Source organism: Flavobacterium sp. 40-81 (genome assembly GCF_001898245.1).
GTDB lineage: Bacteria > Bacteroidota > Bacteroidia > Flavobacteriales > Flavobacteriaceae > Flavobacterium > Flavobacterium inviolabile.
Window position 1 is genome coordinate 57,672 of sequence record NZ_MKTM01000023.1, and the last position, 45,251, is coordinate 102,922.

Below are 45,251 nucleotides of genomic sequence, written 5' to 3' on the forward strand. Positions count from 1 at the left end.
ATATTGGTAAAAATGTGCCGCCGCTTTATGTTTTCTCAAGAGCCTATGAACAGCATCTGGTCACCAAGGACGAACTGATTTCTGCGATGCTGAGACCCAACAGGATTCAATGGCTGTCGGCAGATAAAAAAAATAACAGAGATGCAGATGATGTGTTGAAAGACTTTCCGTTTGTGAAACCTTTTTTTGAAACAATAAGAGAATACCTGCTTGATATTGAATTAAAAAGGAAGAGTTCAGCAACTCCGGTAACGATTTTTGCACAAAACCTTAAAAAGATCTATGGAATTAATCGCTTTAAAGAACTATTGACCGGACTTGGTAAAGCGAGTTTATATAAAGGATATATCTATTCATGGTCGGGTTCCGAAATGAATAAACAGCAATTATTCACCAGTTTGCTAAAGAAATGTTTTCCGTTGCCGGCAGATAATCAGGACGCTTTTAATGAAGCGATCAGAGATAGTGGTATTTCGGAAAACAGATTAATAGAAGCAGCAGTGTATGCACCGCAATGGCAGCAATTTATAAGTAATTATCTGGGATGGAACGGACTTGATGAAGCAATATGGTGGATGCATGCCCACACCAAAACAGCAGCTTATCAGCAAAGCAATGCTGAAGATGAAAGTGAGATTGCCAAATATTCAACATTGGATGTAGATGACTTTAAAGATGGAGCTGTCGATAAAGAATGGTTTGACAGCGCTTATAAAAAACTGGGTAAAAAACGTTGGGAACTCGTTTATAATGCCGCCAGGTATATCAGTGAAGGAAACGGGCACCGTAGGGCAAGATTGTATGCCGATACCATCTTGGGCGACCTTAAAATTCGCGAAGTTACCGCCAAAGTGAAAGATAAAAGAGATCAGGATTATTTAAGAGTATATGGATTGGTGCCGCTGAGTAAAACAAATTCTGAAAAAGACGTATTAGGACGTTACCTGTATTTGCAACAGTTTAAAAAAGAAAGCAGGGATTTCGGTGCTCAGCGACAGGCAAGTGAAGCACTTGCGATACGGGTGGCGATGGAGAATCTCGCCAGAAATGCCGGATATCCGGATCCGATTCGTTTAACCTGGGCTATGGAAACCAAACAGGTGCTGGAAATCCTTTCTGATGCTACCGAGATTAAAATCGATGATATTGTCCTGAACCTTGTTGTGGATAGCGACGGTAAAGCAGATGTTCAGGTATTTAAAGAAGGAAAAATGCTGAAATCGGTTCCTGCCAAATACAAAAAAGAGAAATCGGTTCTGACGCTTAATGAACATAAAAAAGTTTTAAGGGAACAATTCAGCCGTTCGAGAAAAGGATTGGAAGAAGCAATGATCAGGGGTGATGAATTCCATTTTGAAGAAATGGAAGTATTGATACAGCATCCTGTCATAGCCGGACATCTTGAAAAACTCGTTTTTGTGCTGGAAAGAGGAAGTGCTGTTCATATCGGATTCTATCACAAAGGGAATCTGGTTGATTTTGCAGGAGAATTGTGCCCGATACAAAAAGAAGAAACAATACGCATTGCCCATTGCTACGACTTGCATGCTTCCGGAACATGGAGGGAATTTCAGCATTATTGTTTTGAAAAAGAATTGGTGCAGCCGTTCAAACAGATTTTCAGGGAACTCTATGTGCCAACGGCAGATGAGCTGGCGGTAGGTGGTGTTTCAGGAAGATATGAAGGCCATCAGGTGCAGCCTAAAAAAACAGTAGCACTTCTGAAATCCAGAGGCTGGAAGGTGGATTATGAAACGGGATTGCAGAAACTTTACAGAAAAGAAGGTTATACAGTAAAACTGTATGCCATGGCAGATTGGTTTACCCCAAGTGATGTTGAAAGCCCGACATTGGAAACTGTCGAATTTCATGATCTGAAAACCTATAAAAACATTCCTTTTTCAGAAATCGATCCCCGAATTTTTTCGGAAGTGATGAGGGATATTGATTTGGTGGTCAGCGTTGCCCATGTGGGAGGTGTTGATCCGGAAAGTAGCCATTCTACTATTGAAATGAGAGCGGTTATCCTGGAAGAATCCATACGATTGTTTAAACTGGGGAATGTTGAGGTTAAAGGAAGTCATGTAATGATAAACGGAACATACGGAACATACAGCCTGCATTTGGGAAGTGCCGTTGTGCATCAACTGCCGGGAAGATACCTGTCTATATTGCCGGTACATTCGCAGCATAGAGGAAGATTGTTTCTGCCGTTCCTGGATGAAGACCCGAAAACTTCCGAAATTATAGCAAAAGTATTGCTGCTGTCGAGAGATAAAGAAATACAGGATCCGACAGTTTTATCGCAGATAGAAATGTATAGTAATTGATAGTTTAAGGCCTGATACCACATATCAGGCTTTTTTTTTGAAAAAAAAGTTTTACTGCGCAATACCATTGCGTTGATGGGTTGCAATTTTGCCCTGTTAAAACAAAAGAATATGGAAAAAATAACAGGAACCGATTTAATTTCGGTAGGATATAAACAAAATGCCGTTTTAGGAATAGCCTTAAAAATAGCCGCTGCCAATTCGGAAAGCATTGGAAAAGAAGCGCTGTTAATGCATCTGCAAAAGGTAAATGAAAACCCGGAAAATTATCTGGATGACCCGATTCTGGAAGATCTTGCAACGAAGATCATTGAAGAAGCAAATACGCCAAAAGAGGAAATTATACCGCTAAATGAAGTGGCAAAAGAATATAACATTTTTGGCGAACAGCATATAGAAGAAGGAGCCCGGAAGCAAATGCATATCGCCATGAAACTGCCGGTTACGGTTGCCGGAGCTTTAATGCCGGATGCTCATCAGGGGTACGGATTACCTATTGGCGGTGTTCTGGCTACAAAAAATGCTATTATTCCGTATGGTGTGGGTGTCGATATCGGTTGCCGTATGGCGCTGTCTGTTTATGATATCCCGGAAAGCCATTTCTATGAAAATGAGGCAAAATACAAAAGAGAGCTGATTGCCCATACAAAGTTTGGTGCCGGTCACGGTTACCATGGCCGGTATAAATCCAGTCATGATGTTTTGGATAGAAAAGAATTCAGCCTGACGCCTTTTATTAAAAACTTGCAGGATAAAGCCTGGTCCCAATTGGGAACTTCCGGAGGAGGTAACCACTTCGTGGAATTCGGGATCATTGAATTTGCGGAAAAAGACGAAATCCTGAATATTGAAAAAGGAAATTATGTGGCCTTATTAACGCATTCCGGTTCAAGAGGAATGGGAGCGACAATTGCGGGACATTACACCCGGCTGGCAAAGCAAATCTGTAAATTGCCGCAGGAAGCGTCCAATTTAGCCTATCTGGATATGAACTCACAGGAAGGACAGGAATACTGGCTGGCGATGAATCTGGCTGGTGATTATGCTTCGGCCTGCCATCAAGTCATTCATGATAAAATGCAAAAAGCGGTAGGAGCAACGGTATTGGCTAAGGTGGAAAACCATCATAATTTTGCCTGGAAAGAAATCTGGAACAATGAAGAAGTGATTGTACATCGAAAAGGAGCCACGCCGGCAGCAAAAGGAGTGATGGGAATCATTCCCGGATCGATGACGGCACCGGGATTTCTGGTGAGAGGAAAAGGAGAGGCCAGTGCCATCAACTCTGCCTCACATGGAGCCGGGCGTCAAATGAGCCGGACACAGGCCGTGAAAAATATCACTAAAGCCGATATGAGTGCCGTTCTGAAAGAACACGGTGTTACCCTGGTGGGAGCCGGAAGAGACGAAGCGCCAATGGCATATAAAGATATCACAGTGGTCATGGAAGCACAAAAAGAGCTGATTGATGTTGTGGCTAAATTTACACCCAAACTGGTGCGAATGGCGGATGACGGTAGTCATGAAGATTAAAAAAAAGAGACCTGCCGGAATTATTTCAAGCAGGTCTTTTTTTGTGATAATGCTTTTAGTGTAGCGGCAAAACAGTTATATTTGTAGCTATTCAAATTATAAAAATGGAACTTAAATTAAACAGACCTATTTGTTTTTTTGACCTTGAAACGACTGGAATTGATGTGGCAAAAGACCGGATAGTAGAAATCTCGATATTCAAAGTATATCCTAACGGGAATAAAGAAGGGAAAACATGGCTGGTTAATCCGGGCATGCCAATTCCGCCGCAATCAACAGCAATACATGGTATTTCTGATGAGAAAGTTGCCAATGAACCCACGTTTAAACAGCTTTCGGCGCAAATATATAACATGATTAAAGACTCCGACCTGGCCGGTTTTAATTCGGATCGTTTCGATATTCCGCTTTTGGCAGAAGAATTATTGCGCGCCGAGGTGGATTTTGATATGAAAAACCGCGTATCGGTAGATGTGCAGACAATTTTCCATAAAATGGAAGAACGTACGCTAAGTGCTGCCTATAAATTTTACTGTGGCGGAAGTCTTGAAAATGCCCATAGTGCAGAAGCCGATACCCTGGCAACCTATGAAATCTTAAAAGCACAATTGGAGCGCTATCCGGAACTGGAAAACGATATCAAAACACTGTCTGAATTTACAACGCGAAAAAAATCGGTTGACTTTGCCGGATTTATAGCGTTGAATCCGGAAGGACAGGAAATCTTTACGTTCGGAAAACACAAAGGAGCTTTGGTAGAAGACGTGCTGGAAAAAGAACCGGGCTATTTTGGCTGGATCCAGAATGCAGAATTCCCGTTGTACACCAAAAAAGTGCTGACAGGAATAAAACTGCGAAAACTAAACAATAAATTAAGTTAAATAAAACCGGCTTAGCGTTATGAAAATCATCTGTATCGGAAGAAATTACACCGAACATATAGCGGAATTACAAAACGAACGTCCAACGGAACCGGTTATTTTCTTAAAACCGGATACGGCAATTTTGTTGAAGCAGGCACCTTTTTTTATCCCGGAATTTAGCGATGATGTACACCATGAAGTAGAAATTGTCGTAAAAATCAGTAAGGTGGGAAAATATATTGATGCCAAATTTGCGCACAAATATTATAATGAAATCGGACTGGGAATTGATTTTACCGCAAGAGATCTGCAGGCAAAACTGAAAGAAAAAGGATTGCCATGGGAAAAAGCCAAAGCTTTTGACGGTTCGGCGGTTGTCGGAGATTTTTTGCCAAAAAGTGAATTTAATTCACTGGAAAATATTACATTTGAATTAACCAGTAACGGCCAGACAGTACAAAAAGGAAATACCAGTCACATGTTGTGGAAAATTGACGAACTCATTGCTTATGCGTCGCAATATTTTACACTGAAAACAGGTGACCTGCTTTTTACAGGAACACCTGCGGGAGTTGCAAAAGTAAAAGCAGCTGATGTACTGGAAGGCTTTATAGAAGGAAAACAAATGTTTAGAATACAAGTAAAATAATGGCAATACATTATAACTTATCTAAAGTTTACGAAATTTCAGACAATGATGCCGAGTTTGCTCAGCAAATCATTCACCTGTTCGTAGAAGAAATCCCAAACGAGGTAAAACTGATCAAAGAAGGTATAGAGGACAAGGACTTTGTGAAAACATACAGTGCTGCTCATAAAATAAAACCTACTTTGGATTTGATGGGAATGGATCTGGCTTATGACGAAAACCTTCAGATTATGGAGTGGACAAAATCACAAGGCAAAAAGAAAGAAATAAAAGAAGTATTCAAAAGCCTTAAAGAGCATGTTGATAATACTTTAAAAGAAATTAGAAAAGATTATAACTTATAGGCAGTAGCCCGGTACAAAAGGCAGGAATTTCGATATGAAATTTTTGCCTTTTTACATTTACAGATACAAAATGAAAGCCAGTATTGTTACCATAGGAGACGAGATCCTGATCGGACAGGTTGTCGATACCAATTCGTCCTTTATTGCAAAAGCATTAGAGAAAATAGGCGTTAAAGTACATGAAATGCAGTCGGTTTCCGATGACAGGCAGCATATACTGCAAACCCTTTCCCAGTTGGAAAAAAACGTGGATATCGTAATCATCACCGGAGGATTAGGGCCAACAAAAGACGATATTACTAAAAAAACGCTTTGTGAATATTTTGGCGATGAACTGGTAGTAGACCAGAATGTGCTCGCACATGTAGTGGATATCATCGAAAGAGCGTTTAACAGGCCGGCTTCACAGATCAATAAAGATCAGGCATTGGTGCTGTCTAAAAGCACCGTGCTTTTCAATAAAGTAGGAACAGCTCCCGGTACGTGGATGGAACGCAATGAAACCGTTTTTATTTCCCTTCCCGGAGTGCCTTATGAGATGAAATACCTGATGGAAAACGAAGTGATTCCGAGGTTGATAACGCGTTTTAAAAGGCCGTATATCGTTCATAAAACCATATTGACCTATGGTGTGGGCGAAAGCCTTCTGGCGGAACGGATCGAGCATTGGGAAGACAATCTGCCGGAATTTATTAAACTGGCATACCTGCCCAGCCCGGGACGTGTACGTCTTCGCCTGTCGGCTTCCGGTTTGGATGAATTTTTACTGCACCGGGAAATCAAGAGCCAGATTGAAAAACTGGAACTGATCATAAAAAATGACATTGTCGGTTATGACGATGAGGAAACACTGGAAGTTGTTTTAGGAAAACTGCTGACAGAACGAAACCTGACCATTGGCACGGCAGAAAGCTGTACCGGAGGAAGCGTTGCCGCAACCTTAACATCGGTTGCCGGTTCCTCGGCCTATTTTAAAGGCGGTATCGTGAGTTATGCAACAGAAGCAAAAATAAACCTGCTGGGAATACCTTCGGAGGTTATCGAAAAGCATTCCGTGGTTAGTGAGGCAGTCGCGTTGGAAATGGCAGCCAGAGCTCAGAAAATTCTGAATGTGGATTATGCTATTGCAACAACCGGAAATGCCGGTCCGGCTAAGGGAGAATCGGATGCCAGTGTGGGCACGGTTTTTATTGGAATAGCGACTCCTGAAGGTGTTTATGCTGAAGAATTTAACTTTGGGCAACCGCGGGAAAAGGTTGTAGACAGGGCGGTGAATAAAGCTTTAGAAAAAATTTATAAAGAAATTTTAAAAAACTAATCAAAATAGTTTGTGTAATAGGTTTCTTTTTTGTTACTTTGCACCCTGATTTTGAATAACGAATATAAAGATAAGTATAATGTCAAGAGTTTGTGAACTTACAGGTAAAAGAGCGATGGTAGGAAACAATGTTTCTCACGCTATGAATAAAACCAAAAGAAAATTTAGCGTTAACTTAGTTAAGAAACGTTTCTACATTCCTGAAGAAGACAGATGGGTTACTTTACGAGTGTCTACTGCTGCTTTAAAAACAATTAATAAAAATGGTATCGCTGCGGTTTTGAAAGAAGCTAAAGCTAACGGATTTGTAAAATAATCCCACCTAATAATATACATCAAGATGGCAAAGAAAGGTAATAGAATTCAAGTAATTTTAGAATGTACTGAACACAAAGCTTCTGGGGTTCCTGGAACTTCAAGATACATTAGTACTAAAAACAAAAAAAATACTCCAGACAGATTAGAGATTAAAAAGTTCAATCCAATTTTGAAGAGAGTAACTGTTCATAAAGAAATTAAATAATAGTAAGTCATGGCAAAGAAAACCGTAGCAACTTTACAAACAGCTTCAAAAAGATTAACTAAGGCTATCAAAATGGTAAAATCACCTAAAACTGGTGCTTACACTTTTGTTGAGTCAGTAATGTCTCCTGAGGATGTGGATAATTTCTTAAAAAAGAAATAATTCCGATATACAATTTATAGAAAAGCTACTTTCATATGGAAGTAGCTTTTTTATGTTTATATTTGTCGTAAGAATTGTATGAGAAGCGATAATTGCTAAAACGCAAGGCTGCTTTCCGAACACCTAATTTAATTGCATTAGTTAAATGAATTTTTTTAAAAAAATATTTTCATCAGAAAAAAAAGAGACCTTAGATAAAGGGCTTGAAAAAACAAAAACATCTTTCTTTTCCAAGCTTACCAAAGCGGTAGCAGGAAAATCGAAAGTAGATGATGAGGTTTTGGATAATCTGGAAGAGATTCTGGTTTCTTCGGATGTCGGGGTAAATACGACCCTGAAAATTATAGAAAGAATTGAAGAACGTGTTTCCCGCGATAAGTATTTAGGAACAGATGAATTAAACGGAATTCTTAGAGAAGAAATTGCCGGTTTGTTATCGGAAACGAATTCGGGAGAAGCCAGTGAATTTGAAATACCGGCAAACAAGAAACCTTATGTGATCATGGTGGTGGGTGTGAACGGTGTTGGAAAAACAACAACTATCGGGAAACTGGCCTACCAGTTTAAAAAAGCCGGACACAAGGTGGTTTTAGGTGCTGCCGATACCTTCCGTGCAGCAGCAATTGACCAGTTACAGGTTTGGGCAGACAGAGTGGGGGTGCCCATCGTAAGACAGCAAATGGGAAGTGATCCGGCATCGGTAGCTTTCGATACGCTGCAATCGGCAGTTTCACAAAATGCCGATGTGGTTATTATTGATACGGCTGGTCGTTTGCACAATAAAGTAGGATTAATGAACGAGCTGACCAAAGTGAAACGCGTTATGCAAAAAGTGCTGGACGATGCTCCTCATGATGTTTTACTGGTTTTAGACGGTTCTACCGGACAAAATGCTTTCGAGCAGGCAAAACAGTTCACGGCAGCTACTGAGGTTTCCTGCCTGGCCGTTACCAAACTGGACGGAACGGCAAAAGGAGGAGTGGTTATCGGTATCTCCGATCAGTTCCAGATTCCTGTAAAATATATTGGTGTTGGTGAAGGAATTGAAGATTTACAGGTGTTTAATAAATTTGAATTTGTAGACTCATTTTTCAAATAAGAACCAATGAAAAAAGCTCTTGATTTCATTAAGGCAGTAACACCGCTGAAAATGTTTATTACCGGCTGTGTTTTAGGTCTGGCAGCAACGTTTATAGAAAAACCGTTGCCGGGTATATTCTTAGGACTACGATTATTAAGTTTTATATTATGTATCGGAGCCATTATAAAATATTTCAATAAAAAATAAAAGCGTTATTCATATAACGCTTTTATTTTTTGCCATAATACCTCGTCAAAATCCGATAAGGCCATATTGCTGCCATCGGCGGCATCGCCCATCCGGATAACAACCATCTTCCGGGAAGGGATGATGTATATCTTCTGATCGTTTTTACCCAGTGCCATTACCATATCTGCCGGTGCGGAAGGAATGATACTTCCGGGCAGCTGCAGCTGGCTTTGCGGTAAATGATAGCTTGATTTTCCATTCAGCCACCACAAATAACCATAAGCCAGATTGATGTTTTGAGAGGTATTGGTTGCCTCGTTAAAATAAGTTTCGTTTAAAATCGGATCCGTATTCCACCTGCCTTTATTCAGCATCAGTAAACCAAAGCGTGCCATGCTTCGGGTAGTGCTCCAGTAAACGCTCAGTCCGTCGCTGGTGTTGATCCACATTCCGTTCATCCCGATTTTATCCCGGAGCCTGGTATTGAAATAACTGCTGAAAGAAGTATGGGAAGCGGCAGCCACCACATCCTGCAATTTTACATATACATTGTCATAAGCCCATCGCGTTCCGGCATCGGCAGTATAGGTTAAACAATCGGGAGTAACACAATCGCCATTGGCAGCATCGTCCAGTCCGGATGTCATGGTAAGCAGATGCCTGTTGGTAATTAAATTCTCTTTAACCAATGGGGCGCTGGTCCACCCGGTATTCAGATAATCGGATACTTTATTGTTGATGTTCAGCAAACCTTCCTGTTGTGCAATTCCGGTCATTGTTGCCGTAAGGGTTTTGCCGGCACTTGCCCAATACCAGTTTGCCGTAGCGGTATGACCGTTGAAATACTGTTCCATCACGATTCGTCCGTTTACAAGTATAATAAACGACTTGCTGTGCTTTTGATTTAAATAATCCAAAAGCGGCTGTACGGCGTTATTGTTCCAGCCCAGCTCTGCCAGGCTCCTGGTTTCCCAAACGGTGCTTCCGGAGGTTACAGGCGGGAAATACATGCTTTCGCCCGGAGTAACCGGAACAACAGGTGTAGTATCGGAAACGGCTTCATTATCAGCACTGCAGCTCATCAAGCTGATTGCCGTAAAAACAGTAAGGAAAATTCTTTTCATCGGGTGAGGGTTTGTTGTAGGACTCCAAAAATATTAAATAGTTTAATCAGAACTGTTTTTTCCATCTAAATTTAGTTTTTGCCATATTAAAAGGTAAATTTGTAAAAATGTTTATGCCATGAAAAAAATAATTTCGTCATTGCTGATTTGTTTGGTTTTTACAGCTTGTAACCAAAAAATTGAAGATACAGATATCGCCAAAATTAACGGCTATTGGGAAATCGAGAAAGCGGTCATGCCGGACGGAAGCAGTAAAGAATATTCAATTAATCCTACTATTGATTATTTTGAGATAAAGAACAACAAGGGATTTCGTAAAAAAGTGATGCCGCAGCTTGACGGGACTTACCTGGTGAGTGAACTGGACGAAAAAGTAGCTATTGTAAAAGAAGATAAGCATGTATATTTAAAGTATACTACGTCTTATGCGAAATGGAAGGAAGAGCTGGTAAAAATATCCGATGAGGAACTGGTTCTTAAGAATGAGCATGATATGGAATACCATTACAAAAAAGCGACTTCATTTTCAATTAAATAAGCATGGCGAAACGATTTAATGAAGAATCTCCGATAGGGGATGTTTTAAAGCAGTTCATTCAGGATAACCGCTTGCAGTCCGGGATGGATAAGATTGATGTAAGGGATGCCTGGAAAAACCTGATGGGTAACGGTGTAAACAACTATACTACAGAAATAGCTTTAAAAGGAACAACCTTGTATGTTGCCCTTTCTTCGGCAGTGCTTAGGGAAGAGCTGAGCTACGGAAAAGAAAAGATTATCGCAATGATCAACGAGGAATTGCGGAAAGACCTGGTCAAAGACTTGGTATTACGATAAAAAAAGCAGGATATTACTCCTGCTTTTTTGTTTTGATTTCTAAAAGGCCATTGCGGCTTTTTTAGTCTTTTTGTAAACACTGGTACCGCCTTTCCAGGTTTCCAGTACCGGAATGTTACGCAGCTTTTTATAAGCGATATTCAACAGTAACGGATCTTCTTCGAGGATCACAAAATCGGCGAAATAACCTTCCTGTAATGACCCCACCCATTTATCGGCATGACATTGCCAGGCGGCATCATAAGTAACGGCTAATAACGCCTCTTCAACGGTTAAGCGCTCTTTCGGATTTAACACATTATCCGGATAGGAAGCCGGTGAACCTTCCATGATACGGGTAATGGACTGTTCCATTAAACGCAGCGGTCCAAGCGGACTAACACTGTGGTCTGTATGCAGTGTTATTCTTAAACCGGCATTCAGGGCAGATTTACACAAATCCAGTTTTTCGGCTTTATCTTCAAAAATGGCTTCAAGGAAAGCATAACCCCAATAGCCGACATGCCCGATCAGGAAGCTGGGAACTATCCCCAAATCTTTCATGTCTTTGATCTGGTCGTCCGTAAGGATAGAGCAGTGCTCAATACGGTGCATGCGGTCGGTAATGACTTTCTTTTTATCGGAAGCATCCTTAAAGGCATCGCGGTAAACCTCAATCGCATAAGCAACAGCAACGTCACCGTTAGCATGGATCATTAACGGCCACTCTTTTTCGGAAACAACCCTTTTAACCAGCGTTCTGTAATCGTCCGGTAACTCCTTCGGATGCGGGTCCGATTCCGGGAAATTGAAAGCACCGTAGTTATTATCCGGATTACAGCAATATTTTTCAGACTGATAGCCGGTTAATCCCTGATTGGAACCATCGGAAATAATCTTGATACTGCCGTAATAAACATCTTCATAGTTTTGAACCGGGACATAAGTCGCAAGACTGTCAATTTCTTTCGAAGTGATCGTCTGGGCAGCACCGATCCGTACTTTTCGCTGATGGAAAGTCAGGTATGTTTCCAGTATTGTTTTCTGCAAAGCATTCATACCGGCATCATACATAAATGTAATACCTCTTGAAACAGCTGTTTCGAACTGCTCGTTCAGGTTACGGAAGATCGATAAGGCGGCTTCGGCTATCTGAAAGGACGGTATGCTCTTTAAAGCCGGTGCGATACCCACCTCTTCCTGAAGCTGCCCGTTTGTTTTGGCTTTATAATCTTCAAAAGTAGGATAAACAGGCTTTAAGGCTGCTTCATTTTTTTCATATACAATCTTTAACGCTTTGGTGTTCACATAAGCCGTATGCATCGAAGCACTGGTCATGAATAACGGATAATCGCGTACAATGGTGTCCAGATAATCACAGTCGAAAGTAATCAGCTGGTTCAGTCCGCCGGGAACATCACTTTTCTGAAAAGGCATTAATGCCGGGTCCACACCGCATCCTAAAATCCAGCTGCCTATGGAAAGCTTGGTCTGATGCTTTTTGATGTACGCTTTTATTTGCTTGCTCAGCCAGGTTTTGTCGTAAACCTTTCTCAGGTCCTGACCTTTATAAGGACCCAGATCCAGCCAGCTTCCGGTTAGGGCAGAAGGAACTATATGTACATGGGGTTCGATCAGGCCCGGTAATAAAGTCTGCTGTTTTTTTAATTTTTTAGTTTTATGAGTGATTCCGTTGGAGTTCATCGTGTCTGTTACCGATTGTAAAGTGCCCACAGCAACCACTTTTCCGTCATGAATCCCGATAGCTTCTACGGTATCCATCTTTCCGTTGATCAATGGTCTGATCGTACCGCCGTGAATTACTAATGATTCCGATTCAGGGGCAATAGCCAGATCCCGGTTTTCGGAAAGTTTGGCAATTTGTGACGGGCTGAATAAATCCTGCTCTAAAGTTTTAAGAATAGGGCTGTTGCAGGAACAATGGGTGCAACCATGATGAATGCTTTCATGCTGACTCATAACTATTTGGTTTTGTTAATATTACTTTGAATAGACCAGGCAAAATCAAGTTGTACCTGATTTTTGAATAACTTCATGTCTTTCATGTCGATATACTGATCGGTTGCATAACCTACACCAATCTGGGTAGCCAAAGCATGACAGGTCATACAGTTGGTCTGAACACCATACTGATAGGTTTTGTTATAATTGTTCGGAATATTAAACGTACCTGGTCCGAAAGAGCCTTCAAGATAAGGGTTGAAAGAGATCATCGGTTTTGCGCCTTTGTCCGTTCCTCCGGTTATCGGCTGGTTAGGCCATACCATCGTGTAAGAAGTGGAAACGGCATAATTGGCAGCTGCACCTTTGATTTGTTTTGGACGTAATTTGGCAAGGAAAGTAGAACTTGGAGCAAATGGTGTTTCCGGATTGTAACTCCAGAAATACGTCTGCCAGGTCCAGTTGCTGATCTCTTTGGTGCCCACGTGCATGGCCATTAACAATACGTAATCACCGGCTTTAAACTGATCTTCTTTTTTATTCTGATGTTCATTAAGATATGCCGCTGTTTTCTGGTCGATTTTCATATAAAGGAAATCGCTCAGGTTACAGCTTGCTGCCTTAATTTGCGCAGGAGTAGGATTGGCAGTGGTTACCGGTGTTATGTTGGTATTGGACTGTTTGTTGTTGATGTCGGCATACACAAAAGTCTGCCAGTCATTATAACCGTAAACTTTTGCCGGATTGGGAGTTCCGGGCCATACAGGAACTTTAATAAAGCCGTTATTGTCCGGTTTTCCTGCATAGTATGTTGGCTTGGTGGTAATGGCAGCTGCCGGGAAATCCGGTATTTTTCCAATACCGTCTTTCACTTGGTATTGGTTCAATACGGATTGATTGAAAATTAAATTTTCGGTAGCAAAACAAGCTGCTGCAGGATTGTAGGCAACCGTTTCAAAAACTTTAAATTTGGTACTGTCAATTACCGCCTTTTTATTGGCAAATAACATTCCGTGTACAAACTGTTTCGGAACATTTAATGGTGTTCGCTGTTTTTTGATCTGATCACATCCGCCTTGTTTGTTACCATCTGCAGCCATTTTAGCCAGTTCTTTAACACCCATCCAGGTTTCAAAAACCATCAGGCTGTCGCCGTTATAAACCTGATTGGATTTTTGGGTAATTCCTGCCCAAAGTCCCCAGGCATGTCGGGCAATACTGGCGGTATCGGCTTTGTTAAGCCAGCCGTAAATTGCGGTTGAATCTTCCGGGAAATTAAAACCGGGAATGTTTAAATTACTTGGAAATTCCTGAGGTTTAATACCGGGAACTATAGCAGCCAGTTTGGCATTTGCTTCCTCTGCTTTTTCTTTTTTACAGGAAACCAGCGATGTGATTCCTAGAGCAGTCAAGGCTATTCCGATAGCCATTGCCTTGGTTTTGTGTAGTGTTTTCATAATTGTTTTTGTTAGTTTGGGTAATGTTTCGTTTCAAAAAGCACTTATACCTGTATGCAGATGCTAAGGTTTTAGGTAAAAGTAGCGCCTTGAAAAAACGTATTATAGCGTATAACTACCCGTTTTTAACAGTTATATTGTATAATTAATAAAAAACAACAAGAAAGTGACCCGTGTTATTAATAGCGATGGTGCTGTGGGAAAGTAAAAGGAATAAAAAAAGGCTGTTCGATGAACAGCCTTTTAAATATAAGGTATCTTGTATTAGAATTGCTCTCTTCCTGCAAAATGGAAAGCACCTTCAATAGCAGCATTTTCATCACTGTCAGATCCGTGAACAGCATTTTCTCCAATAGAAGTAGCATATTTTTTACGGATAGTTCCTTCAGCAGCTTCAGCTGGGTTTGTAGCACCAATTAAAGTTCTGAAAGCCTCAACAGCGTTATCTTTTTCTAAGATAGCAGCAACGATTGGTCCTCTTGACATGAACTCCACTAATTCTCCGTAGAAAGGTCTTTCACTGTGAACAGCGTAAAATTTCTGAGCGTCAGCTACAGTTAATTGCGTTAATTTCATAGATACGATTCTGAAACCAGCTTCAGTAATCATGTTAATAATTCCTCCGATGTGTCCTTTTTCAACAGCATCAGGCTTAATCATAGTGAATGTTCTATTCGTTGCCATTTTGATTTGTTTAAATTTTTTGCAAAAGTAGTATTTTTAAAATAAATAAAACCGATTTCGTATTGCTGAAATTGTTATTTCGTTCAGAAAAGTTATAAAAATAGCAACAGCCTTATAAAACTAAAACGGAAAATTCCTGTTCCAGCGGTTTTAATTGTTTTAGTAAAGTATCGTTTAAGGTCGGGCCAAATTCCAGATAAAACTCCGAAAAGTTAGCAAAACGCTCCTGTAAACTCTGGTTGGGAAACAATTCGTTCTGTAAATCGGTGATGCGGCGCAGCTTTTCTTCATGCTGGCGTTTTTCGGCTTTTAACAAGCGTTTTTCCAGGTTTTCCAATCCTTTTACCTGCTTTGTTTCCTGTGCTTTTACAGCACCGTAAAAGGAAGTATCTGTTCTGTTTGCCATGTCCATCAGGTTTTTAAACTGTTGCGACAGGTGATTTTTCTGTTCGGTAAAATCAATTGTAAATTCCGAAAATGCTTTGGTTTTAGCGGTAACCAATTCACCTTGTCTGGTGAATAAATCAGACCAGCTCAATTGTAAATTGTCGGCTTTCTGAGCTTGTTTTACCGTTGCGATCAAAGCGGAATTCCGTAATAACAAGATCGGAAAAGTAACATTGGACGCTTCAAAAAGGGATTTCAGCTCAAACCAGTATGCCAGTTCACCGCCTCCGCCAATATAGCAAAGGTTGGGTAAAATAACCTCCTGATACAACGGTCGCATGATAACATTGGGACTGAATTTTTCGGGATGACTTTCCAGCTCGGTTAGCAGCTCGCTTTCCGTAAAAGTGCGGGAAGTGGTGTTCACGATATATTTCCCGTTTTCAAAAACAATACGTTCCCTTAAATTGTCCTCTATATAGAATAAGTTGATTTCGCGCGGATTTACCTGAACCATATAGGATTTGAGTAACCCGGCAGTTTCGGTTACTTTCCCGAAAGCATATTGTTCCAGTAATTCCTTTTTGAGATACGGGACAAACAGTTTTTTTAAGGATGCGTTATCGGAATCAACAATCACCAATCCCTGTTCCCGGAACAATTCGTTGGCTAAAAAACGCGTGGCATCTGCCAGGTTATCCTGTTTCAGATAAGCGTTTTTAAATAGTTGGCGTAAATATTCTGCATGATCCCCGATACCCAGTTCTTTCGAAAAAACATCGAAAACATTTTCCAGTCCTTCCGTCGAAAGACGGCCTACAGGACCGTGGCTTTCTTTATTCCATTTGATCTTTTTGTTTTTGAAATTGAAATAATTGATCTCTTCAAAATCATGATCTTCGGTAGCCATCCAATATACCGGTACAAAATTATAATCGGGATAGGCTGCTTTTAATTCTTTGGCTAAATTGATGGTCGAAACAATCTTATAAAGAAAATACAGCGGACCGGTAAATAAATTTAACTGATGTCCTGTTGTTATGGTAAAAGTATTGGCTTCTTTTAAAAGAGCAATATGCTGCCGGGTTGTTTCCGAAGTATTCACGGAACGATATTGTTCTTCAAGAACGGCCGCTAAAGTATTTCTGTGGGCCGGATTGAAATTATTTCCTTTTTCTTCGAGCTGTAATTTGAAATTTTCCAGAGAAGGAAAACGATGGTATAAGGACTGTGTTTCTGTTTTTTTATCTAAATAATCAACAATTAACTTTGAAAAATAATTGGATTCTTGATAGCTGATACAGTCAGTAGGCATAATAAATATGGTTATGTATATATGTGTTTTACAAAAAATAAAGGTAAATATTATGCCTCTTTAAAATCCCAAGTTATTGTTAATTTTTTTGAAGGAGCATCAGGGTATCAAAAGAACAGGATCTTCTTTTGCTAATAAATTCCGGTTATTTCCGGGTTACTTTTTTTCATTTTCCAGAACCACTTTGGCAATATTCCGGGTAATCTCCGTTGGAGAATGGCAGTCGCAATTGCTAAACCCTATCACATAAATATCCTCACCCGGGACATAAACGCCCATGCTTTTAAAACCGAAAAGACTTCCGCCATGTTCTCTTGTAGGCGTTCCGTCGATGTCTTTAAGGTGCCATCCGTATCCATAAGAGAAGGTTTCACCATTGTTTAACGGGTATTTCTGAAAAGCTTTTTTGGTCTCCGTCGAATTCAGTAAAACATTTTGGTTTAACGCATTTTGCCATTTCAGCATATCATCAACAGTAGACATTAATGCGCCTGATGCAAACGGAATGCTAAAGCTGATTACGGTTCTGTTCACATATCCGTGTTCTTTTTTATGGTATCCGTATGCCCTTTTAGGGATGATCTGACGATCGGTTGCATAATACGTATGCGTCATTCCGATTTTGTCAAAAATATTCTTTTTGAGGAAATTTTCATAGGTTTCCCCGGAAGCCTGCTCAATGATATAACCTAACAGGACATAGCCGGAATTGTTGTACTCAAACTTTTCACCCGGTGCAAAATCAACAGCTTCGTTTTTAAAAAAATCGACCACCATTTCCGGTTTCATCTCTTTTTGCGCAATTGATGAAAGGGATTTCATTTTAGTGAATTCCTTAATACCCGAAGTATGCGTGAGCAAGTGATGAATCGTTATTTTATCTCCCGATGGATAGTCTTTGCTATATTTTGAAACAGCATCGTTAACATTCAGTTTTCCCTGTTCTTCCAGCATCAAAATGGCTACAGCTGTAAATTGTTTGGTCATCGAACCTATCTGGAAAACATTTTCCGGTGTCATGTTCACATCCAGTTCAAGATTGGCTTTTCCAAAGGCTTTACGGTATAAACTTTTGCCTTTCTGGGTAACCACAAATACACCTCCCGGACCATTTTGATCGTTAAATTCAGTACGGATAAGGCTGTCTATTTTGGTTTCGAGTTTTTTGGACAGACCCGGTTTTTTCTGAGAAAAGGCGAATTGAAAAGAGAGTAGTATCGCTAAAAATAAAGGAGCTGTAATTTGTTTCACGGGTACAGTATTGGGTTGCTGTTCTAAGGTACTAAAATAACTGTTTTAGGATTACATTTTTCTTTTTGACTACAAAAAAGACCGGATTTTTTCCGGATTATACGAATGGTATATCGGACGATGATGCTCCGGACAACATGAAATTTTCCGGCAGTATAAGCGATAATTTTTGTAATTAAGCTAAAATTGTGGTAATTATTTAATATTGCAACTATTTTTAAATCAGGTGTTTGTATTTTTGTTTTAGTGATTTTTTTAAAAAGATTAGGAAATGTCAAAAACATTTTACAAAATTTGCACAGTGAAATATTAATAACCTTTAAAAAACGAAGAAAAATGTTTGTAATCAAATCATTATCTATCAGTCAGGCATCAAAGCAAAATGATGTGGCTGTTCTTCGTGGCTCACAATCGTAGAAATTTTCTTTCCAGGATATGTAAAGCCCGAAGACAATTAGTTTCGGGCTTTTTTGTATACTTTTTATACTTCAAAGCTTCCGGTTTTTGAACCTTATTTATCCGTTTGGATAATAGTCCGCAAAATCATTTTTGCCATTCCCGATGAATGGCAGTATCGGATGATTTCGCACCAAAAAAATCAAAGTTTATAAAAATGGGAAATAAATTATCCGGGAAAGACCTTATAAAATTGGGTTTTCCTAAAAACAATAGTATCAATATAGCCTTAGGGCAAATCAACAGATATCGGAAAAGAGAAAAAAAAGAGAGCATTTTAACGGAAGCAAAAGCGGTATTGCTTGCTCCTGAAAAGTTCAAAAACCACGGCACCTGGGGAAAGGTTGCAGAAGGATTGGTAAATCCGGTAGCCGTCAGAATGCAGCAGCTGCGTACAACACGGGCACCGTTCACGATTTTTGGAGAAAATGAAATTGATGAACAGGCAAAGTTTCAGCTTTATGATGCTTTAAAACTGCCAATAGCCGTTGCAGGTGCTTTAATGCCGGATGCACATTCCGGTTACGGCCTGCCAATCGGTGGGGTGCTGGCAACAGAAAACGCCGTGATTCCTTATGGAGTGGGTGTCGATATTGGCTGCCGGATGAGTCTGTCCATCTTCGATCTGCCGGCTGCGTTTCTGAAAGGAAAAGAGTTGCAGCTACAGGCAATCCTGAAAGAACATACCAAATTCGGGATGTATGAAACCCATGCGATCAAAGCCGATCATGAAGTGTTTTCCAGACCGGAGTTTAAAGAAATTCCTTTTGTGAAAGCTCTGTTGGATAAAGCTTACAAACAGCTGGGAACTTCCGGCAGCGGGAATCACTTTGTAGAATTCGGGATCGTAAACATTGCCCATCCGCTACAGGAATGGAAAATAGAAGCCGGGGAGTATTTTGCCGTTTTATCCCACAGCGGTTCCCGCGGACTGGGCGCCAATATCGCCAAACAGTATACCTATCTGGCAGGCAAACAATGTCCGTTGCCTAAAAATGTACAGCATCTGGCATGGCTGGATCTGAATACCCATGACGGGCAGGAATACTGGAGTGCTATGAATTTAGCCGGTGATTATGCGAAAGCCTGCCATGACGATATTCATAGAAGGATCGCGAAAATATTAGGCAAAAGAGTAGTGGCAACAATAGAAAACCATCACAATTTTGCCTGGAAAGAAATGCATCAGGGAAAAGAGTGTATCGTTCACCGGAAAGGAGCGACACCGGCTGCCGAAGGACAATTGGGGATTATTCCCGGTTCGATGACAGCCCCTGGTTATATCGTAATGGGAAAAGGCAATGCAGCCAGTCTGAATTCGGCTTCACACGGCGCCGGAAGATTGTTTTCGAGAGCAAAGTGCAAAACCACTTTTACGCAGAGCGATATTAAAAAGGAGCTCCGGAAACATGATGTAGCGCTCATTGGCGGCGGAATAGACGAAGCACCAATGGCTTATAAAGACATCATGAAAGTGATGGACAACCAGCAGGAACTGGTAACGGTTTTGGGCACATTTACGCCTAAAATTGTTAGAATGGACCGATAACAGAACTGGTCTGATTCCTGGATCAGACCGGTTTTAAAACCGAAAAACATGAAACGATTTCAAGACGAAAATAAGAGAAGCTATAATTTCACAGAAGCTATAGCTGTTAAATGTCCCAAATGCCATAAACAGGCAAGCGTTACAAAAATAGCTGACGGGAAAAAAGGTTACGGCTACACTAAAATTTTAGCATGCAGGCACTGCCACTTTTCACAGCAGGGCGGCATGATTAAATATAAGGCCGTTGTGGATCAGTATTGCTGTAACAATAGCAAAAAGGTTAACTATGAATCGCAGCTTTTAAATGAAAAACCGGAAACGGTACGCTTAAAATGCGGCAGCTGCAATGAGATAAAAGCCTTTAAACCCAAAATAGTGGAAGTGTATATGCAATTTGTGACCGATGAAAATAATTACAGGGAATGCTGCTTTAATACGGAATTATGGTTTCAGACCGCTGTGAAGGGAAATATATTCTGGGCGTATAACGAAGCGCATATCGGATATATGGAACGTTATATTGCTGCTGATTTAAGAGAAAGAAACAGCCAGTATAACGGTGGTAAAACAATGGTGGCCAGTCTGCCGGGATTTATTAAAGACGCAAAAAACAGAGAGAAGCTTTTAAAAGCGATACAACAATGGAAAGGATCATACAGATAACTTCCGGAAGAGGTCCGGAAGAATGTTCCTGGGTGGCCGCCCAGGTACTTAAAAAAGTACTGGAAGAGGCAAAAGAAAAGGGGATGGAAGCCAGAGTGCTGCAACGGGAATCCGGACAGGAAAACGGGACGGTCAATACGGCCACAGTGCTTGTAGAAGGACCCGGAAGTGCTGAATTTGCAGATTCATGGATTGGAACGATTCAATGGATCGGGCAGAGCCAGTTCCGGAAAATGCACAAAAGGAAGAATTGGTTTATCGGAATTTTTGAAGTACGGCAATCCGCGAAAGTGCAGATTTCGTATACAGATATTAAGTACCAGGCCATGCGAAGCTCCGGAGCCGGAGGGCAGCATGTGAACAAAGTGAGCTCGGCCGTTCGTGCCGTTCATGTTCCTACGGGCATTGCGGCAGTGGCAATGGAAAGCCGTTCGCAGCATCAGAATAAAAAAACAGCGACCGAACGCTTAATCCAAAAACTGGAAGCGGCAACTCTGGAACAGCTAAAAGAAGAAGTGAACCAACAATGGGAAAACCAGCTCCAAATTGAAAGAGGAAATCCCAAACGGGTGTTTAGCGGAACCGATTTTAAAAAACAAAAAACGGATAAAAGCTATAAAACCACCCGGCAACAATTAAAAAATAATTTGCAAAACTATATCGAATGAAAACAGATAAATTAGATAAGTTTTTGTTTCAGGCTATGGATGCCTATCCTTCTTATCTGGAAGAAACAGTAGAATCATTAGGCTATGCCTTGTCATACGACGAAAAGAATACAATGGCATTGTGCCTTTTCGGCCGACTGTATGCAGAGCAGTTATATGATTATGAAAGCGCAAAAATGTATTTTGAACAGGCGCTGTCAGAAAACATTAACGCACTGGAGGTCTATCCATATTTTATTGATACGCTTCTGATCAATGAAGATTACGGGCAGGCCGGGAAACTAATTGATTTCGCCTTAACAATTAAAGGCTGTAATAAAGCGGAAATTCTGTTAAAGAAAGTAATGTTTCTGGAAAGAAAAAGAGACTTCAAGCAAGCCAAAGCGGTTTTGAAAGAAGTAAAGCTGCATTCGTATAATTCCGATTTACATTATTTTATTTCCGATACGGAAAAGCGTATCAAAGAGAAAATGGAACTAACCGGTTTAAAAAAGGATAAAGAGAAAGCCAAAGGCAAGAAAAAAACGAAATCGAAAAAGAAGAATAAGTAATCGTTAAAAAATGAAAGGCATCCTGGTTTATGGGATGCCTTTTTTATTGGGAGCTATAACAAAGCTTTTATTTTAGCGTACTGTTGATCGTGATATTCACATTTTTAGAAACTTTTTTGCTCACAATGCTGGGAATGTCAATTCCGAAATCGTCTACATTCACATTAAATGCGGCATTGATAACGATGTCTTCACCGCTCTTCTGTATCTTGGCGGGTATGATCACATCCTTCGTTTTTCCGTGTAATTCCAGTTTTCCTCTGATGGCAAAGTCTTTCGCAGATTCCGATAGGGCGCTCAGCTTGAAATTATCGATTTTCCCTTTAAAAGTGGCTTTGGGATAACGGTCGCTTTCAATGTAATTTTCATTGAAATGTTCTTCCATCAGTGCAATCTTGAAACGAAAGCTTTTTACCAGAATAAGGCTGGCAATTTCGCCGGTGTCCGTATTCAATACAAAAGTGGCGTTGCGGCTGTTCGCTTTTACTTCTTCAAAGGCAGGAACAGAGGCTTCAAAAGTTATTTCCCCGGTTTTGGTCACTTTTTTAGATTGTGCGGATAAAGAACCAAAAGAGAGGAATAGTGCGAAAACAAATAGTGCTCTTTTCATGATTTAGGGTGTTTTACTGTTCTACAAGACCGGTATTATTCCATTCTATAATTTTATTAATCGAAGTTTGCGGCAGCCGGGTTCCGCCATTCGGCATCATTCCCGGTGCTCCCTGCGCCCGTGTGATCCTGTCGATCAACCCTCTGTTCAGTACGGCATTTTTAACATCGGCATAGGTGGTTAACGACATTGGAGCGCCATTTGACGGCACGGTTCCATGGCAGGAAATACAATTATTGTCAATAATACTTTTAACGCTATTGGCGTAGGTTACAGGACCGGTATTGGTATCGGTTCCCACAAGATTGGAGTCGGTTTCATTGGTACAGCCGGCTAACAATACAAATAGAAATGAGATAAAAAGTATTTTTGTGAATTTCATTGTTATTGCAATTATTTAGTTAAAGTTATGATTAAAAATTTAAATTATAGAAAATAATATTGTTAATTTTGTGATATTAAAATAATTATTATGAGAAAAGGTAAAATAATAATAATCCTCGTTATTCTGGCTCTTTTGGGCTTTGGTGCTTATTCGTATTTGTATCAGGGACATCGTGATATTGCCTCTGAAAAACAAAGCTATCTGGTTACGGCAAATTCTATTTTTGAAGAATTTAAAACCAACGAAACCAAAGCCAACGAAAAATACCTGGACAAAGCTATAGAAGTATACGGGAAAGTAACGGGTATGGATTTGGAAACCAATTCTGTTATTATTGATGAAAAGCTTTTTATTGTTTTTAAGGATAAAATTAAAGAAGGTGAAATGATGCTGTTATCCAATGTAAATGTGAAAGGGAGATTTATCGGCTATGATGACCTGCTGGGTGAATTGAAAATGGATGAAGGTTCTGTTGTAAAATAAAATACAGACCGTTGCCGTCCGAAACACCAAAATCATCGTATAGATAAGTATAACCATTATACCCAAAAAAGTAATTATATGAAAAAAACCTTACTCACCTTATGCTTATTGCCTTTCTGCTCCTTTGCGCAAGATGATTTACTTTCTCAGATTGATACCGCAAAAACGGATAATAAAGTTGAAGCTGTTTTTAAATCTTTGAAAATTGTCAATCTGGAATCTACAAAATTAGCCTCGAAAGGCGACTTTTATTTTATAGTGGCGCACCGTTTTTCGTATGTTAAAAACGGGTTTTCCGACTTTTTTGGAATGGACGATGCGAACACCCAGATTAAGTTTGTATACGGAATCAATAACTGGCTAACGGCACATGTGTCCAGAAGCGGTTTTGAAAAAACCTATGAAATGGCGCTGAAATACAGACTGATGTCGCAGGAAAAAAACGGCTTCCCGGTAACTCTGGTTGGGTTTAACAGCCTGGCGATCAATTCGGAATTAAAGAAAGACGATTTTCCGAATCTGAAATTTGAGAACCGACTCAGTTATGTGACCCAGTTATTAGTGTCCCGAAAGTTTACGGAAAGATTATCGTTGGAACTGGCACCCTCCTATTTTCATCAAAATACCCTGCGGGATTTTCTGGATGCCGATAATAATGTGGTATTGCCCAATCCGCAGTCCAACGATCAGTTTGCATTGGGAATGGGAGGGCGGTACAAGCTCACCAAACGCTGGTCGATCAATATGGATTATGCGGCACACCTGAACCGTGCCAAACATTCTATCTACACCAATCCGTTGTCAATAGGGGTCGATCTTGAAACCGGAGGGCATGTTTTCCAGATGCACTTTACCAATTCGAGAGCCATGCATGAGGCAGGATTCCTGGGAGCAACCACCGGGGACTGGTCCAAAGGAGAAATCGCATTCGGCTTTAATTTAGTCCGCGTGTTTTAATAAAAAAAGTCCCGAATCTTCGGGACTTTTTTATGATTAATTCTTGATGAATTTTGTTGAGTATTTCTGACCGTTGGCGCTTTCTATATTCAGGATATAGGTTCCTTTGGAAAGTGTACGGATGTCAATCTGTTCCGACTGGATCGCTGCTTTCAGTACTAAACGACCGGTTGTGTCATAGAAAAGTGCTTTTTTCGCACTGCTGTCAAGGTTGTTAAAATGTACTTTAACAAAGTCCTGAGCCGGGTTCGGATAAATCATAAACGTATCCAGGGCAACTTCAGGATTGTTAAGTGCTGTACCTTCAACCACCATAAGGCTTTGATTTACGGCTGGATTGTTAATAACATCTACCGTTCCGGAAGGCCATTTAACGATTACCTGGTAAATTTCGGTAGCTGTTCCCAGACCAAAATGAACATTCAAAGAGCTCATGTTTCTAAAACCGTCGCCACTTCTTACATCTCTGATTTGTTTGCCCCACGGACCGAATATTTCAATTCTTGCCCCGATACCGTTAATGTTGCTCTGCACGCCTTTCAGTAATATTTTCAACCATTTGTTGCTGTTGCCGTTATTCATATAAACGTTGTCGTTGTTCTGGATATCCAGGAAGCCATCGTTGTTTAAATCGCCGATAGGACCGTTTGTAACACCAATAGGTTGTGGTGTAAAGGTCATGTTGCCGTTGTTGATCATGATGATGTTTCCTGCTCCGAATACATCCACAAAACCGTCGTTGTTAAAATCATGGGCAACATTTTCCTGTCCTAAGTTGGTTAGCTGCGGGTATCCGGAACCGGCTGTAACATCGGTAAAAGTTCCGTTGCCGTTGTTGCGCATTAATTTGTGCATCCCGTTTGCATTCGAGCTTGCTCCGACTAAAACATCCATATCACCGTCATTGTCAAAATCGGCCCATGCTGACGACCAGGTCTGGATAGGGTCGGCAAGACCGGCCTGAACGCTCACATTGGTAAAAACACCATTACCATCGTTACGGTGCAGTTCATTGATATTGGCAGTAGTGTTCCCGCCGCGGCATTTGGCTATAAACAAATCCGGATCTCCGTCGTTGTCATAATCCACCCAGATAGAGCCATAATTTCCGCCTTCGGGATGATCCCCCATACCGCCCTGATGGAACGTAAAGTTATTATTACCGTCGTTCAGGAAATAAACATTGGGATCCACATCATGGCATACAAAGGCATCCAGGTTACCATCATTATTAATGTCCACAAAGTTGGTTCGCTGGCAGAAGATATAATTAGGATACGAAGTAGCGGTATAAGCTGTTCCGTTGCTGTTGGCTTTCATAAAGGTTGCCCCGCTGCCGCCTCCGTAGATCAAATCGTTATATCCGTTTTTGTCGTAATCTGCTGCGGCAATACTCCAGGAAGGTACGTTGTTAACCATCGTTGTCGGATAGGTAGCGGTGGTAAACCCACCGGTAGCATTCTGGTATAAAATTTTAATCTGGGAACCGCTCACGCCAACAATGTCGTCCAGGTAATCCCCATTCATATCCACCACACAGTTCTTATAGGAAGAACCGGCAAGCGAAGCGGAAACCGGAGAGAAACTAACAAGCGTTGGCGGTGGAACTACCGGTGCCTGTTCGGTGATTTTAAAGTCAAATCCCACAGGACTCCAGCGGTTATCAAAAGCAATATAATAGGTAGTGCCCGGAGTACCGTTAATCGTAGCGATGGATAAATATCCGGTACCGCTATCGTCATCACCGCCCACGCATTCCAGGGAACCGCAAAGTCCTTTGTAAATGTGTACACGGGTATCTTTACCGGTATTTACGGCAAGATCGGTAGATACGGTAATGCTGTTGTTTGTGGTCGCGTTGTATTTGTACCATTTACCGGCAGTAGCAGTATTACTGTTTGGGGGGCAAATAGGGGATGGTGCTTCCGATCCGTCAATAGCATTAACGGTGTAGGTGCCGATGCTTACCAGTTGCGCCGTCTGACAGTTGCTTTGGGAAAAGGCACTGACGGCACACGTTAAAAATAGTAAAAGTGTAATTTTTTTCATGTTGTTTTGTTTTTTGGTAGGTGGTTACTAAATCATGGACAGTTGGGATTTAAAGAGTTTATCCATTGCTCTATCATTTGTACACCTTCTTCGTGTACAATTGTTCTTCCGAGAAGCGGCATTCTGTTTGCTTCGTCTGTAGAATTCATTCTGAAATGTAACATGGAACGTTGGAAACTTCCTCTGGTTACAATATGGGTAAGCGAATTGTCGATATATTCCTGAGGGGAAACACAAATACCCAGATTTACGGGATTACCGGTTTCGCTGAATGCAAAGCGCATCGGGCGGTAATCGCAATGGCTGTTTTCGGCATGACAATGCGCGCAGTTAATATCAATATAGGAGCGTACTCTCAGTTCCAAAGGTTTGGAAGTATCCTGCCAGTTTACCGTACTGGCAATGTTGGATGGGTATCCGGATTGCAGCATACCGTTTTCCATCCATTTGGTAAGCTGGTTTTTAGCGCCGTCCGTATAGTTGTAGGTAATATTCAGGTTTTGTGGTTTCGGACCAATTGGAATTGCTTTTTCATTCTTTTTATGACAGGTCAGGCATTCCGTTGCGGAAGGTATTCTGTAATTGGTCGATTTTGTTACATTGTTTTCTTTCCAGGTGAGTGGTTTATAGCTGCCGTTCATATCCAGTGTTGCTTCCGTCTGGTTTTCATTCCAGATATAATTGGCAAAGATCCAGATGTCATTGCCGCTGCCGTCAACTCCTTTTTTAACCATCAAACGGGTTTCGATAATCCGGGTGTCATTGGACGGCTGTACATTGTCGTAGTAAAAAGTTTTAACCAGTGCTGTTCCCACCGGAAATTTAAGGACTTTACCGTCGCCGTCATAAACGGCTTTGGTGCCTTCGGGCATCCATACAAAACGTTTTTTATGGGCATAATCGGTAAACAGTCCGCTGGCAATTTCATAAGGCAGCACCCGGGCATTGGGTGTGTTATTTTTTAAAATACCGGTAAAGAAATGGTAGTCCGATAATTTTTGATAGGGAATCTGATTGAGATCCAGGGAGACCGGAGTAGTGGTTGGAGTGGGCGTAATCGTTTCATATTCGTCACTGTCGGACTGACAGGAGAATAAGGTGAAAACCCCCAGAAATGCAATAATTGTAAGGGATAAGTAGCTTTTCTTCATATACTTGTTATTCAAATGTTTATGTTTTTGTATAACAAATATATAGTATTTGTGGATTTGTTTTTAAATTAACAATTATTTTAAACAATATTAATTAATTTGTTTAAAAAAGTTATATATCTAACTGTACGCCGTAATTTGATAATCCTTCCAATGCTTCTTTAGTGGTATGGTCAAAGCGGTTTAAATGGTCATTATGTTCTTTCCTGATATTGTTGCGGCGTATGGAGTCGTAAAAACGGCGCACTTCATCCAGGCTGGTCAGTATCGGTTTCGGAGCGGTTACATTTTTACCGGTATCATCTTTGGCAACCATCGTAAAATAAGAAGAATTGCAATGTTTGACCTTTCCGGTCTGAATGTTTTGGGAAACCACACGGATACCGACAACCATCGAACTTCTGCCCACATAGTTCACACAGGCTTTCAGGGTAACCAATTCCCCGACTTCTATAGGGTTCAGGAAGTCCACCGTATCTACAGACGCGGTTACACAGTAACGGCCGGAATATTTGGAAGCACAGGCAAAAGCAATCTGATCCATTAGGGAAAGAATATAGCCACCGTGAATTTTTCCGCTGAAATTGGAATGGGAAGGCAGCATCAATTCTGAGATAGTGATTCTCGAAGAGTTTATTTTTTTGTAGTCGGTTTCCATAGTGTTATTCGTTTTGATCGTGATTAGTATTGGCTCTGTTCAGGATATTTTCGGGCAGCGATTTTTTCGCCTTGGCGCCCATTTTCTTTAATTTTTCCACACTGCTGATGAGGTTACCTTTACCGTCTGTAAGCTTATTCATAGCGCCCTGATATTCCGTTTTGGCTTCGTCCATTTTTTTGCCGATTTTAACCAGGTCGGTTACAAAACCATCGAATTTATCGTATAAGGCGCCGGCCTGACGGGCAATCTCATAGGCGTTCTCCTGCTGTTTTTGGTTTGTCCACATGCTGTCGATAGTGCGCAGAGTGGCCAGTAAAGTAGACGGAGTTACGATTACAATATTCTTTTCAAAAGCTTTATTGTAAAGCGTGTTGTCCTCGTTAAGCGCTATTGCAAAAGCCGGTTCCATCGGGATAAAAAGCAACACGAAATCAGGGCTTTCCATCTGGTACAGATCGTGGTAATTTTTGCTACTCAATTGTTCTACATGGCGTCTGATTGAATGCAGGTGTTCTTTCAGGTGGGCTGTTTTTGCCGGTTCGTCTTCTTCATTTACAAAACGCTCGTAGGCGGTTAGCGATACTTTTGAATCCACCACCATTTTTTTGCCATCCGGTAAATTGATGACTACATCCGGTTGTACGCGGCTGCCGTCTGCCGTTACAAAACTTTGCTGTACTTCATATTCACGTCCTTTTTCAAGACCCGATTTTTCCAGTACTTTTTCCAGGATCAATTCGCCCCAGTTCCCCTGCATTTTGCTGTCGCCTTTTAATGCTTTTGTCAGGTTGAGCGTTTCTTTGCTCATCTGTTCGTTCATTTCCCGTAATCCTAAAATCTGCTGGCGTAAAGCTGCATGGTAATCAATGCTTTCCTTATGGGTATCTTCTACCTTTTTTTCAAACAAATGAATTTTTTCCTGTAAAGGAGACAGTATGTTTTTCAGGTTTTCTTTATTCTGTTCGGTAAACTTAGTCGATTTCTCTTCCAGGATTTTGTTGGCAAGATTTTCGAATTCTTTCGCAAACTTTTCCTGCAGCTGGTTAACCTCTTCTTTTTGCTCTTTATTGCGTTCCCAAAGATTGTCAAAATCCACTTCTTTTTTAGAGAGTTGTATGGCTAAGGCATCTTTTTCCGTTCGGATCTGTTCTTTCTCCATATTCGACTGGGCGAGCTGTCTGTCAAACTGGTTGCGTTCCTGCAGGAATTGCTGTTTGAGCTGTTCCGCCTGAGCCAGTAAGCCATTGATGCGTTCTTCCAACCCGGATTGCTCCGATCTGGAAGCTGCGGCAGCCAGTATTTTTCCTATCCATATCCCGATAAGCAGGGCAATGATAAATGCGGCGGGTAGTATTACGTTTTGTGACATCGTATAATTAAAATTTGCGTGTTATGTAAAAATAGGAATTTGTTTTTATTGAATAATAAAAAAAGAAAGTCCCACCGAAGCAGGACTAAAGGTTTTCACCTACGGCATATAGCCTTATTGTGATAAGATTAAAGATTAGAATAATTTTTTCACATTTCAAATGTAATAAAAAAATGCTTGACTTTTATTATGGAAATCCGTAAACAAACAATACTAATTTTTTAGTAGCTTTAAAATTCTTAAAATTTTAGAATGTCATGACGAAAATATTAGGATTAGATTTAGGAACAAACAGTATCGGTTGGGCGGTTGTGGATAAGGATGGAAATGATTTTACTTTATTGGATAAAGGTGTCAGAATATTTTCTGAAGGAGTGAAATCAGAAAAAGGTGTAGAGAGTTCCCGCGCTGCAGAACGCACCGGTTATAGAAGTGCCAGAAAAATTAAATACCGCAGGAAATTAAGAAAATATGAAACTCTTAAAGTGCTTTCTGTAAACGGAATGTGCCCGTTGACTGTTGAAGAAGTGGATGAATGGAAAAAATCAGGGTTTAAAACATATCCGCTTAATCCGGAATTTTTAAAATGGTTGCGTACCAATGAAGATGAAAATATAAATCCGTATGTTTTTAGGGATAAGGCAAGTAGGCAAAAAGTTCCTTTATATGAATTTGGAAGAGCGCTGTATCATATAGCGCAAAGACGCGGTTTTTTGAGTAATCGATTGGATCAATCGGCAGAAGGGATAATGGAAGAGCATTGTCCGGTTATTCAGACAGCGATTGAAGATCTGAATACTATAGATGAAATGAAAACGGAATTAAAAGACTATTTTTTTAATACAGGAATCCTTGATGAAAGTATAAAAGGTGGCTTTAAAAAAGATTTAGATGAAGGGGAAACTAAATTAAAATCGCTTTACAATGCCCTAATTGGCATTGTGAAAAAGAATGAAAATGATATTGCTAAAGCAAAAGATGAAGTTATTGCCCGTTTAAACAGGAAAGAGGATTTAGGAGCTGTTAAGCGAGTGATTGGGGAAATCTCCCAAGCAATGAAAGATGGCAACTTTGCTACTCTTGGACAATATTTTTTTAGTTTATATAGTAAAGATAAGATAAGAAATAAATATACGGCGAGAGAAGAACACTATTTAAAAGAATTTGAAATACTGTGTAAAATACAAGGAATTGACGGGATTAATGAAAAAGAACAATTACCAGAAAAAAGATATGTTGGATTGGCTAAGGAATTATACAAAGCGATTTTCTTTCAACGACCTTTAAAATCTCAAAAAGGATTGATTGGAAAATGTTCTTTTGAAAAAAGTAAGTCCCGTTGTGCTATTTCTCATCCTGATTTTGAGGAATACAGAATGTGGACTTATTTGAATACCATTAAGTACGGAACACAATCAGAGAAAACCCTGCGTTTTTTATCACAGGATGAAAAAATGAGTTTAGTATCTAAATTTTTTAGAAAAAAAGACAATTTCAATTTTGAAGATTTAGCTAAGGAATTAATTCCGAAAGGCACTACATTCGGATTTTATAAATCTTCTAATAAGAACGAGTTTCATTATTGGTTCAACTACAAACCAACAGATACGGTTACAGGTTGTCCGGTTTCGGCTTCCTTGAAAAATGTAATTGGTGAAAACTGGAAAACAAAGACTTTTACCTATGAAACATTAAATTCAAAAGCCGAGCGTGTGTCAAGGACTGTAGATTATAAAGATCTATGGCACTTGCTTTCAGTTTCGACTTCTGAGGTTTATTTGTATGAATATGCCAAGGACAAATTAGGTTTGGATGATAAGGCTTCTAAGGCATTCAGCAGAATTCGGCTAAAAAAAGATTTTGCAAGTTTGAGTTTAAATGCCATTAATAAAATTTTGCCTTATGTGAAAGAAGGTTTGTTATATTCTCATGCAGTATTTATGGCGAATATTGAGAATATTGTAGATAAGGAAATCTGGGAGGATATCACTCAAAGAAAATATATTCAAGATAAAATCGCTTTAATTATTGAGAATCATATCTATGAAAATAGTTTGCTCGAAGTGGTAAATTCGTTGATAAAAGATTGTAAAACGGACAATTGTTATTATTCAAAAGAAGCGGAAACAACCTATAAGAATGATTTGAATAAAAAACTTATAACGTTCTTTAAATACAATAAAATGGAGGACGCCGGTGAACAGCAATCGCTTTTGGATAAGCTCTTTCCAATCTTTATTGAACAATTGAAAGCGTATGAATTTATAAAGATCAAGCGTCTGGATGAAAAAGTTTTTGAGTTTTTAAATGGCGAAAGCGAAGATGGACAAGTATTTTGTATGAATGAAAAACGTTTAAAAAAACTATACCATCCGTCTGATATTGAAGTTTTTAAAAAGAAAACTATTAAAGATGCATTTGGAAATGAGAAAATAGTTCTCGGTAGTCCATTAACTACATCCATTAAGAATCCTATGGCAATGCGTGCGCTGCATCAATTGCGAAAGGTCTTGAATACCTTGATTTTTGAGGGGCAGATTGATGAAAAAACAAAAGTTCATATCGAAATGGCCCGTGAGTTAAACGATGCAAACAAACGAAAAGGAATTCAGGATTATCAAAACGAGAATAAGAAGAAAAGGGATGACGCAATCAAGGACATTAAGAAACTTTATTGGGAAGAATGTAAAAAAGAGATTGAACCCACGGATGATGATTTACTGCGTTATCAGCTCTGGCTGGAACAAAACAGATCTGAGATATATGAAGAAGGCAGGAACATCAGTATTTGTGATATAATTGGAAATAATCCCAAATATGATATTGAACATACTATTCCAAGAAGTATCTCACAAGATAATTCTCAGATGAATAAGACACTTTGCAGTCCGAAATTTAACAGAGATATCAAAGGGAATAAAATGCCGGTTGAATTAAGTAACTATTTAGAAATTCTGCCCAGAATAGCACATTGGAAAAAAGAAGCAGAAAATTTAAGCCGGGAAATTGAATTAATTACACGTTCCATAAAAGGAGTTGCAACTAAAGAAGCAAAAGATAAAAAAATAAGAAGAAGACACTTTTTAACTTTAAAAAGAGATTATCTGAAAGGGAAATACGAGCGTTTCATTTGGGAAGAGCCGAAAGTAGGATTTAAGAACAGTCAAATTCCGGACACCGGAATCATCACCAAATACGCCCAGGCATATTTAAAATCGTATTTCAAAAGAGTGGAAAGTGTAAAAGGCGGCATGGTTGCTGAGTTTAGAAAAATTTGGGGAGTTCAGGAAAGTTATCATGAGAATGATAAAAAGTATTTTCTTGAAAAAGACAGGAGTAAGCACACCCACCACACTATCGATGCGATAACGATAGCTTGTATGACTAAAGAAAAATACGATGTGTTGGCTACTGCCTGGACTTTGGAGGATAAAGAACAAATAAATGAAGCCCGAAAGTTATTGGCTGATTCAAAACCCTGGAAAACTTTTAAAGAAGATTTAAAAAAACTGGAAGAAAAAGTTTTAGTGTCACATCACACACCGGACAATGTTAAAAAACAATCTAAAAAAATTGTTCGGATTAGAGGGAAAAAGCAATATGTTGCAGAAACGGAAAAGGATGCTAATGGTAAAACAGTTGTAAAAAAAGATGTTAACCAAAAGATAGTTTATAAGTTAGACGGAAAAGGTAATAAAATACCAAGATTGCAGCAAGGAGATACTATCCGGGGATCATTACATCAGGATAGTATTTATGGTGCTATAAGAAATCCGTTAAATAATGAAGAAATCCGCTATGTAATTCGTAAAGATTTAGAAAGTATCAAAGCGACTGATCTGGAAAATATTGTTGATGAGGCAGTAAAAGAAAAAGTAAAAAAGGCTATTGAAAATAAGGTACTGTTAATTTCTTCAAATGCACAGCAAAAAAACAAGCTTAACGGAACGGTTTGGATGAATGAAGAAAAAGGGATTGTAATAAAGAAAGTCAGAATATATGCTAATTCTGTAAAAAATCCTTTAGAGATAAAAGAGCATAGTCCATTGTCGAAATCGAAATATAAGCATAAACAAAAAGTTTATGGACAAAATGATGAGAACTATTGTATGGCTATTTATGAAGGATTTGATGAAAACGGCAAAGTTAAAAGGAATAATCTTTTGATAAATATGTTTGAAGCAGGTAAATATCTTAAATCAAGCAATGATGCTAAAAAATATTATCCAATTGCTCCCGAAAAAGACGAAAATAACTTTGCTTTGAAATATCTTTTGATTAAAGGGAAAATGGTTCTAATGTATGATAAACAACCTGATGAATTATATGAAATGACCACAAGAATGCTGTCTGAACGGTTATTTGAAATAACTCAATTAGATGTTGAAAGTTCTTGCATTAAATTATTATTTCATCAAGAAGCAAGAGAAAAGAAAATTATAACTGAATCAATGGGATTGAAAAAAGGAATGAAAGGTGGGAAAAATATAGGAGAACAAAAGAAATTTCCCTGGATTAAAATTAGTCCCAATACATTTGATTGCTTGGTACAAGATTATGATTTTATAGTTACATCATCAGGGGGAATTATTTTTAAATGAATTAGAGAAAAAGTTGATTATGATGGGGTTTTATATTTGTAAACAACTGAATTTTAATGAAAATGAAAAATATTTTGTTAACGAATTTTTAGTTTTTCAAAAGCTTATAAATACACATTCATGATTTGATTAAAGATTAGAAAGCACGATATTCGATTCATCTGATATTTTCGGCAAGCCTATGTTGTAGTTTGATTAAAGATTAGAGAACACGATATTTTTAGCAGACGTAGTTCCTACACCGGATTAGTTGTGGTTTGATTAAAGATTAGAGAACACGATATTCCAACAACACCCGTTGCAAAGAAAAGCAAGTTGTGGTTTGATTAAAGATTAGAAAACACGATATTCGACTGATTTTGAATAACTGAATCAGCTATGTTGTGGTTTGATTAAAGATTAGAAAACACGATATTCTCCGTGGTTTGAAACCGACAGGGAGGTTAGTTGTGGTTTGATTAAAGATTAGAAAACACGATATTTTCTCTCACCAAATTATTGATGAAAAATGGGTTGTGGTTTGATTAAAGATTAGAAAACACGATATTCTTTTCATCGCGTCATACAGTTCGTCAGCGTTGTGGTTTGATTAAAGATTAGAAAACACGATATTCATGCCTTTTTTATCGTAAGCGGATACTATGTTGTGGTTTGATTAAAGATTAGAAAACACGATATTATCTGCCTTTTTCATTGCCGTTGATTACGCGTTGTGGTTTGATTAAAGATTAGAAAACACGATATTATTAGAAAAGGAACGTCTACAGCTAAGGAGGTTGTGGTTTGATTAAAGATTAGAAAACACGATATTAAGTTACTAAGCACTTACAGAAAAGACAAGGTTGTGGTTTGATTAAAGATTAGAAAACACGATATTCGAAGTCGACTACCAAAATCAGAAAAATAGGTTGTGGTTTGATTAAAGATTAGAAAACACGATATTTACGAGCAGAATCTCGATTTAATCAACGAGGTTGTGGTTTGATTAAAGATTAGAAAACACGATATTTTAAATGGCATGATTGGGGAGCTGCATTATGTTGTGGTTTGATTAAAGATTAGAAAACACGATATTATGTCGTGAATGTATATGATAGGTATTCAAGTTGTGGTTTGATTAAAGATTAGAAAACACGATATTTCTTTATTGACTTTTGCTTTTATGTTTCTAGTTGTGGTTTGATTAAAGATTAGAAAACACGATATTTCGTCCGTTTGATTTCAACTTTAAGTTAAGGTTGTGGTTTGATTAAAGATTAGAAAACACGATATTTTATTGCAAAATTCATTCTTTTAGGCTCTAGTTGTGGTTTGATTAAAGATTAGAAAACACGATATTATTATATGATGTGAAAGCAATAGCTGGGCAGTTGTGGTTTGATTAAAGATTAGAAAACACGATATTGTTCAAGTGTTCCAATTTGTTTATTTTGTAGTTGTGGTTTGATTAAAGATTAGAAAACACGATATTTGGCGTATTTTTTTTATTTCATTTATTCGAGTTGTGGTTTGATTAAAGATTAGAAAACACGATATTTTCTTGTGAATTTTTAAACTTCTTAGGTATGTTGTGGTTTGATTAAAGATTAGAAAACACGATATTCTTCCAAAAACTCACGTCTAAAGTCCGTAAGTTGTGGTTTGATTAAAGATTAGAAAACACGATATTGGAGAAACGTACAGAACTCCATACACCATAGTTGTGGTTTGATTAAAGATTAGAAAACACGATATTGTATTTGCATACACAAAAAGGGACGCGCAGGTTGTGGTTTGATTAAAGATTAGAAAACACGATATTGTAGGTTTGATTGTCAATGTACCATGATGTGTTGTGGTTTGATTAAAGATTAGAAAACACGATATTTATACTTCTTCTTTTTCTTCAAGAGAAGTGGTTGTGGTTTGATTAAAGATTAGAAAACACGATATTTTTGGCGAAAATAAAGATCTGCGTCCCCGTGTTGTGGTTTGATTAAAGATTAGAAAACACGATATTTTCACCTTTTTTCTTGTTAGGTTTTGATAAGTTGTGGTTTGATTAAAGATTAGAAAACACGATATTTGATATAGGTTTAGTATACCTGGATAAATAGTTGTGGTTTGATTAAAGATTAGAAAACACGATATTTATTCCTGTGTTAGTATCTTGATAATCTTTGTTGTGGTTTGATTAAAGATTAGAAAACACGATATTTTGGGGGATATTGTAAGGTGAAGGTATTTGTTGTGGTTTGATTAAAGATTAGAAAACACGATATTAGTTGCGTTTTTAGCTTCTGATTATTAAGTGTTTAAAAGTAAATATCGTGATAAAAAATGCTTCTTTTTTAGAGTGATAAGCTAAGCTTGAAGCATTTTTTTATTTCTAAGGTTAAAACAATTCCAGTTGTGTGGGTTGCGGCGCTTTGGGGACTTCTGCTTTACCCCAAAAATTAATGATATTTCCAAACTGTTTGTCGGTGATCCTTAAAACACTCACTTTTCCTAAAGGCGGGAGTAGCTTATAAATCCGTTTTTCATGAACATCAGCACTTTCACTACTCGCACAATGCCGTATGTAAACAGAATACTGCATCATCGAAAAACCGTCCTTTAACAGGCTGTTTCGAAAACCGGAAGCATTTTTCCGGTCTTTTCTGGTATCAGTTGGTAGATCAAAAAATACAAACAGCCACATTACTCGGTATCCGTTAAGTTCCATAACGAAGGATATTTGATCTTTTTGCGGCTTCCTGTAAAACATTGCTGCAGTGAACTTGCCGTTTTTTGCAAACCCACCATCAGCGGACTTTTTTCCTCTTTAAAATAAACCGTTCGGGTTAACACCTGCAGGAGTTCCGACTTTATTAGCGTATTTAATTCCTCTTCATCATATTGCTGTATGACTTGATAAACCAGCTCATCTACAGCCGGGCGAAAAGGCTCCATGATATCATCGGCAAGTGCAAAAGCATTGTATTTGCTTTTATGATGAATGCCCAAAGTGTTCAGCAGGCCGCTTCCGGATAAAGCCCTGGCAGTAGCGGCTCTTAATATGGCGTAGCCGTAGTTAAAAAAGTTATTCGGATATTCGCCAAAACGTTCCCTTTTAAAACTGTGCTCAAAAAAGGACTTCCAGTATTGCGATGCTGCGACACCTTCCATATTGCTGGAATCGCCGCTGAGTACCTTACCGGCCAAAAACGGAAACGTATTTTTTTGCCTGGTGATTTTTTCCAGAAGTAATCCCTGATTCTTAATTTTCTCGACAACGGTTTGCTGCCATAATTGCTTTTTTAGCGGTAAAGAAGCCTCAATCTGGTTTCGGAATATTTCCTGTTGGATATGATGGCTGTTAAGATTCAGAAACATCCCGTTGGGCAGATGACTTTTGCCGCAAACAATAATCGCAGTATTATTTTCGATAAGCAGGTTCATGGCAGGAATGCTTAAATAAACCTCGGGATTATCAATAACAAGAAAACCGATATCTTCAACAGGAATAAAACTTTCCCGGATCTCGGATTGTAAAACCAGCTGGAGATTTTTTGTAGTAATACGGGTTTTGTTTTCTACAAGAACGGTACGTTTAATCATAGTTTTAATTTTTTAAGGTGCAATACCTTATAAAAAGAGCTAAAAAAAACGAAAAAGCATTACGGAAAACCGTACCCTGTTTGTTGGGCAATGCATATTAAACCGCTCACCGTTCTTTCTTCAGCAAAGCAATCAGTTCATCTTTTTCCTGCAGCCGTTTTTCATACTGCTCGATCAGTTTTTTATAAACGTCATTCAAGGCTTTAATACTATCCAGGATAATCTCCTTATCCTTTCTTTTTTTAGGATCGGTTCCGTTTTTATGTTTGGCTAAAAAGCTTTTGGGTTTCACTTCAAAAATCAAACTCAACTGTTCGATATGGGAAGCCCACGACTGACTTTCACCATTTTCAATACGGGCATAGGCAGATTGCGATATACTGAGTTTTTCGGCTACTTCTTCCTGCGAAAAGCCTTTTAATTTTCTCATATGGCGAATTTTTTCCCCGACTGTTCTGTTCATGTATACTGTTGTTTTCTGCTTCTAAAAATAAAAAAAATAAAGGTTATCTTATAAAAAAAGGGTAGAATTACCCTTAAATCGCATAAGAGAGTGCTTTTTAAGTCGTTAAATTTGGAATTATTAAGGCTTATTTCAGAAAAGGAAACACAAATTAGAACAATAATAATCATTCAAAATGTACCATTATGAAGAAACTTAATCTTAAGAAAAAAATTGTTTCCGTATTAACGGATAAGGAAAAAGCAGCCATCCAGGGTGGTGGAACAAACGTAACCTGTGCCAGCTTTGCAACAGAAATAAGATGGACCGAAGACCCTTGTGTAGTGCCGCCGCCGCCAACAAAAAGATGTCCGAATGACGGGATCACACCGCCAACCAGCGATCCGATATTCGTGCCTTAAAACTACCGTAACCAATCAAACTATTATACAATGAAACGATTAAACCTAAAAAAGAAAGTGGTTTCCGTATTAACGGATAAAGAAAAAGCAAACATTCAGGGTGGAGGAACAAACGAAACCTGTGCGAGCTTCGCAACAGAGATAAGATGGACAGAACAGCCTTGTGGTGTACCTGTTACCAGATTAGAGTGCCCAAGTATTAAAGTGGCTTGTGTAACACATTTAGTGTGCCCTACAACTACTCTTGAAGAGATGTAGTAAACAGACAAAATAAAATAGCAGTAATGTATTTTACTATAATCTTTTAAAGATAGCAGTACAGGTGTTGAACCAAAAGAGAAGATTGTTCTCTTCTGCCCAAACCGGTTAAAAATACAATTACTTCATAATGAACGCTATTTTAAACCGTTGAAGAGTTGCTGTTCTTCAACGGTTTTGTATTTAAATAAATAATCTCACAACACCACTATGGAACTGGAAGGCTATAAAGAACTAAAAGAAATTACCGACTACTTACAAAATCCGGAACAGGTTTTTAAAGAAGAAAAAGCCGCCAATATTGCATTGCATTCCGGTTTGTCTGGTGTTATCATAACATTGGTAAACATCCGTAAAAAATTCCCGGAACTGGTTGATCCGGATATCATCCGGCAATATATCGCCAAAACCTACGATATCCTTTCCGAAAGTGAAGCCTTCTATCCGTCATTTTGCGGTGGTCTTGCCGGATATGCCTATCTGCTGCACCTGCTCAAAGAAGAACAGGTCCTGGAAGGCGACTACAGTGAAGTACTCGCTGAAATTGATGAAATCCTTGACGAACATTTTGAAATAAACCTCGAAGAAGAAGATATCGATATTCTTCACGGTGCGATGGGACTTGGCTTGTATTTTATAGAAACGGGCAAAAAACAACAGGTTGAAGCATTGGTTGACAGACTTGCGGGGATAGCCCAAAGAGAAGGCGATCAGTGTTATTGGAAAACATTCGATCACTATAAAACCCGGAAATACAAAATTGATTTCGGACTGGCACACGGCAACGCCGGAGTACAATATTTTCTGGGAAAATGCATTTACCACAACATTAAAGCCGATGCCTGTAAAGAGCTGCTCCAGGCCAGCCTTAATTTTTACAAAAACAACACCCAGAACCACAATGCGATACAATCGTATTTTCCGGTACACATACCGGAAGAAAACTATCTCGATAAAACCTACGCGCCCGAAACATCCCGAATGGCCTGGTGTTACGGCGATTTAGGCATCTTATATACCCAATTGTTTGCAGCCGATATTATGGATATGCCGGATTTGAAATTGGAAATAATCGGACAATTGAAGCAAACAGCCCAACGAAGAACCAAAGAAAACACAATGCACAACGATGCCGGATTTTGCCATGGCACCAGCGGACTGTCCATTATGTTTCAAAACATATACCAGCTGACGAAAGAACCTGAATTTCTGGAAACAGCCCAATACTGGCTGCAACAAACGCATGCTTATAAAAACAGCACGGCAGCCTATGATGTGGTTGCCTACAGACTGTTTGAAGGAAGCCGGAAAAATGAGATTGATGTTACACTGCTGGAAGGAATTTCCGGTGTGGCAGCGGCCTATCTGGCCAATCTTACAACCGGAGGAACAACCTTATTGGACAAAACACTATTCTTAAGGTATTAAGCGATAACACCATTATGAAAAAGAAGAACATACGCTATAACAGGTTTGATAAATATGTTTTGAGAACACCGTTAATGCCGGTCAATTTCCTGATGGAACTCACCCGGCAGGCAGATACTCCTGACGAAACAATACAGCAGCAGTTCCGGGATCCGGTAGTCCGGGAAGCCATCTTCCTGGCATCGCCGGTACTCTATAAGGAAATTGAAAAATGGACGGAAGGAAAAGTAGAAGACCCTAAAGAATGCAAAAAAATAAAGCTTTCCTTCCTGAAATATTTAACCCGGATGGCATTCCGTCCGACACCTTTCGGACTTTTTGCCGGTTGTAAACTGGGAAGTATTACAGAAAATACCCGTATTGAAAACAGTGATTTTTCTAAAAACAAGCGCCATACAAGGCTGGATATGAATTTTGTCGGGGCTTTAAACCAATCCCTTACCGCGAATAAGAACATTCGGGAACAGCTGCAGTATTATCCCAATTCGAGCCTTTACTTTATTGGGAATAACATCCGTTATGTGGAATGTATCTACCAGAATACAAATCGTTCGCATCATCTTATCGAAATAGAAACCTCCGATTACCTGAACGACTGCCTGCAACTGGCCAAAAACGGTGCCGATAAAGCGGCATTGGTAAAGTTGCTGGCAAAAGAAGACATCACTGTGGAGGAAGCAGCCGGATTTGTAGATGACTTAATTGACAATCAGATTCTGGTTAGTGAAATGGAACTTTCCGTTTCCGGCGAAGAATTCATCCGGCAGACCATCAAAACGTTAAAAAGACTAAAGGACACGGAAAACCTTATTGCCATTCTGGAAGAAACAGCACAAAAAATAGCAGCACTGGATCATTCCATTGGAAATGATCCGAAGGAATATGAAGCGCTGCTGGCAATACTGAAAAAATTTGACATTCCGTTTGATGAAAAATACATCTTTCAAACCGACATGATTCTCAATACCAGCCATAACACGCTGGGAGAAGGCACTACCGCACAGCTTCAAAAAGGAATTGCACTGTTAAACAGAATGACCTCGCGCATGCCCAATCTGCAACTGCAAAAATTTATAGACAAATTTCAGGAACGCTATGAAGACCGGGAGGTGCCGCTTGCTTTGGCACTTGATAACGAGCTCGGTATCGGCTATCCGGTAAACAGCTATAAAGGCAACCTGAATCCGTTGTTAAACAAAATTTATATTCCTTCCGGCCAGCAGACCAACAGGCAGCGGGAAATGAAATGGTCGGCAGTAGACAGTATTCTTTTTGGTAAAATGAGAACGGCTCAAGCCAATAAAGAATATACCATTCAGCTACAGGATGAAGATTTTAGCAGCTTTGAACCAATATGGGACGATTTACCGGATACGATTTCGTCCATGACAGAAATTGTAACCAGTGGTGACGAACAGAAAATTGTCATTAAAACGGTTGGTGGTTCCGGTGCGGCCAATTTGTTCGGCAGGTTCTGTCTGGGCGATCAGGAGCTTCATGAATATGCCAAAACAATCATCGAAAAAGAAGAGGCGCTAAACAGCGATAAATTACTGCCCGAAATCATACACCTTCCGGAAAACAGAGTAGGGAATGTGCTGATGCGCCCTGCCTTCCGGAAATTTGAAATACCCTATCTGGCTTCTTCCGGAAAAACGGCAGACCATCAGCTCCCGATTGAAGATCTGGTTGTTTCCATAAGGGATAACACTGTTGTACTCCGTTCGCTGAAACACAATAAAGAAATCATTCCCCGTTTAACCAACGCTCATAATTACTCCCATAACGCCTTGCCTATTTATCACTTTTTGTGTGATTTACAGTCGCAGGGAAAAAGAGGCGGTTTGTACTTTACCTGGGGAGGACTGCGTGATGAATATCCTTTTCTGCCAAGGGTCGAATATGAAAACATCATCCTTTCCAGAGCCAAATGGAAAATAACCCATAAAGAAGTGGAAAAACTGTTAGCCATCGATGCGGTATCGGAGATCGGTACCATTACCGAATGGCGCAATGAAAGGAATATTCCGCAATATGCCATTTTGGTGGAAGGCGACAACAAGTTGCTGATCAATTTTGAAAACCTGACCTCTTTTCAGATGCTTGCCACGGCAGTAGCGAAAAGAAACGTTTTTGAAATAGAAGAATTCCTGTTTTTTGAAGATGCCGTGACCAGAGGCAGTAAAGAGGACTATTTTGCAAACGAGGTGGTCTTTTCATTTTATAAAGAATTAAATTAAAAGAAGTGAATATGGATACGACTATAAAACAATCATTTCTTATTGGTGACGAATGGCTGTACTATAAAATATATACCGGCTTTTCCACGACCGACACTATTCTGACCCATCATCTTCATGCGGTCATTACCGGTTTGCTGGAAGAAGGAATACTCGATAAATGGTTTTTTATCCGCTATACCGATCCGGACCATCACATTCGCCTGCGGGTGCATTTGGTCAATACGGAACAGTTGGGAAAAGTAATGCTTGCCTTTCAGGAATGCCTGCGTAATTTATGGGAACAGAACAGCATCTGGAAACTGCAGACGGATACCTACAGCAGGGAGCTGAAACGTTACGGAGCTACGCTGATAACGGAAGCCGAAACAATTTTTTTTCACGACAGCCATTGTATCACGGCCGCTTTAACTGTTTTGGAAGAACCGGAAAGTGAAAATACCAGGTGGATCTTCGGAATGGCTTCCGTTGATACTTTTTTAGATACTTTCGGTTATCCGATTCACGAAAAGCGGACAGTAATGGAAAGCCTGAGAGAAGGTTTTTTTAAAGAGTTTAAAGTGGATACGCCTACTAAAAAAGACTTGAGCGCCAAATACAGGGAACACAAAAATGAGATCGCTGCTTTTATGAAAACCGAAACCGGCGCACTAAAACAGCTGTTAACGGAAAGGAATACCCGATTAGCAGAACCGGTAGTAGCCATTCGGGAAAAAATACACCACAGCGGTAAAACGCTGAATGATTTGCTGGGCAGTTATATCCACATGAACATGAACCGTTTGTTCCCGTCCAATAACCGCCAATGTGAAATGATCATCTATGACCTGCTTTGCAGCTATTACACCACTGAAATGGCAATTGCCCAAAAACAGCAGCTCCAAAAGGAAGCGGCTGCACCGCTATAGCATTCCTCCGGATTGCAGTAACCGGCACCAGCCAAAAAAGTGTATTTTTGCCGCAAATTAATTGTTATGCCGCACCGCCACTTTCTGATCCACAAACCGCACGGTTATTTAAGTCAGTTTATTTATGAAAAGAAAAGACATAAAAAACTACTGGGGGAACTTTATGATTTTCCGGAAGGAACTATGGCTATCGGAAGGCTGGATGAAGATTCGGAAGGCTTGCTTTTGCTCACTACCGATGGCATGATGAGTGAAATCGTGCGCAGTAAAACCGTAGAAAAAGAATACTACGCCCAGGTGGACGGTGTGATCACGGCAGAAGCCATTGCCCGGTTGCAAACCGGCGTTGAAATAGGCTTTAAAGGCATCCGCTACACGACAAAGCACTGTGAAGCCGGCATTCTAAATGAATTACCCGATTATATAGGCGAAGGAAGACGAATTCGGGATGAACGCCATGGCCCTACAAGCTGGCTATCCATTACCTTAACCGAAGGCAAATTCCGGCAGGTGCGCAAAATGACAGCAGCTGTAGGATTTCCCACCCTGCGGTTGGTCCGCGTTAGGGTAGGAACTATATCTTTGCAAAATCTTAAAGCTGGTGCGGTGCGGGAAGTAGAACACTTTTCGCTACCCGGGGCATTATAAAATACCGTTATGTTAAATATTGTTTTAGTAGAACCTGAAATCCCGAACAATACGGGCAATATAGGTCGTTTGTGTGTGGGCACCGGAAGCCGCCTGCATTTAATCCATCCGTTCGGATTTGAAATTACCGATAAGAACCTCAAACGTTCCGGATTGGATTACTGGGTACATCTTGACTGGTTCGAATACCAGTCGGTTGACGAATGGAAAGCGGCTGTTCCCGATTTATCCCGCGTTTTTCTGTTTAGCTCCCATAGCACTGTTTCGTATCTGGATGCCGAATTTCAGGATGGAGATTGGCTGGTTTTCGGAAAAGAGAGCGTAGGACTCAGTAAAGAAGTGCTGGCACTTTTTGAAAAGCAACTGACTATTCCGATTTCGCCATTGGTAAGAAGCTATAACCTGGCCAATTCGGTAGCTTTCGCTGTTGGCGAAGCAAAAAGACAATTGCGAAAATAATACGGAATAACCGGGTATTTGTCATAATTGTTTAAAAAACAACAATAATTTTAGCCAAAAGATTTGAACATTGGTTACATTTGGTATTGCAAAAATGAACCAAACAAACAAAAACAAACAAATTATGGCAAATGTAAATCCTTATCTGACATTCAACGGTACGTGTGAAGCGGCCTTTGATTTCTATCAATCCGTATTTGGAGGAGAATTTCCGTATAAAGGGAAATATAAAGATATGCCGCCCGGAGAATATCCGCTTCCGGATGCTGAAAAAGAAAAAATCATGCATATATGTCTGCCAATTGGCGGCGGAAGCATGTTAATGGGAAGTGATTCTTCCGAAGCTTTTGGAAAAGCCACCACTATGGGTGACAATATTGCTATTTCCATCAATACTGATTCCGAAGAAGAAGCGACGCGTCTTTTTAACGGACTTTCGGCAGGAGGAAAAATAACAATGCCTTTGGACAAAACATTCTGGGGAGCATTTTTTGGCATGTTTGTAGATAAATTCGGAATTCACTGGATGGTCAATTACGATTACGAACAAGCAGAATAAAACAGCGAAAAAATATAAAAGCCAGTGCAATCGCACTGGCTTTTTTTATTTAAAGTGTCCCGTCCTGAAATAAGTTGACACAAAATCGACTTATTATGAAAGACACAACAACAACGCGAGTTAAGCGTACTCAAAAGGATTATAATATGGCTTTTAAATTAGCTGTA

43 protein-coding genes and 1 CRISPR repeat array (1 of these 44 only partly in view) are annotated in these 45,251 nt (G+C 39.6%); of the genes, 28 read left to right on the plus strand and 15 right to left on the minus strand.

The window, feature by feature from the left end; genetic code table 11:
- From BGO42_RS08940 to BGO42_RS08990, 11 genes are all read left to right on the plus strand, one after another.
- A protein-coding gene (locus BGO42_RS08940; protein WP_273246816.1) for a DUF4132 domain-containing protein crosses the window boundary here: on the plus strand, positions 1–2,330 show its final stretch. Its footprint begins 2,749 nt before the window's first position; the window shows 2,330 of its 5,079 coding nt (coding positions 2,750–5,079); its start codon lies off the left edge, out of view; its stop codon occupies positions 2,328–2,330.
- Between the two features lie 111 nt (positions 2,331–2,441).
- A complete protein-coding gene (locus tag BGO42_RS08945; protein WP_273246817.1) occupies positions 2,442–3,863 on the plus strand; it encodes an RtcB family protein in 1,422 nt (473 codons plus the stop codon).
- 104 nt (positions 3,864–3,967) lie between these two features.
- Positions 3,968–4,744, plus strand: coding sequence for a 3'-5' exonuclease (locus tag BGO42_RS08950; protein WP_273246818.1), 777 nt, complete (start codon positions 3,968–3,970; stop codon positions 4,742–4,744).
- A 19-nt stretch (positions 4,745–4,763) separates the two neighbouring features.
- Complete coding sequence (locus BGO42_RS08955) at positions 4,764–5,375, plus strand: fumarylacetoacetate hydrolase family protein (RefSeq protein WP_273246819.1); 612 nt, start codon at positions 4,764–4,766, stop codon at positions 5,373–5,375.
- The gene (locus BGO42_RS08960) at positions 5,375–5,719 is read left to right on the plus strand and encodes an Hpt domain-containing protein (RefSeq protein ID WP_177733035.1); all 345 of its coding nucleotides are present in this window, start codon (positions 5,375–5,377) and stop codon (positions 5,717–5,719) included. Before BGO42_RS08955 ends, BGO42_RS08960 begins: the two co-directional genes overlap by 1 nt.
- A gap of 70 nt (positions 5,720–5,789) precedes the next feature.
- Complete coding sequence (locus tag BGO42_RS08965) at positions 5,790–7,037, plus strand: competence/damage-inducible protein A (RefSeq protein WP_177733037.1); 1,248 nt, start codon at positions 5,790–5,792, stop codon at positions 7,035–7,037.
- 79 nt (positions 7,038–7,116) lie between these two features.
- Complete coding sequence (gene rpmB / locus BGO42_RS08970; RefSeq protein ID WP_177733039.1) at positions 7,117–7,353, plus strand: 50S ribosomal protein L28; 237 nt, start codon at positions 7,117–7,119, stop codon at positions 7,351–7,353.
- Positions 7,354–7,377: 24 nt separating this feature from the next.
- Positions 7,378–7,560, plus strand: coding sequence for a 50S ribosomal protein L33 (gene rpmG, locus BGO42_RS08975; RefSeq protein WP_177733041.1), 183 nt, complete (start codon positions 7,378–7,380; stop codon positions 7,558–7,560).
- A gap of 9 nt (positions 7,561–7,569) precedes the next feature.
- Positions 7,570–7,722, plus strand: a complete 153-nt coding sequence (locus BGO42_RS08980) for a DUF4295 domain-containing protein (protein WP_177733043.1) — start codon at positions 7,570–7,572, stop codon at positions 7,720–7,722.
- Between the two features lie 145 nt (positions 7,723–7,867).
- Positions 7,868–8,821, plus strand: coding sequence for a signal recognition particle-docking protein FtsY (ftsY, locus tag BGO42_RS08985; protein WP_177733045.1), 954 nt, complete (start codon positions 7,868–7,870; stop codon positions 8,819–8,821).
- A gap of 6 nt (positions 8,822–8,827) precedes the next feature.
- Positions 8,828–9,010, plus strand: a complete 183-nt coding sequence (locus BGO42_RS08990; RefSeq protein WP_273246820.1) for a hypothetical protein — start codon at positions 8,828–8,830, stop codon at positions 9,008–9,010.
- A gap of 5 nt (positions 9,011–9,015) precedes the next feature.
- Here the strand turns inward: BGO42_RS08990 and BGO42_RS08995 are convergent, their stop codons facing one another.
- On the minus strand, positions 9,016–10,116 hold the full coding sequence (locus BGO42_RS08995) for a serine hydrolase domain-containing protein (RefSeq protein ID WP_273246821.1): 1,101 nt from the start codon (positions 10,114–10,116) through the stop codon (positions 9,016–9,018).
- A 118-nt stretch (positions 10,117–10,234) separates the two neighbouring features.
- On the opposite strand from BGO42_RS08995, the gene BGO42_RS09000 reads away from it, so the two are divergent.
- On the plus strand, positions 10,235–10,654 hold the full coding sequence (locus BGO42_RS09000) for a lipocalin family protein (RefSeq protein WP_273246822.1): 420 nt from the start codon (positions 10,235–10,237) through the stop codon (positions 10,652–10,654).
- A 2-nt stretch (positions 10,655–10,656) separates the two neighbouring features.
- Positions 10,657–10,953: a DciA family protein gene (locus BGO42_RS09005; protein ID WP_177733053.1), complete on the plus strand. Its 297-nt coding sequence runs from the start codon at positions 10,657–10,659 to the stop codon at positions 10,951–10,953.
- Positions 10,954–10,992: 39 nt separating this feature from the next.
- Here the strand turns inward: BGO42_RS09005 and BGO42_RS09010 are convergent, their stop codons facing one another.
- From BGO42_RS09010 to BGO42_RS09030, 5 genes are all read right to left on the minus strand, one after another.
- Positions 10,993–12,912, minus strand: a complete 1,920-nt coding sequence (locus BGO42_RS09010; RefSeq protein WP_273246823.1) for an amidohydrolase — start codon at positions 12,910–12,912, stop codon at positions 10,993–10,995.
- 2 nt (positions 12,913–12,914) lie between these two features.
- The gene (locus BGO42_RS09015; protein WP_273246824.1) at positions 12,915–14,351 is read right to left on the minus strand and encodes a hypothetical protein; all 1,437 of its coding nucleotides are present in this window, start codon (positions 14,349–14,351) and stop codon (positions 12,915–12,917) included.
- Between the two features lie 264 nt (positions 14,352–14,615).
- On the minus strand, positions 14,616–15,035 hold the full coding sequence (locus tag BGO42_RS09020; protein ID WP_177733059.1) for a nucleoside-diphosphate kinase: 420 nt from the start codon (positions 15,033–15,035) through the stop codon (positions 14,616–14,618).
- A 112-nt stretch (positions 15,036–15,147) separates the two neighbouring features.
- Entirely contained in the window at positions 15,148–16,737 is a 1,590-nt protein-coding gene (bshC, locus tag BGO42_RS09025; RefSeq protein WP_273246825.1) for a bacillithiol biosynthesis cysteine-adding enzyme BshC, read from the minus strand.
- 156 nt (positions 16,738–16,893) lie between these two features.
- The gene (locus BGO42_RS09030; protein WP_273246826.1) at positions 16,894–17,988 is read right to left on the minus strand and encodes a serine hydrolase domain-containing protein; all 1,095 of its coding nucleotides are present in this window, start codon (positions 17,986–17,988) and stop codon (positions 16,894–16,896) included.
- Between the two features lie 613 nt (positions 17,989–18,601).
- Here BGO42_RS09030 and BGO42_RS09035 point away from each other — a divergent pair.
- The 4 genes from BGO42_RS09035 to BGO42_RS09050 are packed head-to-tail and all read left to right on the plus strand — an operon-like array spanning position 18,602 to position 21,875.
- Positions 18,602–19,993 (plus strand): RtcB family protein, encoded by a 1,392-nt coding sequence (locus tag BGO42_RS09035; protein WP_273246827.1) that lies wholly within the window; start codon positions 18,602–18,604, stop codon positions 19,991–19,993.
- Between the two features lie 48 nt (positions 19,994–20,041).
- A complete protein-coding gene (locus BGO42_RS09040) occupies positions 20,042–20,656 on the plus strand; it encodes a hypothetical protein (protein WP_273246828.1) in 615 nt (204 codons plus the stop codon).
- On the plus strand, positions 20,635–21,324 hold the full coding sequence (prfH, locus tag BGO42_RS09045) for a peptide chain release factor H (RefSeq protein WP_273246829.1): 690 nt from the start codon (positions 20,635–20,637) through the stop codon (positions 21,322–21,324). Before BGO42_RS09040 ends, prfH begins: the two co-directional genes overlap by 22 nt.
- Complete coding sequence (locus tag BGO42_RS09050) at positions 21,321–21,875, plus strand: tetratricopeptide repeat protein (protein WP_273246830.1); 555 nt, start codon at positions 21,321–21,323, stop codon at positions 21,873–21,875. Before prfH ends, BGO42_RS09050 begins: the two co-directional genes overlap by 4 nt.
- Before the next feature lie 67 nt (positions 21,876–21,942).
- Here the strand turns inward: BGO42_RS09050 and BGO42_RS09055 are convergent, their stop codons facing one another.
- Together BGO42_RS09055 and BGO42_RS09060 are read right to left on the minus strand one after the other, a co-directional pair.
- Positions 21,943–22,485 carry a YceI family protein gene (locus BGO42_RS09055; protein ID WP_177733073.1) on the minus strand — a complete coding sequence of 181 codons (543 nt, stop codon included), beginning with the start codon at positions 22,483–22,485 and terminating at the stop codon, positions 21,943–21,945.
- Between the two features lie 13 nt (positions 22,486–22,498).
- Entirely contained in the window at positions 22,499–22,867 is a 369-nt protein-coding gene (locus BGO42_RS09060) for a c-type cytochrome (RefSeq protein WP_177733075.1), read from the minus strand.
- 90 nt (positions 22,868–22,957) lie between these two features.
- Between BGO42_RS09060 and BGO42_RS09065 the strand changes: the two genes are divergently transcribed.
- Positions 22,958–23,353, plus strand: coding sequence for an OB-fold protein (locus BGO42_RS09065; protein WP_177733077.1), 396 nt, complete (start codon positions 22,958–22,960; stop codon positions 23,351–23,353).
- Between the two features lie 78 nt (positions 23,354–23,431).
- Positions 23,432–24,310 carry a DUF5777 family beta-barrel protein gene (locus BGO42_RS09070; protein WP_273246831.1) on the plus strand — a complete coding sequence of 293 codons (879 nt, stop codon included), beginning with the start codon at positions 23,432–23,434 and terminating at the stop codon, positions 24,308–24,310.
- Positions 24,311–24,346: 36 nt separating this feature from the next.
- Here the strand turns inward: BGO42_RS09070 and BGO42_RS09075 are convergent, their stop codons facing one another.
- The 4 genes from BGO42_RS09075 to BGO42_RS09090 all read right to left on the minus strand — a co-directional run bounded on the left by BGO42_RS09075 (position 24,347) and on the right by BGO42_RS09090 (position 29,540).
- Positions 24,347–26,359 carry an FG-GAP-like repeat-containing protein gene (locus tag BGO42_RS09075; protein WP_273246832.1) on the minus strand — a complete coding sequence of 671 codons (2,013 nt, stop codon included), beginning with the start codon at positions 26,357–26,359 and terminating at the stop codon, positions 24,347–24,349.
- A 32-nt stretch (positions 26,360–26,391) separates the two neighbouring features.
- On the minus strand, positions 26,392–27,510 hold the full coding sequence (locus tag BGO42_RS09080) for a hypothetical protein (RefSeq protein ID WP_177733084.1): 1,119 nt from the start codon (positions 27,508–27,510) through the stop codon (positions 26,392–26,394).
- A 112-nt stretch (positions 27,511–27,622) separates the two neighbouring features.
- On the minus strand, positions 27,623–28,168 hold the full coding sequence (locus BGO42_RS09085) for an acyl-CoA thioesterase (protein WP_177733085.1): 546 nt from the start codon (positions 28,166–28,168) through the stop codon (positions 27,623–27,625).
- Between the two features lie 4 nt (positions 28,169–28,172).
- Entirely contained in the window at positions 28,173–29,540 is a 1,368-nt protein-coding gene (locus tag BGO42_RS09090; protein WP_273246833.1) for a DNA recombination protein RmuC, read from the minus strand.
- A gap of 257 nt (positions 29,541–29,797) precedes the next feature.
- Between BGO42_RS09090 and cas9 the strand changes: the two genes are divergently transcribed.
- Complete coding sequence (gene cas9, locus BGO42_RS09095; RefSeq protein WP_273246834.1) at positions 29,798–34,141, plus strand: type II CRISPR RNA-guided endonuclease Cas9; 4,344 nt, start codon at positions 29,798–29,800, stop codon at positions 34,139–34,141.
- Between the two features lie 117 nt (positions 34,142–34,258).
- Positions 34,259–36,403: direct repeats of the CRISPR family, unit length 36 nt; unit sequence GTTGTGGTTTGATTAAAGATTAGAAAACACGATATT.
- 112 nt (positions 36,404–36,515) lie between these two features.
- Here the strand turns inward: cas9 and cas2 are convergent.
- The 3 genes from cas2 to BGO42_RS09110 form a co-directional block, all read right to left on the minus strand.
- Complete coding sequence (gene cas2 / locus BGO42_RS09100; protein ID WP_177733092.1) at positions 36,516–36,845, minus strand: CRISPR-associated endonuclease Cas2; 330 nt, start codon at positions 36,843–36,845, stop codon at positions 36,516–36,518.
- The gene (gene cas1 / locus BGO42_RS09105) at positions 36,821–37,720 is read right to left on the minus strand and encodes a type II CRISPR-associated endonuclease Cas1 (protein ID WP_177733095.1); all 900 of its coding nucleotides are present in this window, start codon (positions 37,718–37,720) and stop codon (positions 36,821–36,823) included. Before cas1 ends, cas2 begins: the two co-directional genes overlap by 25 nt.
- Before the next feature lie 106 nt (positions 37,721–37,826).
- Positions 37,827–38,150, minus strand: a complete 324-nt coding sequence (locus tag BGO42_RS09110) for a helix-turn-helix domain-containing protein (RefSeq protein ID WP_502686365.1) — start codon at positions 38,148–38,150, stop codon at positions 37,827–37,829.
- 218 nt (positions 38,151–38,368) lie between these two features.
- Between BGO42_RS09110 and BGO42_RS09115 the strand changes: the two genes are divergently transcribed.
- The 8 genes from BGO42_RS09115 to BGO42_RS09150 all read left to right on the plus strand — a co-directional run bounded on the left by BGO42_RS09115 (position 38,369) and on the right by BGO42_RS09150 (position 45,084).
- Positions 38,369–38,584: a hypothetical protein gene (locus BGO42_RS09115; RefSeq protein WP_273246836.1), complete on the plus strand. Its 216-nt coding sequence runs from the start codon at positions 38,369–38,371 to the stop codon at positions 38,582–38,584.
- Positions 38,585–38,614: 30 nt separating this feature from the next.
- On the plus strand, positions 38,615–38,842 hold the full coding sequence (locus BGO42_RS09120) for a hypothetical protein (protein WP_177733101.1): 228 nt from the start codon (positions 38,615–38,617) through the stop codon (positions 38,840–38,842).
- Positions 38,843–39,052: 210 nt separating this feature from the next.
- On the plus strand, positions 39,053–40,270 hold the full coding sequence (locus BGO42_RS09125) for a lanthionine synthetase LanC family protein (RefSeq protein ID WP_273246837.1): 1,218 nt from the start codon (positions 39,053–39,055) through the stop codon (positions 40,268–40,270).
- Positions 40,271–40,284: 14 nt separating this feature from the next.
- A complete protein-coding gene (locus BGO42_RS09130) occupies positions 40,285–42,510 on the plus strand; it encodes a lantibiotic dehydratase family protein (RefSeq protein WP_273246838.1) in 2,226 nt (741 codons plus the stop codon).
- Between the two features lie 11 nt (positions 42,511–42,521).
- A complete protein-coding gene (locus BGO42_RS09135; protein WP_273246839.1) occupies positions 42,522–43,418 on the plus strand; it encodes a thiopeptide-type bacteriocin biosynthesis protein in 897 nt (298 codons plus the stop codon).
- A 66-nt stretch (positions 43,419–43,484) separates the two neighbouring features.
- Entirely contained in the window at positions 43,485–44,066 is a 582-nt protein-coding gene (locus BGO42_RS09140; RefSeq protein WP_273246840.1) for a pseudouridine synthase, read from the plus strand.
- Between the two features lie 9 nt (positions 44,067–44,075).
- On the plus strand, positions 44,076–44,525 hold the full coding sequence (locus BGO42_RS09145) for a tRNA (cytidine(34)-2'-O)-methyltransferase (protein WP_177733111.1): 450 nt from the start codon (positions 44,076–44,078) through the stop codon (positions 44,523–44,525).
- Between the two features lie 124 nt (positions 44,526–44,649).
- Positions 44,650–45,084, plus strand: a complete 435-nt coding sequence (locus tag BGO42_RS09150) for a VOC family protein (RefSeq protein ID WP_177733113.1) — start codon at positions 44,650–44,652, stop codon at positions 45,082–45,084.
- Positions 45,085–45,251 lie beyond the last annotated feature (167 nt).

Coding starts and splice junctions, on each gene's coding strand:
- BGO42_RS08980 (WP_177733043.1), top strand. CDS start 7,570: ATGGCAAAGAAAACCGTAGCAACTTTACAAACAGCTTCAAAAAGATTA.
- rpmG (WP_177733041.1), top strand. CDS start 7,378: ATGGCAAAGAAAGGTAATAGAATTCAAGTAATTTTAGAATGTACTGAA.
- cas1 (WP_177733095.1), bottom strand. CDS start 37,720: ATGATTAAACGTACCGTTCTTGTAGAAAACAAAACCCGTATTACTACA.
- BGO42_RS09040 (WP_273246828.1), top strand. CDS start 20,042: ATGAAACGATTTCAAGACGAAAATAAGAGAAGCTATAATTTCACAGAA.
- bshC (WP_273246825.1), bottom strand. CDS start 16,737: ATGCCTACTGACTGTATCAGCTATCAAGAATCCAATTATTTTTCAAAG.
- BGO42_RS08950 (WP_273246818.1), top strand. CDS start 3,968: ATGGAACTTAAATTAAACAGACCTATTTGTTTTTTTGACCTTGAAACG.
- BGO42_RS09055 (WP_177733073.1), bottom strand. CDS start 22,485: ATGAAAAGAGCACTATTTGTTTTCGCACTATTCCTCTCTTTTGGTTCT.
- cas2 (WP_177733092.1), bottom strand. CDS start 36,845: ATGGAACTTAACGGATACCGAGTAATGTGGCTGTTTGTATTTTTTGAT.
- BGO42_RS08965 (WP_177733037.1), top strand. CDS start 5,790: ATGAAAGCCAGTATTGTTACCATAGGAGACGAGATCCTGATCGGACAG.
- ftsY (WP_177733045.1), top strand. CDS start 7,868: ATGAATTTTTTTAAAAAAATATTTTCATCAGAAAAAAAAGAGACCTTA.
- BGO42_RS09070 (WP_273246831.1), top strand. CDS start 23,432: ATGAAAAAAACCTTACTCACCTTATGCTTATTGCCTTTCTGCTCCTTT.
- BGO42_RS09140 (WP_273246840.1), top strand. CDS start 43,485: ATGCCGCACCGCCACTTTCTGATCCACAAACCGCACGGTTATTTAAGT.
- BGO42_RS09015 (WP_273246824.1), bottom strand. CDS start 14,351: ATGAAAACACTACACAAAACCAAGGCAATGGCTATCGGAATAGCCTTG.
- BGO42_RS09000 (WP_273246822.1), top strand. CDS start 10,235: ATGAAAAAAATAATTTCGTCATTGCTGATTTGTTTGGTTTTTACAGCT.
- BGO42_RS09005 (WP_177733053.1), top strand. CDS start 10,657: ATGGCGAAACGATTTAATGAAGAATCTCCGATAGGGGATGTTTTAAAG.
- BGO42_RS08995 (WP_273246821.1), bottom strand. CDS start 10,116: ATGAAAAGAATTTTCCTTACTGTTTTTACGGCAATCAGCTTGATGAGC.
- BGO42_RS09020 (WP_177733059.1), bottom strand. CDS start 15,035: ATGGCAACGAATAGAACATTCACTATGATTAAGCCTGATGCTGTTGAA.
- BGO42_RS08990 (WP_273246820.1), top strand. CDS start 8,828: ATGAAAAAAGCTCTTGATTTCATTAAGGCAGTAACACCGCTGAAAATG.
- rpmB (WP_177733039.1), top strand. CDS start 7,117: ATGTCAAGAGTTTGTGAACTTACAGGTAAAAGAGCGATGGTAGGAAAC.
- BGO42_RS09065 (WP_177733077.1), top strand. CDS start 22,958: ATGAGAAAAGGTAAAATAATAATAATCCTCGTTATTCTGGCTCTTTTG.
- BGO42_RS09085 (WP_177733085.1), bottom strand. CDS start 28,168: ATGGAAACCGACTACAAAAAAATAAACTCTTCGAGAATCACTATCTCA.
- BGO42_RS09130 (WP_273246838.1), top strand. CDS start 40,285: ATGAAAAAGAAGAACATACGCTATAACAGGTTTGATAAATATGTTTTG.
- cas9 (WP_273246834.1), top strand. CDS start 29,798: ATGACGAAAATATTAGGATTAGATTTAGGAACAAACAGTATCGGTTGG.
- BGO42_RS09035 (WP_273246827.1), top strand. CDS start 18,602: ATGGGAAATAAATTATCCGGGAAAGACCTTATAAAATTGGGTTTTCCT.
- BGO42_RS09150 (WP_177733113.1), top strand. CDS start 44,650: ATGGCAAATGTAAATCCTTATCTGACATTCAACGGTACGTGTGAAGCG.
- BGO42_RS09060 (WP_177733075.1), bottom strand. CDS start 22,867: ATGAAATTCACAAAAATACTTTTTATCTCATTTCTATTTGTATTGTTA.
- BGO42_RS09135 (WP_273246839.1), top strand. CDS start 42,522: ATGGATACGACTATAAAACAATCATTTCTTATTGGTGACGAATGGCTG.
- prfH (WP_273246829.1), top strand. CDS start 20,635: ATGGAAAGGATCATACAGATAACTTCCGGAAGAGGTCCGGAAGAATGT.
- BGO42_RS09010 (WP_273246823.1), bottom strand. CDS start 12,912: ATGAGTCAGCATGAAAGCATTCATCATGGTTGCACCCATTGTTCCTGC.
- BGO42_RS09125 (WP_273246837.1), top strand. CDS start 39,053: ATGGAACTGGAAGGCTATAAAGAACTAAAAGAAATTACCGACTACTTA.
- BGO42_RS09080 (WP_177733084.1), bottom strand. CDS start 27,510: ATGAAGAAAAGCTACTTATCCCTTACAATTATTGCATTTCTGGGGGTT.
- BGO42_RS09110 (WP_502686365.1), bottom strand. CDS start 38,150: ATGAGAAAATTAAAAGGCTTTTCGCAGGAAGAAGTAGCCGAAAAACTC.
- BGO42_RS09090 (WP_273246833.1), bottom strand. CDS start 29,540: ATGTCACAAAACGTAATACTACCCGCCGCATTTATCATTGCCCTGCTT.
- BGO42_RS09050 (WP_273246830.1), top strand. CDS start 21,321: ATGAAAACAGATAAATTAGATAAGTTTTTGTTTCAGGCTATGGATGCC.
- BGO42_RS08960 (WP_177733035.1), top strand. CDS start 5,375: ATGGCAATACATTATAACTTATCTAAAGTTTACGAAATTTCAGACAAT.
- BGO42_RS09115 (WP_273246836.1), top strand. CDS start 38,369: ATGAAGAAACTTAATCTTAAGAAAAAAATTGTTTCCGTATTAACGGAT.
- BGO42_RS09075 (WP_273246832.1), bottom strand. CDS start 26,359: ATGAAAAAAATTACACTTTTACTATTTTTAACGTGTGCCGTCAGTGCC.
- BGO42_RS09120 (WP_177733101.1), top strand. CDS start 38,615: ATGAAACGATTAAACCTAAAAAAGAAAGTGGTTTCCGTATTAACGGAT.
- BGO42_RS08945 (WP_273246817.1), top strand. CDS start 2,442: ATGGAAAAAATAACAGGAACCGATTTAATTTCGGTAGGATATAAACAA.
- BGO42_RS08955 (WP_273246819.1), top strand. CDS start 4,764: ATGAAAATCATCTGTATCGGAAGAAATTACACCGAACATATAGCGGAA.
- BGO42_RS09145 (WP_177733111.1), top strand. CDS start 44,076: ATGTTAAATATTGTTTTAGTAGAACCTGAAATCCCGAACAATACGGGC.